Raw genomic sequence first — 49,890 nt, forward strand, 5'->3', positions numbered from 1 at the left:
CAACGCGAAGAACTTCAACCTGCAGCTGGATTTCGACAACGGCGGTCCGTTCACAGGCAGCCTGCGCGGTGTGCACGACACGGCGTTCCAGTCGAACGTCGAAACCGACCTCAACATTTCCGATTCCGACGGCGCGCTGTGGCCCAACGTGCTGAATGACGGTGTCTCGCTGCCAGCCGGCACCATGGTCTATCCGTCGCAACTGGGCGGCGACCGCGTGTTCAACGCCAACGGGGTTCCCCAGAACACGATTCCGATCATCGCCAACTTCGGCGGTCGCTACCTCACGGTCAGCATGCCCGCCTCGCTGGCCGCCGACTTCGCCAACCCCAACGGCTGGACGATGAAGACGCTGGAATCTTCCGGTGACTACGACCGCCAGGTGGATCTCAACGCGCTGCGCTTCGATGGCAAGTACGACTTCCAGGACGGCATCCAGCTCGAATTCGGCGTGCGCGACAGCATCCGCAGCGCGGACAATATCGGCTGGACCCTGGAAACACCGGTCTATGCAGGCATGGGCGCCAGTGACCCGAATGGATGCCTGGTGCGTTACGTCGGCGCCGACGTGGTGATGGACAGCGGCTCATGCACTGCCGGCAACGCAGAGGGCTACTACCGCGCGGGGCCGCTGTCCGCGATTTCGATGCCGAATACCGCGGCACCGTTGTCGGGCAACTGGAAGGAATACACCAACCTGCTCGGCTCGGGCATCAACTTCTGGGCGGTCAATCCGTCCGCGATGATAAATCCCATCGCGTACTGGAAGTCGCTCTACCCCGATACTGTCGAGGTGGGCGAACCGGGAACCACCTGGAACGTGGGACTGAAGGAGTTGTCCGGCTATATGCAAGCGGACTTCAAAGGCAGCCTGGGCGACATGCCGTACAGCGGCAACGTCGGCGTACGCGTGATCCATACCAATCTGGACGTCACCCAGCAGCTTAGCGGCGACCCGGGATCGTACGGCGACGAACCTGCCGACGTGGGCATCGCCGTCACCAGGCGCAGTTATCAGGATGTCCTGCCTTCAGCCAACTTCTCGCTGGACCTGACCGACGACCTGAAGTTCCGACTGGCCTATTCCAAGAACATGATGCCGCTCGACCTCAGCACCTGGGGCGGTGGCCTGCAACTGAACTATTCGCTGGCGGAGACGCCGCAGGGGCCGATCTTCCGCGTCGCGGATGGCACCTCCACGGGCAACCCGAACCTCAACCCGTGGCGCTCCACCAACTACGGTGCATCGCTCGAGTACTACATCAACCCCACCAGCATGCTCAGCCTCGCGCTGTTCCGCATCGACATGCAGAGCTTCATCAAGAACGGCAGCGAGACCAACTGCACCCTGCCGGACGAGGACGGCGTGGTCCGCGACCATTGCATCGTGATCACCGAACCGGTGCAGGGCACCGGCAACAGTATCCAGGGTGCGGAATTCGATTACCGCCAGGGCTTCACCTTCCTGCCGGGCATCCTGTCCAGGACAGGCATGGAGGTGAACGCCACCTACGCACCCAGCAACTCGGGCGAAAGGGATCTGGCCGGCAACAAGATTCCGTTCCAGGACAACTCGACCCGGTCCGGCAACTTCATCCTGTGGTACCAGGACGACCGCTTCCAGGCCCGTCTCGCATACAACTACCGTTCGCGGCGCGCGGTGATGGACAGCGTGGGCGGCATCACCGGCATGGAGATGTACGAGGCGCCGCAGAAGTACCTCGACGCATCGATCTCGTACAAGCTCAACAAGTACGCGGAAGTGTTCCTGGACGGCACCAACCTCACCAACGAGTACCAGCGATACTACCTCGTGTGGCCCGACCAGCCTGCGCATTCGAATTTCTCCGAGCGCATGTTCATGGTCGGCATCCGCGGGCAGTGGTGACGGCAAGGACTCGGCCCGGGGCGCGCGGCATGCGCGCCCCGCCCGCAACCGACAACGACAAGGCACACATGCAGGATTCCAGCGCGCCCCAGCCCGTCCGCGACAACGGCTTCCATCGTTCCATCGGCCTGTTCTCGGGCACTGCGATCAACATGACCCAGATGTGCGGCATCGGGCCGTTCATCACCATCCCGATCATGGTCGCCGTCATGGGCGGCCCGCAGGCGGTCGTCGGCTGGATCGCCGGCGCCATCCTGGCCATGGCCGACGGCCTGGTCTGGGCCGAGCTCGGCGCGGCCATGCCGGGCTCCGGCGGCACCTATGTCTACCTGCGCGAAGCGTTCCAGTACCGCACCGGCAAGCTGATGCCGTTCCTGTTCATCTGGACGATGCTGCTGGCGATTCCCCTGCTGATGTCCACCGGCATCATCGGCATGGTGGAGTACCTGGGTTTCTTCTTCCCCACCCTGGGCTGGTGGCCGGTGCACCTCGTCAGCCTGGTGGCAACCGCCATCGTTACCTGGCTACTGTACCGCCGCATCGAATCGGTTCGCGCGATCACGATCGCGTTGTGGGTCATCATGCTGGTCTCCGTCGTCGGCGTGACGGCAGCGGGCTTCTCACACTTCAATGCAGGCTTCGCCTTCGCCTACCCGCCGGGCGCGTTTGGCAGCCACTTCTTCGTGGGGCTGGGCGCCGGGCTGATCATCGGCATTTACGACTATCTCGGCTACAACACGACGGCCTACATCGGCGACGAGTTGCGCAATCCGGGCCGGACAATGCCTGGCTCCATCATCATCTCGGTCATCGCGATGATGTTCATCTACCTCCTTCTCAACATCAGCGTGCTTGGCGTGGCGCCGTGGCAGGAAATCGCCCAGTCCAAGTCCGTGGCCTCGCTGGTCGTGGAGCGCAGCTGGGGGCACCTGGCCGCGGCTGTCATGACCATTCTCATCATCGTGACCGCGTTCGCCTCGGTGTTCACCGGCCTGCTTGGCGGTTCGCGCGTGCCCTTCGAGGCAGCGCGGGACAAGGTGTTCCTGTCGGTGTTCGGACACCTGCACGCCAAGCACGGCTTCCCGCACATAGCACTGCTCACGATGGGTGTGGTGACGGCGATCGGCACCTTCTTCGACCTGACCGAAGTCATCAACATGCTGCTGGCAGTGACCATCATCGTGCAGTCCATCGCGCAGATCGCCGCGCTGGTCGTGCTGCGCAGGCGCCAGCCGAATCTCGAGCGGCCGTACAAGCAATGGCTTTACCCCGTGCCTTGCGTGATCGCGCTGGCTGGATGGATCTATGTGTACGTATCTGCCTCCACGTTATCGCTGATCCTGTCCGGCCTGTGGATCATCGCCGGCCTCGCGGTGTTCGCGATCTGGGCCAGGCTCAATCAGTCGTGGCCGTTCGCGCCTGTTGAAATTCGCGAAACCTATCTTGAGAAGCATTGACGCCATGCAAACTCCAGCGAAGCACGCGCTTTGGATAATGGCCGCGATGGCAGTGTCGGCCGCGCCGGCCGCATACGCCCAAACGACCTACGCGCCCACCCAGGTCTCTGTCGACGCCGGCGCCACCACTGCCATCGATCATTGGCAAATCCAGGACAGCGCGAAGGCGCAGCAAAGCGGCGCCGAGATTTCCTCGACTGGCTTCCCCACCGGGGGCTGGTACCCGGCGAGTGGGCGGGCGACCGTCATGGCCGCACTGCTGGAGAACCATGCGTTCAAGGACAGCGCCTTCAAGAACGACGTGTTCTACAGCGACAACCTGCGCGCGGTGCAGGTGCCGGACTCCAGCGGCAACCTCTTCGTGACGCCCTGGTGGTATCGCGCCGAATTCAAGCTGCCGAAGGACCTGGCGGGACGGCATACGCTGCTGCGTACCAACGGCATGATCGCGAGCGCCGACGTGTGGATAAACGGGCATCTGGTCGCCGGCCACGCCGACGTCGCGGGGGCCTATCCCGTGCACGCGTTCGACGTGACGCGCTGGACACACACGGGCACCAACATCCTGGCCATGCGCGTGCATCCGGCCGATCCAAGAATGAGCCTGTCGATGGGCTGGGTGGACTGGAACCCCACGCCTCCGGACAACAACATGGGTCCATGGCGCGGCGTGGACATCATGCAGACCGGACCTGTGGAGTTGAGCTTTCCACAGGTTGTTTCGACGCTGTCGCTGCCCGATCTCGCGCGCGCCACGCTGACCGTGAAGGTGGACGCGAAGAACCTTGATGCGGTGGCGCATGATGCGACGATCACCGGCGCCGTGGCCGGCGTGCCGCTGCAACAGACCGTGCACCTCGCGCCCGGACAAACCCGGGTCGTTTCGTTCTCACCTACGACAACGCCGGGCCTCGCACTGGATCACCCGAAGATCTGGTGGCCCGTCGGCATGGGCGAACATCCGCTATACGAACTGGAGATGAGTGCCGCAGTTGATGGCGCTGTATCCGACCGGACCACAACGACGTTCGGCATACGCAGCGTCAGTTCAAGCCTGACCAGGCAGGGCTATCGCCAATTCTTCATCAACGGAAAACCGCTGTTGATCCGCGGCGGCGGCTGGGCACCGGACATGTTCCTGCGCGATGACCCCGCGCGCATGGAGGCCGAGTTCAGCTACGTCCTCAACCTCGGTCTCAACGCCATCCGCAGTGAAGGCAAGCTGGAGAATCAGCGCTTCTACGACCTCGCCGACCGCAACGGCATCCTGATACTGGCGGGCTGGGAATGCTGCGACAAATGGGAGTCGGCCGCCAAGACCGGCGGTGCGCCCTGGGATGCCGCCGACATGAAAGTGGCCGAAGACTCCATGGCCAGCGAGGCACGTCTGCTGCGCAACCACCCCTCCGTGATCGGTTTCCTGATCGGCAGCGACAACCCACCTCCGCCGCCCATCGCGAAAATGTACGTCGACGCGTTACGTGCCGCTGACTGGCCATTGCCGATCATCTCGGCGGCCGTTCCCAAGGGCACCGCCGAAGCCGGCCCCTCCGGCCTGAAGATGGATGGCCCTTACGACTGGATACCGCCGTCCTATTGGTATGCTGACAAGCTGGGCGGTGCGTTCGGCTTCGACTCGGAGGTCAGCGCAGGCGCGGATATTCCGCGGCTGGAGGATGTGCAGCGCATGCTGTCGCCGCAAGAGCAGGAAGCGCTGTGGAAATACCCGGAGGCGAGGCAATACCACGCATCCGCAGACTGGTCGACATTTGCCGTGCTGACGCCGTTCGACAACGCGCTGGCGCATCGCTACGGCGCGCCCACGGGACTTGCGGACTATATTGCCAAGGCCCAGCTGGACAACTACGACAACGTCCGCGCGCAGTTCGAGGCGTTCAACGCGCACATGAATGCGGCCAATCCATCGACCGGCGTGATCTACTGGATGCTCAACAACGCCTGGCCCTCCCTGCACTGGCATCTGTACGACTACTACATGAATCCGGCCGGCGCCTATTTCGGCGCCAAGAAGGCGAACGAGCCGGTGCACATCCAGTACTCGTACGACTCGAACGCCATCGTGCTGGTGAACCACACGCTGGACGATGCACATGGCCTGCAGGCGAGCATCCACGTACGCAACCTGGACGGCAGCGTGCGCTACGAAAAGCATCTGCAAGGCATCGACCTCGTGGGCAACCACACGCAGCCAGTGGCGACGCTGCCAACCATCGCCGGCCTGCCACATGCATACTTCGTCGAGCTCGACCTCGCGTCGATCGATGGCAAGCCTGTCAGCCGCAATGTCTACTGGCTCCCTGCCCAGCCCGACAAACTCGACTGGGATCATTCGAACTGGTATCTCACGCCGGTGAAGCAGTACGCGGATCTGACCTCACTTCAATCCTTGCCAGCAGCGACCAGCGAAGTTCGCGCGACCACGCGACATGAGGGAAACGAGGACGTCACCACGGTCACGCTATCGGTACCTGCATCATCCAAGGCGGTGGCCTTGTTCCAGCACGTGTCGATCAGGCGCGGTGCGCACGGTGACCTCGCACTGCCTGTCCTGTGGAGCGACAACGACGTCACGCTGTGGCCCGGCGAGTCGATGGTCCTGGTCGCACGTTACGCGTCGCAGGGGTCCGTAGCACCGGTAGTCCAAGTGGACGGGTGGAACGTTTCTACCCAATATATTCCGGGCGCTGCCGGAAACCCGACCGACGCCACGCAGGGAAAAAATCATTGAATCCGGACAGGTTTCCATGGCACACGTGACCATCAACGATGTCGCCCGTGCCTCGGGCACTTCGAAAAAGACCGTGTCACGGGTGCTCAACAACGAGCCGAACGTGCGCGACTCCGTGCGTGAGCGCGTACTGTCTGCCATTGCAGAGCTCAATTACCGGCGGCTCACCTCGGCGCGCAGCCTGGCGACAAACCGTTCCTTCATGATCGGCCTGCTGTACGACAACCTGTCGCCCAGCTACATCATGGAAGTCCAGGCCGGCGTGCTGGAGGCGTGCGAGGCGCAGCACTACAGCATGATGGTGCAACCACTGGTCTCGACGGCAGCGGACTTCGTCGGGCACGTCGAGGACATCCTGTCGCGACACCGGCCCGACGGGCTGATCCTCACGCCGCCGATCACCGACCATCCGCAACTGCTTGAGCACCTGCGCAAGAACGATCTTCCGTTTGCCTCCATCGCGCCGCTGCACCCCAAGGACTGCATTGGCGTGATGCTGCACGAGCGCGAGGCCGCCGCGGCGATGGTGGAACATCTGGTGGCGCTGGGCCATCGTCGGATCGCGCACATCATCGGCGACCCCAAGCACGGCGGCGGCGTCTGGCGCCTCGCCGGTTTCCGCGACGGCATGAAGCGCGCCGGGCTGAAGGAAAACCCCGCGTACATGGTGCAAGGCCAGTTCTCCTTCGAGTCGGGCGTGGCGGCCGCACGCCAGTTGCTGGCGCTGAAGCAGCGCCCCACCGCGATTTTCGCGGCCGACGACGACATGGCCGTCGGCGCGATCTGGGCAGCCTGCGAAGCCGGGGTATCGGTTCCCGGCGACATCTCCATCTGTGGGTTCGACGACACCACGATCGCCACACAGGTGTGGCCACCACTAACCACCATCCACCAACCCGTACGTGAAATGGGCAGGCGCGCCACCGAAGAACTGCTGCTTCGCGTGCAGGAGAAGGGAGATGCCAGGATGGTCGAGGTCGGATACGAAATGCGCATCCGCGCCTCGACTGCGCCGGCGCCCTGAAGCGGGCGCTATCCTGCCAGCCGCGCCACCGAACCAGGGGAGAGTATCCACATGCCTGCCGCACCAGAAGCCAACAAATCGCCACGGAAGTTCCACTTCATTTCCGGTTTGCCGCGTTCTGGCACCACGCTGCTGGCCGCCATCCTCAATCAGAACCCGCGCTTCCGCGCCGGCATGACCAGCCCGCTGGCCGACATCATGGGCGTGGTGATCGCGGAGGCGAGCAGCAAGAACGATTTCTCGTTCGACGTTTCCGACGAGCAGCGGGTCGCCCTGTTGCGCGGCCTGGTCGAGAACCTCTACTCGGTGCAAACAGGCGCCGATGCGGTGTTCGACACCAGCCGGCTGTGGTGCAGCAGGATGCAGTTGTTGAGCACGCTGTTCGCGGAGGTGAAGGTCATCGCCTGCGTGCGCCCGCTGGCGTGGGTGCTGGACAGCATGGAGCGGCTGGTGCGCAGGCAACCGGTCAGCGTCAGCAAGGTATTCCGCTTCGACACCAACACCACGGTGTACTCGCGCATCGAAGCGCTGACCGACCCAAGAGGCATGGTGGGCTTCGCCTTCCAGGCCACCAAGGACGCGTTCTACGGTCCGCATGCGCAGGATCACCTGCTGATGTTGACCTACGACAGCCTGGTGAGCGATCCGTCCGCAGCCATGCGCGCGGTCTACAAATTTCTCGGCGAACCCTGGTTCGAGCACGACTTCGACAATATCGAATACCACGCGAACGAGTTCGATGCCCGTGTGGGCATGCCGGGCCTGCATACCGTGCGCCGCAAGGTGCAGGCCATCGAGCGCCAGCCCGTCATCCCGCGCGACATCTTCGGCCGCTTCGCGAACGAAGCGTTCTGGCTGGACCCAAAGAACAACGTCAACCAGGTGCCCATCGTGTAAGTAGCGATGTCGGGCAGCTTCGATTCCTGTCACCGATACCGCGGAATCGAAAAGCCCCGCCCTAAGCGGGGGTTTTCATGCCGGTCTACAGCTCACGCACCACGCGGAAACCGACCCGGCCGCTGCGCACGTCGCTGTTGTTGCCCTGCCGGTAGGCGGAAACCACCTGATCCGGGGAGCTGCCCCACGAGCCGCCGCGAACCACGTGGGCGGTGCAGCCAGGATTGAGCCACGCCGAGCCGTCGCCAGGCGCCCGCATGTAATTGTCATGCCAGCAGTCGCCCACCCACTCGGAAACGTTGCCGTTGATGTCGTACAGGCCGAAGGGATTGGGCGCAAAGCTCATCACCGGCGCTGGCCCCCAGTAGCCGTCGCGATAGCCGCGGAAAGCGTGGCTCCAACGGCGCCCGCTGCGCGAGCGATCGCCCGAGCCGGTGAGGTTTTCCACCGTATGTGTCGGCACACCGTCGCCCCACCAGTAGCGGGTGGTGGTGCCACCGCGCAGGGCATATTCGAACTCGGCCTCGCTGGGCAGCCGGTAGACCTTGCCAGTGCGCTGGCTGAGCCAGTCGGCGTAGGTCTTGGCGTCATTCCAGGAGATATTCACCACCGGCAGATTGTCATCGGCCCTGTGCCCGGCATAGTCGTCCTGCCAGGTCGCGCTGGAATCGTCGCGCATCGCACCGCTGCGTTCGTCGTACACGCTGGCACCGCCAAGCTTCACCGAATCGGGCACATAACCGCTGGCGCGCACGAATTCGCGGAACTGGCCCACGGTGATCGCGCTCTGCGCCATCGCAAACCCCTTGTCGATGGCCACCGCGTGCTGCGGCATCTGGGCATCATTGCGATCCTCGTCGCTGTCCGATGCGCCCATCTGGAAACTGCCGGTGGGGATCACCACCATCGACGGAGTCTTGCCGGGCAGGTCGACATAGCGATCGGTGAATACCTGGCCGGGTTTGTAGCTGGCGTACAGGCGCGCATTGGTCAGCTGTTCCTCAAACGCTGCCAGTGCCGCCAGCCCGGGATCGATCGCCTGCGCCTGCGCGGCCAGTTTGCCGGCCAGCGCGACATTGCCGGCATCCAGTGCGGAATGCGCCTGCGCCAGCACGCCGTTCGCGCGCTGCTCGCGCATGTCGTTGACGCGCTTGCGCACGTCCTGCATCTGCTGCGAACCGGAGCGGATCGCATCGGCCTCGGCCAGCTGCTTGTCCGCACCGGTAAAATCGTTCTGCGCTACTGCAGCAAGCGCCCGATCGAGCACGGCGCGCTGCACGTCGAAGATGCCCTGCTCCGCCACCGCATTCTGCGGATCCAGTTGCTGCACCTGGTGATAAAGGTCCAGCGCGCTTTCACCGCCGGGCTGATCCGCGTTGCCCTGCTTCAGCAGGGCAGCGGCCTTGGCCAGCATCGGCCGCACCTTGGCCAGCGTTTTCAGGCTCGCTTCAAGCTGTGCCACATCGTCGGCGGCATCCGGCAGCGTGCGCAATGCATCGAGCAGATCCTGTGCCGAGTCGGCATCGCCCACCGCGATGTCCTGATCGATCTCCGCCACCAGGCGCACGCGCACATCGAACAGGCCTTGCGTGGCACGGCGACTGTCCGGCTTCTCCTTCAGCGCCTCCTCGTACAGCGCGGCGGCGCTGTCCTTGTCGCCCGCCAGCTGGCCGGCATGCAGCGCCTTGGCGGCGCGCGACAGCAACTCGCGCACGGCGGGCGGATCGGCACTGAGCTGTTCGGGCAGATGGGCATTCCTGCCGCTGCGTGCCGCGATCACCGCCGCCGGTGCCAGCGTCAGTGGCGGTCCGGCGTTGAGTTCGACAATCGCAGATACCTGCTCCGGCTGCTGCGTACTGCCTGGCAGCGTCGCACCCATCGACATCGAGCGGCGCGGCGCCTCGGCCGGATTGACGTGGAATACCCGTGGAAAGAAGTGATAGACCAGCGCGCATCCCAGCACGACCACGCCAAGTGCCCCACCCAGGGTGCGCTGACGGTGCAGGGTGGCATTGCTTGGCATGGATGGGCGTCCTTGGTGTGGCCTGTTATCGTGCGCTGCTCACCATAGGCACAAACTGCCGGCAGGGCAATGCACGCCCTGCGTCTTTCCAAAGGAATACCGATGTCATTGCCCGAGCCGGCCACCGCCGAATGGATCGATCACCGCGACACGCTGCAGGCGTGGCTTGCCGCCGTGCCCGCGGACGCGGCCATCGGCCTCGACACCGAGTTCATGCGCCGGAACACGTTCTATCCGCAACTGGCGTTGCTGCAGCTGGGCTGGAACGGTCGACATGCGCTGATCGACCCATTGGCGTTCGACATCGGTGACGCACTGCAACCGCTGCTAGGCACCGGCCCGGCGGTCACCGTCATGCACAGTGCCAGCGAGGATCTGGAAACCCTCGCGCCGCTGTTGCCGGATGGTCCGCATACCTTGTTCGACACGCAGATCGCCGCCGCTTTCGTCGGCATGGGCTTGGGCATCAGCTATCGCGCCCTGGTCGCCGAGCTGGCCGGCGCAGAGCTGGACAAGGGCGAAACCCGCTCGGACTGGATGCAGCGCCCGCTCACCGATTCGCAACGCAGCTACGCCGCGCTGGACGTGGTGTACCTGAAGACCATCCACGAGCAATTGGCCGAACGCCTGCAGCAGCGCGGACGCAGCACCTGGCATGCGGAGGATTGCGAGCGTCTGAAACGCCGCGCCAGCCATCGCGACGGCGACCCGCAACCGCAACGGGCCATGCGCGGCGCCGCCGACTGGCAGTCAGCACAGCAGGCCCTGCTGCGCCGCCTGCTGGTGTGGCGCGACCGCAGCGCACGCCGGATCGACGTGCCGCGTCCGTGGCTGCTCGACGACACGCTGGCACTGAGCCTGGCGCAGCAACCACCCGCCAGCCTCAACGAGCTCGAACAGCGTGGCCGCGGCCAGCGTGCCTTGCGTTCGGCGCAACGTAGCGAGCTGTTCGCCCTGCTCGCCGAAGCGGTCAGCGCCGATGAAATCGACACTACGATGCGCATCCCCGGTCATCCACAGGGCGAGGCGAAGAAGGCACTCGCCGGCATGAAGCAGGTGGTCGATACCCTCGCGGGCGAACTGGATCTGCCGCCTGGCCTGCTGTGCTCGCGCAAGGCGCTGGAAGAGTACGTGGTCACCGCCGAATGGCCCGACCTGCTCGATGGCTGGCGCCATGACGTACTGCACGACCGCCTCGCCAACCTGCTGCCCGGCTGAGCCCAACTCGCACAGGTCTTGGCTAACCCCTGCACACGCTGCTAACATTTGTCGCTTCCGTGGGGCGGTAGCTCAGCTGGGAGAGCGCCACGTTCGCATCGTGGAGGTCGTGGGTTCGATCCCCATCCGCTCCACCACGGAATGATTCACCAGTGTCACGCAATACCCCTGAAACCGCGCTACGGCGCGGTTTTTCTTTGACTAGACGTCCAGTAAGGCTCCCCGGACCGCATCCTCACGCAACGCTGGGCAATCCGTCTGGTGCGCGCCGATGTTATATCTGCGCGCTCTGACTAATCGCGCCGAGCTCCCCACTGCTAAGGAATCGCCCTTGCCACCCACATTGCGCGGATGTGCGAGAACCAGTCTGCTGGATCCGGTTATGCGTCCGGTTGTTAGCCGGACACAGCACGGATAAGCTCCCGTTGAATCAGGGTATTGTGTCGGATTCCGGAATGTAACCAAGGATGTATAGCAGGACCCTTGGGTCCGTTTATTAGTAGTTAGGCCGCATGAACAACCTCGCTACTGACGTACTGCTTTTCACTACGCTGGCCTTCTTCGGCGTGCACGTCGTGCTCGTAGGAATCCTCACGCCAAAATTACCAGCGGCGTCGCAGCAAGTTCTTTGCGCATGGGCCAGTGTCCGCGGCGGCCACGTCCTCTCTCTCAAGCTCAAATATCTGCTGCCTTGGGTTTCCTTACCGCCTCTCTCAAGAGGCTTGTTTTGGCTTCTTAGGGCGGCCCAAGCATCGGTTTCAATTGCTATGCTGTCGCTACTTGCCATGATCCTTTCGGGCTTTGCAACGGCGTAGCACCATCGGCTGCGCGCGGTGCGGCCTAACATCTCGTTCAAGGCGGACGGCTTCGCCGCCGCTTAACTCCAGCGTCAGATGGCCAATGCCGAAGTTTGTCCCAAACGGGTACTGTATTTACTGCCCAAATCCCAGCGATTCGGATGAGCACATCATCCCATATGCGCTTAATGGCAACTATGTCCTTAAATCAGCCAGTTGCTCCGAGTGCCGTAACATAACGAGTGCCGTAACATAACTAGCAAGTTTGAACTTGCATTGCTTCGCGGATCGCTGGCCCAGTTACGAGTTGAGCATAAGTTCCAGACAAGGCATCCACAAAAGCGACCAAAATCATTTCCCCTATTGGTCACAAAGGCAGGGCGTGAGTCTCAGGTGGACGCCTCGCCTGACGCCCACCCTCTGGTGTTGACCCTACCTCTTTTCCCGAAACCCAAGCTTCTGTCCGGAAACGCAAGTGATCGGCAGCTAAGGCCAGCCAGAGTTGTGGCTTTTCACTTGAACTCTATTGATGCCGTTATATCAGCTCATAACGTAGATACAGTTGCCACTGTTCATAGCTTGCAGCATGTCGAACTGGCAAGACTCCTTGCAAAAGCGGCATATGGCTTCATGGTCGGCGAGCTCGGAATACATCGAGTTAAGGGCAGCTACTTGTTGCCCATAATATTTGGAGACATGAGTTCAGCAGGCCTTTACATCGGCTCCTTCGACGAGATGGCTATCACAGACACAGGCGATCCGGCTCTTAGCTATCAGTCATACCGTTTGCCATCCAGCCTAGGCGGCGGCGAGATCGCGGTAATCATTATGCGGCTACTGCCGCACATGAAGGAGAATCCGGCGTACATTGTTCTATGTGACTTGCATGAAAAGCACAACGACATCATCTAACAATTCGTTCAAGGCGGACGGCTTCGCCGCCGCTTAGCTCCAGCGTTAGCCGGCTATGTTGAAAATCACGCAAAAAACCAGAAATCAAATCTTCTACGCTGGAGTCGTGCTCGCGCTGGCTGGCGGAGGGTTGGCGTACTGGGCGTTTCAACGCTACAACACGTTGCCAAACTATTTGCGCATCGCCGTCCTTATCCCTTTACTCTGTTCCTACCCCATGCTGATCGTCGACAAATATCGTGACTGGGCCTCTGTCCAAGGGATCGCTCGCGGGTATGCAATTGGCGCGCTTATCGGGCCTCCTCTCCTTTTGGTAGGGTGTCTCATTTGGCTGGTCGTAGCTCCTGATGCGCGCGGCTAACATTTCGTTCAAGGCGGACGCCTCCGGCGCCGCTTAACTCCAACGTCAGGTGCCAACAAATCCCATGTCATCTCACGGCATCGTCAGGCTGGAGAGCCCGTATCCATTCGCTGATACCGTGCAGCGGCTGCTCGCCGCCTTCGCCGAGAAAAGCATCAAGGTCTTCGCAACCATTGATCAGCAAGCAGAGGCTCGGGCCGTCGGTTTGGCGATGCCTCCGACCACGCTGATCGTCTTCGGCAATCCGAAGGCGGGCACACCGCTCATGCTCGCCAATCCGCAAGTGGGCGTCGATCTGCCGCTGAAGGTACTGGTGTGCGAGCCTGAGCCAGGCCAGGTCGCGGTGTTCTTTACCGCCGCGTCGGAGCTTGTCGAACGGCATTCCCTTTCGCCTGAATTGGCCGCCGGCCTGGTTCCGGCTGAGCGCCTGATTGCAGCTGTCATCGGAAAGAGCATCGGCGCCTGACTAGTAGGCAAGTGAACAACCGAGCGCTACACCCTGACGAACCAGGGTATCGCCATCAGCGCAGCCCCGATGGCGATCAACAGGAAAGTGCCGGACACGAAATACGGAAACGTCATCAGCGCCAGCCCGCATACCAGTGGAACGATCGCCCGTTGCTTTTTGCCGTACACGAAGAAGCCGAGCCCGACCGACCCGAACAGTACGCCCCAGAGTAGTGTCGCTGTGCTCAAGACAAGCTGACCGGCTTTGGCCTGGATGGCAGGATCCTACACCAACGCCGGAGCGGCAGACTCGAGTGCATATGCCGGCACGCACTTCTCCAGAAGCCGGAGAACGTGCCAATCTCTGCGCCGGGAATCTGTTTACGGATATCCATTTTCAGTACTGCCTGATGGCATGGACGACATGCCATCGGACAGATCGCGCATTCGGGTCGGGAGTTTTCATGAAGTCTTCGGCATATTTCGCCTTTGCAACCTGCTTCGCTCTCGCGCTGCCGCTGTCGGCTCATGCCGCCGCGACTGTTTCGACGTTCCAGTTGAGCGATTTGCAGAAGATCGTGAATCTGGGCGAGCCGAGGATTTCGCCGGATGGCAAACGCATCGCGGTCGTCGTGTCGACGCCGGACTGGAAGTCCGACAAGAGCAAGCAGGAAATCGACCTCGTGGACACCGCCAGCGGCACGCGGCGCATGCTGACCTGGAAACGCGAGGGTGTCTCGTCGCCACGCTGGTCGCCGGACGGTACGCGGCTGGCCTTCATCGCCGATGATGCAGAGACCAAGCAAGGGCAGCTGTTCGTGATGCCGATGGACGGCGGTGATGCGCAGCGCATCACTGACATCAAGCGCGGCGTGGACTCGTTCAGCTGGAGCCCGGACGGCAAGCAGATCGCGTTCGTCAGCGAAGACGAACCAGCCAATGCGAAAGCCATCAAGGAACACGACGACGCGTTCCAAGTGACCGACAACCACTTTCTCACCCGCGAGGCACTTACCCCCTGGCATCTGTGGGTCGTGCCCAGCGCAGGCGGCGCAGCGAAACGACTCACCCAGGGCAGCTACAGCCTGCAGACCGACCAGCAGGACGACACACCGGAACCGGCATGGAGTCGCGACGGCCGCAGCATCGCGTTCGTCCGTTTTCCCGGCCCCTACTGGGGACCATCGTTCCACTCGGTGATCGCTTCGGTGGATGCCAGCGGTGGCGAACCACGCACCCTGGTGTCGGATGAAGGATCGGCCAACGTCATCTATGCGCCGGACAGTGACAACTTCGCCTTCGTGCGCCCGCGCAACGGCGACCAGAACAACGGCAATGCAGTCTACGTGACGACCGGCGGCAACACGCGTGACGTCACCCAGGCGCTGGCGCGCAACCTCAACAGCTATGCATGGCTGCCGCGCGGCAAGTCGCTGCTGCTGGCCGCCGAGGATGGCACCCACTCGGTGCTGTGGGAGCAGCCGTTGTCGGGAACCGCAAAGAAGCTCGATCTCGGCGAAGTGGAAGCCGGTGCCGATGTAAGCGTCTCGAAAACCGGCGCACTGGCCTTCATCGGCAGCACCACGACGCACCCAGGCGAGCTGTACGTGATGGACTCGGTGGGCGCGAAGCCCCGTCGGCTCACCAACATCAATACGTTCGTCGACAACCTGTCGCTGGGCCGCACCGAATCGGTCGAGTGGCAGGGACCAGACGGTTTCCACGAGGATGGCGTACTGACCTATCCGGTGGGCTACGAGCACGGACAAACCTATCCGCTGGTGCTGGTGATCCACGGTGGCCCGGAAGCGGCTTCCACCGTGAGGTTCTCGCCGCTGACGCAGCTGCTGGCCGCGCAGGGCTTCGTGGTATTCCAGCCGAACTACCGTGGCAGCACCAATCTCGGCGATGCCTACCAGCACGCGATCTTCCGCGACACCGGCGTGGGCCCCGGCAATGACGTGATGGCCGGCGTGGCCGCGGTGCAGAAGCTCGGCATCGTCGACGCGCAGCGCATCGGCGTCACCGGCTGGTCGTACGGCGGCTACATGACGACCTGGCTGACGGGTCATTACCCGATCTGGAAGGCCGCCGTCTCCGGTGCGGCGCTGACCGACTGGGTGATGGACTACACCGTGTCGTACTACCAGACCGGCGACACCTATTTCTTCGGCGGCTCGCCGTGGATGGCGAAGTACAAGGACATCTGGCGCGAACAGTCACCGATCACCTATGCGCACAACGTCACTGCACCGACCCTGATCATGGGCGACGTGGGCGATCCCAACGTGCCGCTGCTGAACAGCTACGAGTGGTACCACGCGCTGCGCGACAACGGGGTGCAAGTCGAGTTCTATGCCTACCCGGTCGACACACATTTCCCGAAGGACATCGTGCGCACCACCGACGTGTACCGCCGCTGGGTAGGCTGGATGACGCAGCATCTGAAATGAGGATCGCAAGTAGTGGCGCTGCGATGCGCCATTCAAGGCACTGATCGGCCATTCGACGGGTGCGCGCGCGGTACACGTGGAGAACAGACCGGGCATGCTGGGGGAAGGCGGCCTCGACGCCTACGTGGCGAGGTCACCTGCCAGTGCTAGCTGCCTCCCCACCTAGCCGGCATCAGCCTCACCCACAAATAACTGCCGGCACACTGGTGCCCCGTGACGCTTTGCGTCCAACCCGAACCTGACCAGCCTGACTAGCGATATTCCGGCACCTGCCCCGGAGTCGCGGATAGCATGGCGGATGCGATTGCAAGGCGAAAAGTGGCGCTGGCACAACCAGTGCTTGCACCCATCCAAGTGGCTGAGGTTTTCCGGCGGAACGGGTAGTCCCATAATGGGGCATTCGGCTGGCCATCCAGGACGAGATGGCGACAATCCGGAGCCGTTTGGCAGTGGGGGCGGTTATCATCCACTGTGATCAGCCGATCACTCATAGCTACGCAGGAGTTTCTCAAAACAGGGGGAGGCAAATGGAGAGGCTTGTCACAATACCGGCATCAGGCCGCCCAAGGCGGTCATGGCCCGGTTTTGTGCTTTGTCTGTTCTGGCTGTGGCTCGGTTCCGCCCATGCCGCCACCCCGTTGAATGGTGCCTGGCGCGAAGTCCATGCCGGCGACACGCCGCAGACTGTGCTGGATGAGTACCACAACGGCCTGCTGCAGAGTTTCAATCCCTCCCTGCTTGAACGATTCCCGCATGGGGCAAAGGGCAGTTGGGTGGTCATCGCACCGCAACCGCCGTGGGACGACAGCGCACGCATGCTGACGATCTACCCGCCGCCGTTGAGCAACGTCACGGTGTACGCCCATGACCAGCCACAGACACTGGCGCTGGATGATTTCCTCGCACCCACCCACGGGCATGGCCGGCTCGCATGGCGAGTACCGGACGACCAGGCGGCATCGCAACCGATCCTGCTGAAGTTCGAACCCGCGGAGACGCTGAGTGCACCGGTGAGTTTCAGTCTGCTGCCATGGAACGACTACCTGCAGCAGGATGCGCAGTGGCTGGTGTTCGCCAGTGCATGCTTCGCGGTGATGCTGGCGATGGTGCTGATGGCCTTGTGCTTTGCGTTGATGCTGCGCGACATCACCTACGCCTGGTATGCCGGTTATATCGTCTGCTACGCCCTGATCCAGGGCATCCAGACCGGCTTCCTGTTCCATCCGCTGGAATGGGCATGGCTGTCGGGCATGATCGTGACAGTCGGTTCGGCGGCGGTCGCGTTGTCGGTGTCATTCGCCGCACTGTTCATGATGCGGTTTTGCGAACTGCAGCGTCACGCACCCCTGCTGCGGGTGCCGATCGTGGCCCTGTCCATCGGCATGATCCAGCTGGTACTGATGCGCTGCAGCCACGTCCCGCTGCTGATCGCAGCGGCGCAGGCCCTGCTCAACCCCCTGCTGATGATCGGCGCTGCCCTGCTGCTGACTGCCGCCATCATCGCCGCTGCGCGCGGCTCACGTCAGGCCTGGTTCTTCCTCGCCAGCTGGACGCCACTGCTGCTGCTCACCGCGATGTCCAGCGCTCAGGTCAACGGCGCACTGCCCGAACTGGACTGGCTCAACGATGCCAGCCTCGCCGGCGGTGCGTTCGAGGCCGTGATGTTGTCGCTGGGCCTGGCTGATCGCGCACTGCGATTGCGCCACGATCGCGACATCGTGCGCGTGCTGGCTGATCATGATGCGCTCACCAACGTACTCAACCGGCGTGCGTGGAGCGAACGCGCCGGCGCGTTGCTGGCAAGCACGCCATCACGCCCGATCGCCCTGCTGTTTCTCGACCTCGATCATTTCAAGCTGCTGAACGATTACCAGGGTCACAACACCGGTGACCGCGCACTGGTCGCGGTGGCCAAGTCGCTGGTCGCGGAGTTGCGCCCAAGCGACCTGCTGGGGCGTTACGGTGGCGAGGAGTTCGTGGCCCTGCTCGATGGTGCTTCCCCACAACAGGCGATGCAGGTCGCCACCCGTCTGTGCCGGCGCATACACCGGCTGGAAATCCCTGTGACCGAAGATGCGCAGCTGCTCAGCATCAGCATCGGCATCGCCATGCATCAGGGCAGCGATGACGTGGAGTCGCTGGTCGAACGTGCCGATCAGGCGATGTACGACGCCAAGCTCAACGGGCGCAACCGGGTCAGCCTGTACGCCGGCGGCAAGCTGGCGAACGTGTCCTCACGCCGACTGCTGCACGTGGTCGAAACACGCGAGCGCAATCATTGAATGTGACAGCCGCGCTCAGCGCACGGCCAGCTCATGCGCCCCGGCCACTACCTCGGCCTCACCCGGCAGCACCAGCAGCGCCGCGCCAGCCAGCGGGGTGAAGGTGTCGGCACCGACCACGCGACGGATCGGCGTGGCGCCGCAGCCGCCCTCGACGATCGCGGTGATCACGCCCTCACCGACGCCGGCGCTCTTGCGACCTTCGTCCAGCACCAGGATGCGTGTGGCCGTCTTCGCCTGCGCCGCGATGAACGCGTCGTTGAGCGGAGCCAGCCAGCGCAGGTCGACGACGCGTACCTGCCAGCCCAGTTCCTTCTCGATCGTGCGAGCAGCGCGCAGCGCCATCGGCACGCCGTTGCCAAAGGTGAACACCACCAGGTCGTTCGCCGCCTCGTTGTAGACGCGGCCCTCGCCCAAGGTCATCGCCTGATCGGGTGTCGGGTAATCGAACTGCCATTGCCCGTCGCCGGCCTCGTGCAGGTCCTTGGTCATGTACAGCGCGATCGGTTCGAGGAAGGCGCAGACGCGTCCATCGACCTTGGCCAGCGCCATCAGCGTACGCAACATCATCGCTGCATCGTCGCCGCGACTGGGACATCCGACGACCAGGCCGGGAATGTCGCGCAATGCGGTGATCGAGTTGTCGTTGTGGAAATGGCCGCCGAAACCCTTCTGGTAACCCAGCGAAGCCACCCGCATCACCATCGGATTGCGGTACTGGTCGTTGGAGAAGAATTGCAGCGAGGCCGCCTCACCGCGAATCTGGTCGCAGGCGTTGTGGAAATACGCCAGGTACTGGATTTCCGGCATGGGCAGCATGCCCATGTTGGCGTAGCCCTGGGCCAGGCCGAGGATCATCGTCTCGTCCAGCAAGGTGTTGAACACGCGACTGCCCTTGAAGGTCTTGTTGAGACCCTTGGTGACGGTATACACGCCACCCTTCTGTGCCACGTCCTCGCCAAACAGCAGCGCCTGCGGATACTTCGCCAGCAGGTCGTGCAGGGCCTGGCCGATCTGGATCGCCAAATGCCGCGGCGGCAGGTTTTCGGGCAGCTTCGCTTCACCGCCGAACACGGCGAGACGCTTCTCGGCGTAATCCGCGCGCGTGGCCTCGGCCTGTACTGCCGCTGGCGTGTACGGTGCCAACGGCTTCATCACATCGGCGAGCGAAGTCAGCCGATGGCGTGAATCCGCATCCTCGGCTGCCGCGAAGCAACGCTTGCGGGTCGCCTCGTAGAGATTCAGCAGCTCATTCTTGCTGTACAGGCCCGACTCCAGTGCGATGCCTGCCGAACGCAGTAGCGGATCGGTCGCCTCGACCGCGAACAACTCGTCGATCGAGCGCCACTCGATCTCGAAATCGGTACCGGCGTGACCCATCACGCGAGTGGTTTTCAGATGCAGGAAGGTGGGGCGACGCGTGCCACGGCAGTGTTCAACCGCGCGCTGCACCTGGGCGTAGCCCTCAGCCAGATCGAGTCCGTCGGCGAAGAAATAATCTAGGTTCGCACGCTGCTGGAAATTGCTGGCCACCCAGCCACTCGGCGTCTTCACCGAAATGCCGATGCCGTTGTCCTCGCATACGAACAGCACCGGTGCCGGCAGCTTCTGATAGGCCGTCCATGCGGCGGCGTTGAACGCTGTCTGCGCGCTGGCATGGTTGCTGGAAGCATCGCCGAACGAGCAGATCGAGATCGAGTCATCCGGAATCGGCAGCTGATGTCCGATCCGTCGCGCCTGTTCGATCGCCACCGCAGTACCGAGCGCCTTGGGCAGGTGCGAGGCAATCGTCGAAGTCTGCGGCAGCACCCACAACGGCTTGCTGCCCCATACCTTGTGGCGGCCGCCGGATGCCGGATCGTCCTTGCTGGCGGCGAACGACAACGCCGAATCGAGCACTGGGTCCATTCCGGGAAGTTTGCGGAAACGCTCGGCCATGAAACCACCGGAGCGGTAATGCAGGAACGCCGGGTCGGTGTGCCGGGTCAACCGTGCCACCATCGCATTGCCTTCGTGTCCGGACGAACCGATGGTGTAGAACACCTTGTTCTGCACGCGCAGCACGCGCGCCATCAGATCGAGGTGGCGCGAGATCAGCTGCGATTCGAGCAGCTCGCGAAAACCACGCGCATCCAGTGCACTGCCCGGCAGCACCGCTTCGCTGTCGCGCGGTTTGCCGCGCACATCGCCATGCCACAACTGCACGAACTCGATGAAGTTCTGGTCGACGATATCGGCGCGATTGAAGCCCTTGTGGCGGGCACTGATGGCAAACGGAATGGACATGATGGTTATCGTTTGAATGAATGGGGATTGTGGCATCTCTGTAGGAGCGGCTTCAGCCGCGATGCTTCCGGGCAACGTATCGGAGAGCATCGCGGCTGAAGCCGCTCCTGCAAAAATCAATGTTGCATCGGTGTGTGGCCGGGCTGCGCCTGCACGCGGGCGAGCCACGCGCGGATGTTCGGGAACACGGACAGATCAAAGCCGCCGTCGCTTGCACAATGGGTATAGGCATATAGCGCGATATCGGCGATGCCATAGCTGTCGCCCACGAACCATTCGCGCCCGGCCAGGTGCTGTTCCATCACCCCCAGCACCTGTAAGCCCTTTTGCAGCAGCGCCGGCACTTCGGCCTGGCGCGGATGGTCATGTGGCAACCAGCGTCGGATGAAGCGCGCCACCGCAACGTACGGCTCATGGCTGTACTGCTCGAAGAACAGCCACTGCAGCGTCTGCGCACGCAGCCATGCATCATCCGGCAGGAGCGGCGTGCCTTCGGCGAGGTAGCACAGAATCGCGTCGGATTCGGCAAGGCGTCGGCCATCCTCCAGCTCGAGCATTGGCACCTTGCCGTTCGGATTCTTCGCCAGATATTCCGGCGTGCGCGTGGCGCCATGCGCGCTGTCCACATCCACCCAGCGATAGTCGCGACCAAGCTGGTCCAGCAGCAGCTGCAGCTTGTAGCAGTTGCCCGAGGTACGCATGCCGTAGATGGTGATCACGATCGCTCCTGGAATAATGATTTCAGCAAGGCCGCACGGCGAAGATCCTTGGGGCGTCCGAAACTTTCCATGATCCGAAGTTGTTCGCCGATGCTCGGGATCGTCACGGCAAGACCATCCATGTCGACTGTCCCGGTTTCACCCACCTGAACCCGCATCCAGCCACTCTCGCCGAACAGTTCGAGTCCACCCATGACTTCCACCGGCAAGCCCGGAAAATGGAAGCGGGCATAACACGAGCGGAAGCGCTCTACGTCGGCTGGCGTGCGGGTATCATCGCGGCGCAGCCGCCATTCGTAGATCAAGACTTCCGCATCACGGGTGCTGGTCAGCACATCCAGATCGGCCACGGTCACCTCGGCACCCGCGAGATATGCAGCAGCGCTGCCAATCAAAGTCCATGGATCGCGGCAGCAGCGATGCAGTTCCGGTACCACCGCAAGCAGAACCTTGCGTAGCGCTTCATCCGTGCTGGCATGACTCGGTGAATTCATGCCTGCGCTCGACGCTGCCGCCATTGCTCTCGCGTCTGGCCCCAGATTTCGATCGGCGCATCTTCGTACGGCGCCGGCAACTTGCCGGGACCGTACAAGGTCGCGCCAAGGCGCTTTGCCAATGCCTGCGATGGATGGTTGTCCGGATGAATCGAATGGATCACTTCGGACCAGCCCAGATGATCGAATGCCCAGTCGATCGCCGCGATGCAACCCTCCTGGGCGTAACCATTGCCCCACGCTGACCGAATCAAGCCCCAACCCACCTCGGTACCAGGCCAGCCATCCGGGTACCAGGGGCCGAGCCGGCCGATCCATTGTCCACTGGCTTTCTCGACCACCGAGAACATGGAGAACCCCTGGATCATCCAGGCACCCGCCGATGCGATGAAACTGCGCCATGCCACGGCGCGCAATTGCGCACCACCGATGAAACGTACGGCCTCTGCGTCGGCCATTTTGGCAGCATACGCATCGAAGTCCTCCATCCGTGGCGGACGCAGGATCAATCGGTCGGTTTCGATGCGCAGCGTTGCGAGGTCCATGCGCGCCTCGGCGAGATCAGAATGCGTTGATGCCGGTCAGTTCGCGGCCGACCACCAGCTGGTGTACCGTCTCGGTACCCTCATAGGTGATCACCGATTCCAGGTTCAGCGCATGGCGGATCGCACCATGTTCGGTGGTGATGCCGGCACCACCGAGGATGTCGCGGCACTCGCGCGCGATGTCGATCGCCATGCGGCAGTTGTTCCACTTCGCCAGCGATACCTGGGTCGGCTGCATCTTGCCGGCATCCTTCAAACGACCGAGCTGCAGCGACAGCAGCTGCGCCATGGTGATGCGACGGGCCATGTCGGCCATCTTCAGCTGCACGGCCTGGTTGGCAGCCAGCGGACGATCGAACAGGACGCGCTCGGCGGTGTAGTCGAGCACTTCCTTGAGACACGCCTGCGCGGCGCCAATCGGCCCCCAGGTGATGCCGTAGCGTGCCTGCGTGAGGCAGCCCAACGGACCCTTCAGACCCTTCACGTTCGGCAGCCGCGCGCTGTCCGGCACGCGCACGCTGTCGAAGAACAGCGCACTGGTGACCGAGGCGCGCAGGCTCATCTTCTTGTGGATTTCCTGTGCCTTGAAGCCAGCGGTGTCGGTCGGCACGATGAAACCCTGGATGCCTTCCTCGGTCTGCGCCCACACGATTGCGATGTGCGCGAGGTTGCCGTTGGTGATCCACATCTTGGCGCCATTGATGACCCAGTCGCCGCCATCCTTCTTGGCATTCGTCTTCATGTTGGCCGGGTCGGAACCGCCATGCGGTTCGGTCAGGCCGAAGCAGCCGATGATCTCGCCCGCCGCCATCTGCGGCAGATAGCGCTTCTTCTGCTCCTCGCTGCCGTACGCATAGATCGGGTACATGCACAGCGAGCTCTGCACCGAGGCGAAGCTGCGCAGGCCGGAATCGCCGCGCTCCAGCTCCTGGCAGATCAGGCCGTAGCTGACGCCGTTCATGCCCGCGCCGCCGTATTCCTCCGGAATCGTGGCACCGAGCAGGCCCAGCGCGGCGATCTCCGGGATCAGTTCCTTCGGAAAGCGGCCCTGGTCGAAGCAGTCGCCGATGATCGGCAGCACGCGCTCGTCGACGAAGCGGCCCACGGTGTCCTGCACCATGCGTTCCTCGTCGGTGAGCAACGAGCGGACATCGTAAAGATCCAGCGGGTTCAGACGGGTAGCCATGCGAGGTTCCGGATGCGGTCGGGAAAGCTGGCCATTGTAGCTGTCGCCGCCCTGCCCGGTCATGTGCAGCCCCGCAAACCGCGCCACGATAGGCACGGGGGCACGGCCTATGGGACCATCAACCGTCGAATCCGGCAGCTGCGCGCAAGCGAAGCCACCCCATCCCCTCGGAATCCCCATGCTGAAAGGCGTACTTCTCGGCTTTGCCTGCTTCGCGGCCTTTGCAATAAGCGACGCGTTCGTCAAATCGATCCACGGTACGCTGCCGCCTTATGAGTCGGTGTTCTTCGGCGCCGTCTTCGGCCTGCTGGCGCTGCCATTCATCAAGTCCCGCGACGACGCGTGGCGCGAGGTGTTCGTGGCCAGGAAACCGGCGCTGTGGTGGATCCGCGCGGCTACCGGCGCCATCGGCAACGTCTGCTCGGTGACCGCGTTCACCCTGCTGCCCATGGCAGAGACCTTCGCACTGATTTTCCTGATGCCGATCTTCGTCACCCTGCTGTCGGTGCTGTTCCTGAAGGAACACGTCGGCTGGCGGCGCTGGTCGGCGGTGGTGATCGGTTTCGTCGGCGTGCTGGTGGTACTGCGCCCCGGTTTTCGCCATCTCGGCGTGGGCCATCTGGCCGCGCTGGTTTGCGGACTGGTGGCCGCCGTGTCGGTGGTCGCCCTGCGCATGGCCGGCCCGCACGAAAAGCGCCTCGGCCTGTACGGCGCCGGCATGATCGGCCCGATCGTCGCTGGCGGCCTGTTGATGCTGCCGGGCTTCGTCTGGCCGGACCTCCACCAGTGGTGGCTGCTCGCCGGCTACGGGCTGCTCGCCGCGATGGCTGGCGTATTGCTGATGTACGCCACCCTGATCGCACCCGCCAATCGAATCGCACCCACGCAATACAGCCAGATGCTGTGGGCGATCGGCTTCGGCTACTGGCTGTTCGGCGACCACCTCGACTGGCCGATGCTGATCGGCATCGTGCTCATCCTCGGCGCCGGGCTGTTCACCCTGGTGCGCGAAGAGCAGGTCACCGGCTGGTGGAGGCGCGCACGGATGCTCTAGCGGATGGGGCCACGCGAGGACATCCGCTCAGGACCATTCAGCGGTTGCTCACTCCGTGCGGTACATGCCCGGTTGCCACGTGCTTGCGGGCGGATTCCACGTTGGCCGGCGAGTCGTCGAAGAAGATGTCCGCGCCGAACGCGTCGAGAAACGGACCCTTGTCGCGACCACCAAGAAACAGCGCTTCGTCGATACGCACGCCCCACTTGCGCAGGGTGAGGATGACGCGCTTGTGCGCGGGCGCGGAACGTGCGGTGACCAGCGCCGTGCGGATCGGCGAGTCCTCCGCCGGGAACGCGGTCTGCAACCGATGCAAGGCAGTGAGGAAGCCACGGAACGGGCCGACCGACAGCGGTTCTGCGGCATGCTCGGTTTCGCTGCGATGGAATGCTTCCAGGCCTTCCTCGCGCGATACGCGCTCGCCTTCGTCGCCGAAGATCACCGCGTCGCCGTCGAACGCGATGCGCAGCTGTTCGGTGGCGCGTGGCGGCGCGGTACTGGGCAGGATCGTCGCGGCCGCCACGCCGGCGACCAGCGCGCGACCGACGTCCTCGGCATTCGCGGAAAGGAACAGATCGGCCTTGAACGGGGCGATGTAATCCGAGGTCGGTGCGCCGCTGGTGAACGCGGCGCGGCTGATCTCCAGTCCGTAGTGCTGGATCGCATTGAAGATGCGCAGGCCGGTGTCGCCGGAATTTCGCGAGAGCAGGATCACCTCGACCGGCGGCACGTCGCCAGCCAGCTTGTTGAGGCCCAGCAGCTTCTGCACCAGCGGGAAGGCCACGCCAGGTTTCAGGATCTCGTTCTCGTGATCGATCTGGAATGAACGGTAGGCGTCCAGTCCGTCGCGCTCGAACAGCGCATGGCTGTCGCCGAGGTCGAACAGCGCGCGCGAAGAGATCGCCACCACCAGCCGGTTGTCGCCGGCAGCGTTGGAATCATCGGCGTCGGAAAGCGGAACGAGCGTATTCATGGCCACGGAATGCAGAACCACGAGAGGTCATTGTCGTTCAATCTAGCATGCGGCCGGTGTCATTCCGCCGCGAATTGCTCGTCGAGAATGCGCTGTTCCAGATTGTGTTCCGGATCGAACAAGAGCCGCACGCCCTGCCCGCCGGATTGCCGGATCGACACCGTGCGCACGTCGCGTACCTCGTGAAAATCGGCGGTGGCGCTGACCGGGCGCTTGCCCGGATCGAGTACGCGCAGGATGACTTCGGTGCGATGCGGCAGGATCGCGCCGCGCCAACGGCGCGGTCGGAACGGGCTGATCGGGGTGAGCGCCAGCACGTTCGCGTCCAGCGGCAGGATCGGGCCATGCGCGGACAGGTTGTAGGCCGTGGAGCCGGCCGGCGTGGCGACCATGATGCCGTCACAGACCAGATTCGGCAGCTTCACGGTGTCGTTGAGCTGCACTTCCAGATGCGCGGCCTGGTTGCTCTGGCGCAACAATGAAACCTCATTGAAGGCCAGCGCCGTGTGTTCTGCGCCTGCGGCATCGGTGACCTGCATCTGCAGCGGAAACAGCGAGGCGGTATGGGCACGCCCGACCCGCTCCGGCAATCCGTCGAGCTTGTGCTTGTTCATCAGGAAACCGACACGGCCCAGCTTCATGCCGTAGACCGGCAGCTCCAGCGCGCGGTACGCATGCAGCGTCCGCAACATGAAACCGTCGCCGCCCAGCGCCACGATCAGCTCGGCCTGTTCGGGCGACACGTCGCCATAGCGATCCACCAGTTTGCGTCGCGCCTGCTGGGCGACACTGATATCGCTGGCGACGAAGGCAAAGCGCATGCGCGGGAACCCTGCGGAAAGGTGAGCCGAGATTACACAGCATGAAGGCGCAAGACCATGCCTGGTCCTGCGCCTTCATTCGTCACTTTCTCAACCGGGGCTGACTCAAGCAGAACTCATTCAACCAAGACTGCTTCAGTTCACCGGCACCTGCGCCAACTGGGCCAGGCGGCGTACCGCGACCGAGGCGATCGGGTAGTCGGCGTTCTGGGTGAGGATTTCCGCCAGCATGCTTCGTGTGTACTGCAGCGAGGCATCGTCGCGCTGCAGCCACGCCTGCACTGGCGAAATGTCCTTGCGATCACCGGTCAGCGCCAGTACCTGCAGAGCCAGCGCACGATGCTGGTGATTGAGCTCGTCCAGCAGCGAACCACGTGCCTGCGCATGCCAGTGGCCCTCCACCGGCAATGCCTCGATCTGGTCGCGCAGCCACTCGAGATCGAGCGCTTCGCCCAGTTCGAAGAACACGCCAGCCACCTTCTCCATCGGCTGGCCGCTCTGCTGGGCCACCTCGGCCATGTCCAGCGCCGCGCGCAGCTCCGGCAAGCGGGCAAGCCGCAACGCCAGCTCGGCAGGCAGGTCGAGGCCTTCCCATTTCTCCTGGGTGCAGGAGAAATCGCCCTTGCCGGTCGGTGTCAGCACATCCGGCAACGCCTTGCGCAGGGCCGACACGCTGGCCTGGTAACGCTCCACGTTGGCGGCGATGTCCAGCGTGCCGCCGGGTCGGTTGAGCAGCCAGCGGGTCAAGTGGCGCAGCAACGACCAGATCTGCTTGATGGCGTCGATCTGGGTGTCCTCGGCGACCTTGCTGTCCAGCGCCTCGATCTCTGCCCACAGCTCGCGCGCATCGAGAATCTCGCGTGCCGCGGTGTACGCCTTGGCGATCGCCGCCGGACGCTGGCCGGTGTCTTCCTGCATGCGCATCATGAAGGTGGCGCCCATGCGGTTGATCGTCGAGTTGGTCACCGCGGTGGCGATGATCTCGCGCTTCAGGCGATGGCGCTGCATGTGTTCGGCATACTTCACGTGCAGCGGCTCGGGGAAGTAGCGCACCAGCTCCTTGGACAGGTACGGGTCTTCCGGCACGTCGGAATCCAGCATCTGCTGGTACAGGCGGATCTTGTCGTACGACAGCAGCACCGACAGCTCAGGCCGGGTCAGGCCCAGACCGCGGCTCTTGCGCTCGGTCAGCTCGGCCTCGGACGGCAGGTTCTCGACCTGGCGATCGAGCGTGCCTTCGGCTTCCAGCGTACGGATGAAGTGCGCCATCGAGCCGATGCGGCTCACCGACTGGTGCTCCATCAGGGTGATCGCCTGGTTCTGCCGGTAGTTGTCCCACAGCACCAGCTGGCCGACCTCGTCGGTCATCGAGGCCAGCTGGGTGTTGCGTGCGGACTCGGTAAGTTCGCCGCGCTGCACTGCATCGTTCAGCAGGATCTTGATGTTCACCTCGTGGTCGGAGGTGTCCACGCCGGCGGAGTTGTCGATGAAGTCGGTGTTCAGCAGGACGCCGTGCTGTGCAGCCTCGATGCGGCCCTTCTGGGTCATGCCGAGGTTGCCGCCCTCACCCACGATCTTGCAGCGCAACTCGGCACCGTTGACGCGCAATGCGTTGTTGGCGCGATCGCCCACATCGGCATGCGTTTCGGCAGACGATTTCACGTAGGTGCCGATGCCGCCGTTCCACAACAGATCGACCGGTGCCTTCAGCAGCGCGCTCAGCAGATCGGTCGGCGACAGCTGCGTCACGTCGGGCTTGAAGCCCAGCGCCGTGCGCACCTCCGGCGAGATCGGAATCGACTTGGCGCTGCGCGGATAGATGCCGCCGCCGGCCGAGATCAGCGACTTGTCGTAGTCTTCCCAGCTCGAACGCGGCAGCTTGAACATGCGCTGGCGCTCGGCGAACGAACGCGCGGTATCGGGGTTCGGATCGAGGAACACATGGCGATGATCGAACGCTGCCAGCAGGCGGGTGTGCTCGGACAGCAGCATGCCGTTGCCGAACACGTCGCCGGACATGTCGCCGATGCCGACGCAGGTGAAATCCTGCGTCTGGCAGTCGCGGTTGAGCGAACGGAAGTGGCGCTTGACCGACTCCCACGCACCCTTGGCGGTAATGCCCATGCCCTTGTGGTCGTAGCCGTTGGAACCACCGGAGGCGAACGCATCGCCGAGCCAGTAGCCATGCTCGATCGAGATCGCGTTGGCAATGTCGGAGAACGTGGCGGTACCCTTGTCGGCCGCCACCACCAGGTAGGGATCGTCCGCGTCATGGCGCACCACGTCGTGCGGGTTCACCACCTTGCCTTCGACCAGGTTGTCGGTGATGTCGAGCAGCCCGTTGATGAACAGGCGGTAGCAGGCGATGCCTTCGGCCAGCTGCGCGTCGCGATCGCCCGGCCCGCCGGTGATCGCCGGCGCCTTCTTGACGAAGAAACCGCCCTTCGAGCCGACCGGCACGATCACCGTGTTCTTGACCATCTGCGCCTTCACCAGGCCCAGCACCTCGGTACGGAAATCTTCGCGGCGGTCGGACCAGCGCAGGCCGCCGCGCGCCACCGCGCCGAAGCGCAGATGGATGCCCTCGACGCGCGGGGCGCATACCCAGATCTCGCGATACGGCACCGGCTTGGGCAGCTCGGGCACCTTGTGCGAGTCGAGCTTGTAGCTGATATAGGGGCGATAGGCACCGTCCCACTGCTGGAAGAAGCTGGTACGCAGCGTACCGCGGATCAGCCCGACGAAACTGCGCAGGATACGATCCTCATCGAGACTGGCGACATTCTCCAGCAGCACGCCGATGGCGCCCTCGACGATCTGGATCTGTTCGTCGCGCGGCTTGGACAGCGCCGCGCTCAGGCCGTCGATCAGCGCCGGCTGCGCGCTCTGCACGCTGGCCGGAATCAATGCCTGCATCTCGGCGGCCAGCGTGGCGCCGGCAGCTTTCAGTTCGTCGGCGGAAAGCGTCTCGCGGCGAGGATCGAACTTGGCCAGGAACAGCTCCACCAGCAGGCCGGCGATCGCCGGATAGCGGTTGAGGGTTTCTTCCATGTACGACTGCGAGAACGTCGCGCCGGTCTGCAGCAGGTACTTGCAGTAGCCGCGCAACATCGCAACCTGACGCCAGCTCAACTTGGCGCCCAGCACCAGCCGGTTGAAGCCGTCGTTCTCGGCGTTGCCACGCCAGATCTGCTCGAACGCGTCTTCGAACAGCGCACCGACCTGCTCGACGCTGAAGGTGAGCTTGCCCACCGGCTGCACTTCGAAATCCTGGATCGAACGCGGCGTGTCACCGCCAGAGATCTCGTAGACGTGCTCGGTGAGCACGCGCAGGCCGAGGTTCTCCAGCTGCGGCAGCACTTCGGACAGGGCGATGTCGCCACCGCTGCGATACACCTTGAAGCGCAGTGCTTCGGGGGTCTTCGGCGGATGGTAGAACGACATGCGCAACGCATTGTCGCCATCCAGCAACGACAGCTGGTGGACATCCTCGGCCGCCACCAGCGGGCTCACGTCCTCGACATAACCGGCCGGCAACGACTTTGCAAAGCGGTTGGCCAGCACCACGCCCTCGTGGTCGCCACGCGAACTGACCAGGGCGTCGCGCACGTCGTCGTGCCAGTTGCGCACGATGCCGGCGACGCTCTGCTCGAGTGCCGCCAGATCATAGTGCGGCTGATCGCCGATCTTCGGGCGCGCGACGATGGTCAGCCGCGCCAGCGCCGCTTCGCCCATCAGCACGGACGAGTCGATCTGTTCGGCATGCAACGCTTCGCTGAGCAATGCCTCGATGCGTTCGCGCACCGAGGTGTTGAAGCGGTCGCGCGGCACGAACACCATGCAGGTGAAGAAGCGGCCGTAGCGGTCGCGGCGGACAAACAGTCGGGTACGCGCGCGCTGACGCAGCTCGAGGATACCCATCGCGGTGGCGAACAGTTCGTCCTCGGTCCCCTGCTGCAGCTCCTCGCGCGGCAGCGTTTCCAGGATGTGGCGCAGCGACTTGCCGGAATACGAATCGCGCTTGAGGCCCGAACGGACCAGCACCGCCTCTACCTTGTGGCGCACCAGCGGCACGTCCTGTGGGCGCGCCATGTAGGCATTGGAAGAGAACAGCCCCAGGAAACGCTGCTCGGCAACGGCGCGGCCGTTGGGGCCAAACTGCAGCACACCGATGTAATCCATGTAGCCGGTGCGATGCACGTGCGAACGCGCGTTCGTCTTGGTCAGGATGATCGCGTCGGTGGCTCCGGACTGCGGCAGCTCGCTGGCCGCCAGGGTGCGCAGCGAACGCGGCGCGAGCGCACGGTCGTTCTTGCGCAGGATGCCCAGGCCGGAGGACTCCACCGAGCGCAGCACGCGGTCGCCATCGGCCTCGGAAACCTCGTATTCGCGATAGCCGAGGAAGGTGAAGTTGTCGTCGGCGAGCCAGCGCAGGAATTCGCTGGCTTCCTGTACCGATGCGTTATCCAGCGGCAGCTGGCGCTGCGGCAGATCGGCAGCGATTGCCAGTGCCTTGTCGCGCATCGCCGCCCAGTCACCGACAGCGGCGCGCACATCGTCCAGCGCGGCCTCGATCTGCGCCTTCAACTGCACCTGCTCGGCGTCGTCGGCAACCCGGTCGATCTCGAAATGCATGACGGATTCGGGCGCACCCGCCTCGTCACCGAGGCCCAGCAACTGGCCGGACGCATCGCGTGTCACCTTCAGCACCGGGTGGATCACGGCGTGGATCTGCAGTTTCGTCGACACGATCATGCTGACCGTGTCGATCAGGAACGGCATGTCATCGGTGACGATCTGCAACAGGCTGCGACCGGCGTGGGTCCCGACCGGATTGAGCACGCGTACCGAGGCACGTCCTGCAGGGCGCTGCTGCATGAATTCCAGCAGGCCGCCGACCAGCGCCGCCCACTGCGTCGGCGTGTGCAGATCCGTATCGCCGGCAGCAATGCGCGCGAAAAATGCATCGCAAAAGACCTGCGCCTCCTTCAGTCGCTGCGGCGACATGCCGCCTTTCTTCAGCTCATCAAGCACAACAGACGGAAGGGGGAGATCGTTCGCCGCAAGGGTCGCATTCATGGCATCTACTTGTCAGTGGAGACGAGGACAGGGAATGGGGGTAATAAAGCCTCGGAAGGATACGCCCCGGGACAGGGCGAATCCACCCGCGACGTGCCGATTCGCACCATGCCCACGCGCATGGAATCGGCATCCAGGCGAGCCGCATGACCTTATCCGCCGGACGCTGCGGGCGCACACTGCGATCCGCACGGGCCGTGCAATCCGGAGCGTCGCAATGGCTGAGCTCGAACCGTTGCCATCATGACGATCAAGCCACGGCAGAGGTGTGACATGCGGGTGACCGCATCGTTCGCTGTCCAGATCGTCATCGGCATGTCAATGACTGGATTCGCGGCACAAATAAAATGTAAACTGACCGGTATAGTCTGGATCGAAGGCGCTCGACGGCAAGATTTCTCGGCACGACTAGGCAGGAATGACCCTGGCCAGCGATGACCAGGCCAACCAATGACACAAGACATACGGATCGCGATGCAGTATCTGGTTGCCGGATTTGCTGCGCGCGTCACGACGCCCACCCATTCCCCGATCACGCAAGTCCTGGAGCTCCCATGAAGTCCTCGTTTTTGCACACACCCGTGCTGTGCTTGAGCCTGCTGGTGCTGGCCGCCTGCGGCAAGCAACAGGGACCGCCGAAGATGCCGACCCCGCAAGTAGGCGTCATCACGGTGCAACCCGAAAACGCACCGCTGACCAAGGATACGTCCGGCCGGCTGTCGCCCTACTACAGCGCCAACGTAACCGCCCGCGTCTCCGGCGTGCTGCTCAAGCGCAACTACACGGAAGGCAGTGCGGTCAAGCAGGGGCAATTGCTGTTTGAAATCGATCCGGCCTACTACCAGACCCAGCTCAACACCGCCCTGAGTATTCTGGCCCAGGACCAAGCCACGTACACGAACGCCCGCGTAACCGCCGAACGCGACCGCAAGCTGCTGCCCAAAGGTTATGTGTCGCAGCAACAAGTGGACAATGACGACGCCGCCATGCGCAGCGCTGCAGCCAAGGTCCAGGCGGACCAGGCGGGCGTGGCCAGCGCGCGGGTCAATCTGGGCTATACGAAGGTGACCTCGCCGATCGACGGCATCGCCGGCCAGCAGCAGGTTACTGCCGGCGCCATCGTCGGCAGTGGCACAAGCGATGTCGGCTCCGGCGGCACCTTGCTGACGACAGTCCAGCAGATCGACCAGCTCTACGTGAACTTCACCATCAGCGCGGCCGATCTGTCGATGTTGCGCAAGGCGCAGAGCGCGGGCAGCGTCGCACTCTCGGATCAAAACAAGACCACCGTGCAGGTCCTACTGCCCGACGGCAGCAAGTACGACCAACTGGGTACGCTGGACTTCTCCGATGTCTCGGTGAACGCAACCACCGGTGCCGTCAACCTGCGCGCCTTGGTTCCCAACCCCAAGCACCAGCTGCTGCCGGGCATGTACGTCACGCTTACCGTCAACCTTGGCCTCCAGAACAACGTGTTCCTGGTTCCGCAGATGGCCCTGCAGCGCGATTCCGTGGGCGCCTATGCGATGACGATGGGACAGGATGGCAAGGTCGTGCGCAAGGACGTCAACGCCGGCAACAGCTACAACAACAAGTGGATTGTCACCAGCGGCCTCAACGCCGGCGATCAGGTGATCGTGACGGGCCTGCAAGGCGTGAAAGAAGGCGTCCCCGCTCAAGCGTCACCCTGGCAGCCAACGCAGGACAATCCGGCTCAGGCAGGTTCCGCCTCAGCGCATGGTGGTCAAACCGCCGGTAACAAGCCGTAAGGAAGCCTCCACATGCCAAGTTTCTTTATCGACCGCCCGATTTTCGCCTGGGTGGTCGCCATCCTGATATCCCTGGGCGGCATCATTGCGATGCTGAATCTGGGTATCGACTCTTACCCCGCCATCGCGCCGCCCCAGGTAACGGTGAGTGCCTCTTATCCTGGCGCCAGCGCTGCGACCATGGAGTCGACGGTCACCCAGGTGATCGAGCAGCAGCTCACCGGCATCGACAACCTGCTGTATTTCAGCTCGACCTCCAACGCCAGCGGCACCAGCACGATCACCTTGACCTTCGCCACCGGCACCGACCCCGACATCGCTCAGGTGCAGGTGCAGAACAAGGTCACGCTGTCCCAGCCGCTGCTGCCAGCCTCGGTGACCCAGCAGGGCGTGGTGGTGGCCAAGGCCAGCCCCGACATCCTGATGTTCATCGGCCTGACCTCCGACAACCCCAAGATCGACGCGGCGCGCCTCGCCGATATCATCGCCTCGCAGATCCAGCCGGTAGTCTCCCGTGTCAACGGCATCGGCAACACGTTCGAGCTCGGCTCGGAATACGCCGTGCGCATCTGGCTCAACCCTGACAAGCTGCAGGGCTATGGGCTCTCGGCCAGCCAGGTCCTGAGTGCCGTCAGCACCCAGAACGCGCAGTTCGCCGCCGGTTCCCTGGGCGCCGATCCAGCCGTCAAGGGCCAGGAATTCACCGCCACTGTCGCGGGCGACACGCTGTTTTCCTCGCTGGAGCAGTTCCGCAACATCATCGTGCTCGCCAATAACGACGGCACGGTCGTACGACTGAGCGACGTCGCCCGCATCACGTTCGGACCGCAGAGCTATGGTTCGGCAGCCATGTACAAGGGCAAGCCGGCCGGCGGCCTGGGCCTGTTCCTGCTGCCCGGCGCCAACGCGCTTTCCGTGGCGCAGGCGGTGAAATCGCAGATGGCGATCCTGGCCAAGGATCTCCCGCCCGGCGTGTCATGGGACGTGCCCTACGACACCACCCCGTTCATCGTCGCCTCGATTACCGATGTGGTGCACACCCTGCTCGAAGCGATCGTGCTGGTGTTCCTGGTGATGCTGATCTTCCTGCAGAACCTGCGGGCAACCATCATCCCGACGATTGTGATTCCGGTGGCCTTGCTGGGCACCTTCATCGGCCTGTATCTGCTGCATTACTCGCTTAACCAGTTGACCCTGTTCGGCATGGTGCTGGCGATCGGCATCGTGGTGGACGACGCGATCGTGGTGATCGAGAACGTCGAGCGCATCATGTCCGAGGAGCATCTGGAGCCCAAGGAAGCTACACGCAAAGCGATGGGCCAGATTACCGGCGCAATCGTCGCGATCACCGTGGTGCTGACGGCCGTGTTCGTGCCTTCGGCCCTGCAGCCGGGTGCCAGCGGCATCGTCTATGCCCAGTTCGCGCTGACCATCGCCATATCGATGGCGTTCTCGGCATTCCTGGCCATGTCGTTCACCCCGGCACTGTGCGCGAGCATTCTCAAATCTACGCACAACGAAAAGAAGAATGTTCTCTACCGCTGGTTCAACAAAACCTTCGATTGGGTCACTCACACCTATCAAGGCCATGTAAGCGGTGCAGTACGCCACGCCCCGCGCTGGATGCTGGCATTCGCGCTGGTCACCGTGCTCGCCGGGTTTCTGTATACCCGCATACCGACCAGCTTCGTGCCCGACGAAGATCAAGGCTTCATGCTGGCCGTGATCTCCCTGCCGCAGGGTGCCACCGTCCAGCGCACCAACCAGGTGATGACGGAGATTCGCGACAAACTGGAGCACAGCCCGATCGGCAACGACATCGCTGCGATCTTCCAGCCGATAGGTTTCAGCTTTGTCGGCAACGCGGAAAACGTCGGCATGGCCTTCATCAAGCTGTCGCCGTGGGACAAGCGCTCGCAAACCGCCATGCAGTTGATCCCGCAGGCCAATGGAATTCTGCATGGCATCACCGACGCGCAGATTTTCGTGGTCAACCTGCCAACCATCCGAGGCCTCAGCCAGTTTGGCGGCGTCGACATGTACCTGCAGGCACGTGCCGGTCAATCGCGCGGTGAACTGGCCCAGGCCGTGGGCACCCTGCTCGGCAAGGCCAGCAAGGACCCCACGCTCTACGGCATCCGTCCCAACTCGTTGCCGGATGCGCCGCAGTTGCACGTGAGCGTGGATCGCGTGCAGGCCCAGGCGATGGGGCTGTCACTCACCGATGTGTACAGCGCGCTCCAGTTGCTGCTGGCCCCGAACTACGTCAACCAGTTCACCTACCAGGGCCGCATCAAGCGTGTCTACATGCAGGCGGATGCCCCCTATCGCATGGGGATCGATGCCCTGCAACACATCTACACGCCCAGTGGCGTCAGCAGCTCTGCCAACAGCACTGCCAATGCCAGCGGTTATCTCACCCAGGTCAATCCTTCGGTAGGCAATAGCACCATCAGCCCGTACAACATGGTGCCGCTGTCGAGCGTAGTGAAAGCCGAATGGGGGATGGGACCGGTCTCGTTGCCGCGCTACAACGGTTATTCCGCGGTGGAAATCGTCGGTAACTCCGCACCTGGCTATTCGACCGGCCAAGCGATGCAAGCCATCCAGAACATCATCGACAAAGATCTGCCGGCAGGCTTCGCCTCGGACTGGACCGGTCAGTCTTATCAGGAGGTCCTGGCGGGTAACTCGGCAACGGTTCTGCTGCTGATGTCGGTCCTGATCGTGTTCCTGTGCCTGTCTGCGCTGTACGAAAGCTGGTCGATACCGGCTGCCGTGCTGCTGGTGGTGCCACTGGGCCTGTTGGGCATCGTGACGTTGGACATGCTGACCGGCATGCCCAACGATATCTACTTCAAGATCGGCCTGGTTACCGTGATGGGCCTGGCTGCCAAGAACGCGATTCTGATCGTCGAGTTCGCAGTGGAGGAGCAAGCCAAGGGCACGTCCCTGTTCGAGTCGGTGGTTACCGCCGCCCGGCTACGTTTGCGCCCGATCCTGATGACGTCGATGGCCTTCATCCTCGGCGTGTTCCCGCTGGTCATCTCCACCGGCGCAGGTGCGGTATCCCGTCACGAGATCGGGACTGGCGTGATCGGCGGCATGATCTTCGCCACCTTCCTTGGCTTGCTGCTGATCCCGGTGTTCTACGTGGTGGTGCGGCGCATGCTGGGCGACAAGCTGGACAGTCATACGCCACCGCCCGCGCAAAGCTCCGGCGGCATGCAGTCGTTCGATTCGGATCCGCGCCGCGGGCATTGATCCGCGCAACCCACTCCCCGACGGGGAGTGGGTTGCAGACTCGAATCGATCGAGACAAACAAAAAGCCCGGACGGGGAAACCTGTCCGGGCTTTTTGTTGAACGAGTGACGGCTTAACGCAAGCCGGTTTCCGCGCGTGCGATCACCATGCGCTGGATCTCGCTGGTGCCCTCGTAGATCTCGGTGATCTTGGCATCGCGGAAATAGCGCTCCAGCGGCATCTCCTTCGAGTAGCCCATGCCGCCGTGGATCTGCACCGCCTGGTGTGCGATCCACATCGCCGCCTCGGAAGCGGTGAGCTTGGCCACCGAAGCCTCGGTACCGAAGCGACCGCCGTTCTTTTCTGCCTCGCCCTTCGCCCATGCCGCACGCAGGGTCAGCAGAGTGGCCGCATCGAGCTTGCACTTCATGTCGGCGATCTTGGCCTGGGTCATCTGGAAGGTGCCGATCGGATGACCGAAGGCCTTGCGATCGCGCGACCACTGCAACGTGGCCTCGTAGGCGGCACGGGCAATGCCGACTGCCTGCGAGGCGATGCCGATGCGGCCGGCGTCGAGCACGCCCATAGCGATCGAGAAGCCCTTGCCTTCCTGGCCCAGCAGATCACCTTTCGGGCAGACGTAGTCGGTGAACTCGATCTCGCAGGTGGCCGAGGCGCGGATACCAAGCTTGGGCTCGGATTTGCCGGCGTGGAAGCCGGCCCGCTGCGTGTCGATGATGAAAGCCGATACGCCCTTGGCGCCGATGCCCGGCGTGCTGATCGCGAACAGGATGATGTAGCGGGCCACCGGGCCGGACGTGATCCAGCTCTTCTTGCCGTTGATCACCCAGTCCCCGTCGGCATTCTTCGTCGCACGGGTATGCATGGCCGAGGCATCGGAACCGGACTGCGGTTCGGTCAACGCATATGCGCCGATCGCCTCGCCCTGGGCGATCGCGCGCACGTATTTCTGCTTCTGCTCCTCGGTGCCGTGCTTGAGGATGCCGTTGCAGAACAGCGAATTGTTCACCGACATGATGGTCGCGGTGGCCGCATCGGCCGCGGCGATCTCGATCATCGCCAGCACATAGGCGATCGGGTCCATGCCTGCACCGCCGTACTCATGCGGCACCTCGATGCCCATCAGACCGAGCTGGCCCATCTCGCGGATGTTGTCCAGCGGGAACTCGCCCCTGGCATCCAGCTCCGCCGCCACCGGCACGATGCGCTTCTGCGCGAAATCGCGGGCGATCGACTGGATCGACAGCTGGTCTTCAGTAAAACGGAAATCCATGCACTACTCCCGGACGCCGCATGTAGCGGCTGGTCAAGACGAAACCTTTGGCCAGAGGCCAGCCGCGCATTGTAACGACCCGTGTCATCGGCGTCGTGTCGCGGCGCAGCGCCCACCACCACAGTCATGGCCCCATCTGCTGCTTGACGCCCCGGCAAACCAAGGCCAGACTTGTTATCTCTTTATCGCGATACAAGGATGGCAGGGCGTGCCCTTACATACCAAGCAGTCCGCGTTGCTTCGCTGCGGTCGTCAGGCGGTAGTGCATGGCGCCGGTCAGGGCGGCCCCCTGACCAAGCTGCGCGCTGCCGCATGGCGGCCACAGCGGAGCAACCCAAAGGGCCTGGTCTGTTTGCCCACAGGCCGGCGTCATCACGCAGTCGTGTATCGACATGCACTCCTTCGTTCTTCCTGGTCCTGTGAGCAAACAGCTCCCGGTGCGGGCTGCTTGGTATGTGAGGGCACGCCCTGATGGATCTGGCGACTGCCTCCAGCGTGCTCCGGCTGCTGGCCGACCCCACCCGCGTGCGCCTGCTGGCGCTGCTTGAGCACGAAGAACTCACCGTGGCCGAACTGGCTGCCGTGCTGCATCTGGCGCAGCCACGGGTATCCACCCATCTGGCCAAGCTGAAGGAAGCCGGCTTGGTGCGCGACCGCCGTGCCGGTGTCTCCGCTTATTACCGCGCCAACAACGAGGGCGACGAAGCCCAGCACAGCCTGCTCCTCTCGCTGCGCGAGAGCATCGACGACGCCTTGCTGCGCGAGGACAGCGCCCGTCTGCCTGGCGTGCTGGCGAACCGTGCACGTGAGGAAGGCTGGGCCGACACCGTGGCCGGCGACATGGAGCGCCACTACTCGCCCGGCCGCACCTGGGAAACACTGGCGCGTTCGCTGCTGCAGTTGCTGGGTACCGGCGACGTGCTGGATATCGCTTCCGGCGATGGCATCACCGCCGAACTGCTGGCACCGCACGCGCACTCCATCGTCTGTGTCGACAGCAGCGAACGCGTCGTCGAGGCCGCCGCAAAGCGCCTGAAACCCTTCGCCAATGTGCAGGTGCGCCAAGGCGACATGCATGCGCTGGAGCTGGGCGATCAACGCTTCGACCTGGTGCTGATGCTGCACGCGCTGACCTATGCCGAGCATCCGGCCCAGGCCGTGGCCGAAGCTGCGCGACTGCTGCGTCCCGGTGGTCGCCTGCTCGCGGTCACCCTGGGCCAGCACGACCATCGTGCTGCGGTCGAACCGTTCGACCATCGCAATCTCGGCTTCGGCAGCGCACAGCTCGATGGCTACGCACGCGCGGCCGGCCTCGACGTCATGAGTTGCACCCGGCTCAGTCGCGAACGCAAGGCACCGCATTTCGAAGTGATCAGCCTGCTCGCACGCAAGCCGGCTTGAACACGGCTGCACGGCTTAACCAAAGGAAGTTTGATGAGTACGCTGCCCTGGCTCCATCCCGAACGCGTCGCCCTGCTGGAGCAGGCGCTACGTCGCCGCATCCTGATCCTCGACGGCGGCATGGGCACCATGTTGCAGGCGCATGAACTGGATGAGGATGGCTTCCGCGGCGAACGTTTCGAGCATGGCCACGACGGCCATGCGCAGCTCCACGACAACCATGCCCATCCCGGTGGTTGCGACCTGAAGGGCAACAACGACCTGCTCACACTGACCAAGCCTGAGATCATCCGCGGCGTGCACGAGGCCTATCTGGAAGCCGGCGCCGACCTGATCGAGACCAACACCTTCAATTCGACCCGGATCAGCCAGGCTGACTACCAGCTGCAGCACCTGGCCTACGAGTTGAACCTCGAAGGCGCCCGCCTCGCCCGTGCCGCCTGCGATGCGATGACCGCGAAAACCCCGCAGCAGCCGCGCTTCGTGATCGGCGTGCTTGGCCCGACCAGCCGTACCGCCTCGCTGTCGCCGGATGTCAACGATCCGGGCTTTCGCAACGTCACGTTCGAAGAACTCGCCGAGAACTACACCGAGTCCACCAACGGCCTGATCGATGGCGGCGCCGACGTGATCATGGTCGAGACGATCTTCGACACCCTGAACGCCAAGGCGGCATTGTTTGCGCTGAGCGAGCTGTTCCACAAGCGTGGTGCGCGGATGCCGGTGATGATCTCCGGCACCATCACCGACCGCTCCGGCCGCACCTTGTCGGGCCAGACCGCCGAGGCGTTCTATTACTCGGTGCGCCATGCGCGGCCGTTGTCGGTCGGCTTCAACTGCGCGCTCGGCGCCGACGATCTGCGTCCGCATATCCAGACCCTGGCGAACCTCGCCGAGAGTTATGTCAGCACGCATCCGAACGCCGGCCTGCCGAATGCCTTCGGCGAATACGACGAAACGCCCGAGCACATGGCTGGCGTGATCGGCGGCTTCGCCCGCGACGGCCTGCTGAACATGGTCGGCGGCTGTTGCGGCACCACACCCGCGCATATCAAGGCGATCGCCGACGCCGTGCGCAACCATCCACCGCGCGCGTTGCCGTCTGCCACGCAAGAAGAGGCCGCATAACATGGCGCGTCACACCCGCCGGCATACCCGTTTATCGGGCCTCGAACCGCTGGTCATCACGCCCGACCTGTTGTTCATCAACGTCGGCGAGCGCACCAATGTCACCGGCTCGGCGCAGTTCAAGAAACTGATCAAGGAAGAACGTTACGACGAGGCCGTGGAGGTGGCCCGCCAGCAGGTCGAGAACGGCGCGCAAGTCATCGACATCAACATGGACGAGGGCCTGATCGATTCCGAAGCGGCGATGACCCGTTTCGTGAACCTGATTTCGTCCGAGCCGGACATCGCCCGCGTGCCCTTCATGATCGACTCGTCCAAATGGACGGTGATCGAGGCTGGCCTGCGCTGCCTGCAGGGCAAGGGCATCGTCAACTCGATCTCGATGAAGGAAGGCGAAGCGCAGTTCCTCGAACACGCGCGCAAGGTGCAGCAGTACGGTGCCGCCGCCGTGGTGATGGCATTCGACGAACAAGGCCAGGCCGACACCTGCGCGCGCAAGGTGGAGATCTGCTCGCGCGCCTACGAACTGCTGACGAAGGAACTCGACTTCCTGCCCGAAGACATCATCTTCGACCCGAACATCTTCGCGATCGCCACCGGTATCGAGGAGCACAACAACTACGCGGTGGATTTCATCGAGGCCACCCGCGAGCTCAAGAAGCGCTTTCCGGATTGCCATATCTCCGGCGGCGTCTCCAACGTATCGTTCTCGTTCCGCGGCAACAACATCGTGCGCGAAGCGATCCATTCGGTATTCCTGTTCCACGCCATCAAGGCCGGCATGGACATGGGCATCGTCAACGCCGGCGCGCTGACGATCATGGACGACATCGATCCCGAGCTGCGCGAGCGCGTCGAGGACGTGGTGCTGAACCGTCGCGACGACGCCACCGAACGCCTGCTGGAGATCGCCGACAACTACAAGGGCAAGCGCGGCGAAGCGGTGGTTGAGACACTGGCCTGGCGCGAGAAACACGTACGCGAACGGCTCAGTCACGCACTGGTGCACGGTATCGACCAGTATGTGGTCGAAGACACCGAAGAGGCACGCCAGCTGTCGACGCGCCCGCTCGACGTGATCGAGGGCCCGCTGATGGACGGCATGAACGTGGTCGGCGACCTGTTCGGTGCCGGCAAGATGTTCCTGCCGCAGGTGGTGAAATCCGCCCGCGTGATGAAGAAGGCCGTCGCCTACCTGCTGCCCTTCATCGAGGCGGAAAAGCTGCGCACCGGCGACATGGGCAAGAACAACGGCAAGATCATCATGGCCACGGTCAAGGGCGACGTGCACGACATCGGCAAGAACATCGTCGGCGTGGTGCTTCGCTGCAACAACTTCGAGGTGATCGATCTCGGCGTGATGGTGCCGGCACAGAAGATTCTGGAGGCCGCGATCGCCGAGAAGGCCGACATGATCGGCCTGTCCGGCCTGATCACGCCGTCGCTGGAGGAAATGAGCCAGGTCGCGCGCGAAATGCAGCGGCAGGACTTCCACATCCCGCTGCTGATCGGCGGCGCCACCACCTCGCGCGCGCACACCGCGCTGAAGATCGAACCGCACTACAAGGCCGGCACGGTGTGGGTGAAGGACGCCTCGCGCGCGGTCGGCGTGGCGCAGTCGCTGGTCAGCAAGGAACTGGTCGACGACTTCCTGGCCAAGGTACGCGCCGACTACGCCGACGTGCGCGAACGCCATCGCAACCGTGGTCCCGGCAAGCAGCTGGTACCGCTGGCCAAGGCGCGCGCGCAGCGCTTCAGCTGCGACTGGGCTGCCTACGAACCGCCGCAGCCAAATAAACCTGGTATCACCGTATTCGACGAATACGATCTGGCCGCGCTGCGCCCGTATATCGACTGGACGCCGTTCTTCCAGGCGTGGGAACTGGCCGGTCACTACCCGGCCATCCTCACCGACGAGGTGGTCGGCACGCAGGCCCGCGAGCTGTTCCGCGACGCACAGGCGATGCTGGACAAGATCGTCGCCGGGAAATGGCTGACCGCCCGCGCCGTGATCGGCCTGTGGCCAGCGGCGAACATCGGCGACGATGTGGAAGTGTATGCCGACACCGATGGCACGCAGCGGCTCGCCGTCCTGCACAGCTTGCGTCAGCAGGTCGACAAACCGGTCGAGCGCCCCGATTTCTGCCTGGCCGATTTCATCGCGCCAAAAGACCAGGCGAGACCGGACTGGATCGGTGCCTTCGCGGTCACCGCCGGCATCGGTATCGAGAAACATCTGGCACGCTTCGAGGCCGATTACGACGACTATTCGTCGATCCTGCTGAAGGCACTCGCCGATCGCCTCGCCGAAGCCTTTGCCGAGCACATGCACGAACGCGTGCGTCGCGAATTCTGGGGCTTCGTGCCGGACGAGTCACTCGACAACGACGCGCTGATCGCCGAGAAATACCGCGGCATCCGCCCCGCTCCCGGCTACCCGGCGTGCCCCGACCATACCGAAAAAACCACGCTTTTCACCCTGCTCGACGTCACCCGCAACACCGGCATCGAGCTGACCGAAGGCTTCGCGATGTATCCCACGGCGGCCGTCTCCGGCTGGTACTACTCGCACCCGGAAAGCCAGTACTTCGTGGTGGGCCGGCTTGGCAAGGAACAGGTCGAGGACTACGCACGGCGCAAGGGCTGGACCCTGGCCGAAGCCGAGCGTTGGCTGGCCTCCAACCTCGATTACGACCCCGAATAAACAGCAGGAGCGCACCCTGTGCGCGATGCTCTTGCATGCATCGTGCGAAAGGCCATCGCGCACAGGGTGTGCTCCTACAATTCAAAGGTCATTCAATTGTGTCGCCGGTAACGCTGTTCTTGTGATGACGCAGGTGCACGACCAGGTTGTAGACCGAGACGAACGCCGGAAAGAAGTTCGAGATGATGCCGACCGAATCGTTCTTGCCGACCGTGAAATAAGCCAGCAGCAACGCACTGCCCACCACCGACAGCCACCAGAACGACAGCGGCATCACCACCCGCTTGTGCTTGCGCGTGTAGTACAGCTGGACGAACCAGCGACTGGTGAACATCACCGAACCAAGCAGCCCGACGACCTTCCACGGCGTCAGCTGGAAATGCTGCAAGGCATGCAGGACGTGGGCAAGTTCGGTGCTGAGGAAGTCCATGATCGGGATGCTTTGGCGTTTGAAGATTGGCGAGTTTACAACCCCCTACACCCATCTCCGCGCCTGCCTGTGGCCGCCCGCAGCGCCTTGTCCCGCATGGCGCGCTGGCATGGCCATTGACCCGCACCGCGACTGCCCCTAGAATTCCGCGCTCTCGGCGGGCGATTAGCTCAGCGGTAGAGCACTGCCTTCACACGGCAGGTGTCGCAAGTTCGATCCTTGCATCGCCCACCACCGATTCAGAAACCGACCCATGCGGTCGGTTTCGTCGTTTGGGCAGGCATTTAATTACCTCCGTCCCTTTAAATTAGAACGTCGACATGGTCGCCTCCTAAGTTCCATAGAAGTGCCCGTCCACGGCATGACGACGGACGGGGTGTCGGGAGGCTAGAAACCGCTAAGAGCCGGCGGGCGTATTCCCCTTGCGGGTGTTGTATTAGCCGCCCTCCCGACGCAAGCATCTCGTCGGTTGCACCTACAACTCATGTAGGCACAAAAAACCCACCGGTTTGTCGGAGGTGGGTACCGCTCTTAGAGGAGTTTCTAGGCTCCTTGGGATGGAAGTCTGCTATTGCAGGTGGAGTGTGTCAACAGCTGCGCGCTAAGAATAAAGAATGGTGTCAGGGGCAATTCGAGCGACTTGGTAGACGATCAAAAATTGTCCCTGACACCATTTTGTTCGGGCCAGCTCACTCCGTCCCCATAAATGAGAAGGCTTGATGCCTTTACATACCCCAGCGCGACTTTAGACCCTCTAAATGCTTTGTGTTCTCTGGCGAAGGATGCCTTTGGTAGAAGGTCAAAACATTCTTCCTTGCCTCAACGTCGCCTGTGTCGCCAAGACGCTCAAGCCACAAAACACCTTGATCTTCATCTCCCAGGTAGAGCATGTAATAGTCAACCAGCTTATTGATGGCACTCACGTTACCGTGCACAGCCTGATCTTTGATCTTCGGAAGCTCGGACTGACTGATTGTATAGCGCGCCCCTGGCGTCGGAGCGGCCGCGTCCTGAGTCGCATGAACTGCGCACCCAACGAGCATAAGAAAACTAATCAGAAGAGTCGCTGATATTTGAAAAATGATCTGATTTTGTCGTGTCATGGAAAAGGCCTCATGGTTCCCGGACTATTAGTATCCATTGTGCCGGCGGCGTTCTTTCCAAAAATGAGCGAAGGCCCGGTGGACGTTGGATCTTGGTTGTACCAGACATAGCTAGTCGGGGCGGAGACACTTGGGAAGGCCTTGGTCTTGCTGATGTCTTCCGCGATAGAGTTATCACCCATGCCGGTCCGACACGCGTAGATGATCACTGGCATATTGCTAGTGCAACCTTCTGCTTTTAGCAGATTCACTATCTGCTGAGGGTCATCCATTCGCTTTGTGATGTTTCCTCTGGTGTCATAAATGAAGCTCGGGCTTCCGTGTGAATAAACGAGACATGCATTGGGATCGTCTTTGTATTCATTTGCGCGCTGCAGGAACACAGGATCTCTGTTGCCAAAGAGAATGACTTTCTTGAGACCCAAAAGATCGATGTCTTGAAGAGGGGATGAGTCAACGTAGGAGTACGACGAGAGACCACCCGCAAGCCCAATTGGATCGCTTTGGATGTAGCGCCCGGTTGCCGCCTCGTATTCGCGATTGACGTTGTACCCAAGTCCGCTTTCCGCATCGTAGTACTGGCCCGGGAACCGCAGATTCAGCACATAGCCCGTTGTCGACGTCGGCTGCTGCTCCCCAAACGGATTGCCCTGATAGGCCCATTGCCAGATCACCGCCCCCGTACCGTCGGTGACCACTCGCGGCGTGCTCAGCTGATCGGCCGTCACATAGTTGATCGTGCTGGTGGTCACGCTGCCGTTGATCGTGTTGTCGATCACCGCTACCGGCAGACTGCCCAGCCAAATGTAGTCACGGTTGGTGGTGCCGTATTCGCCGATCAGCTGGCCGGCCTCGCTGTAGGCGTAGCGTTCGGTCACGGCTTGCGGGGACGTGGCCACCTTGCCGATGCGCTCGCCCAGGGCGTTGTAGGTATACGTGCCTGCGGTTTGGCCATTGAGCTGGGCTAGCGTGAGGCGGTTGCGCCCGTTGTAGCTGAAGCCGTAGGTATTGCCGCCGATCACGCTGCCGGTGGTGTTGCCGTCGGCGTCGTTGGCACGCGGTGCGCTGCCGATACTGGCCAGCTGATGCGTGCCGGCGGTGTAGGCATAGCTGCCGGCGCCCGTGACCAGATCGGTCGCGGTCTTGCTCAGCCGGTCACCGGTTGGATTGTAGGTGTAGCTTTCCAGTGCAGTACCGGCATCGGTGATGCCGGTGAGTCGGTACAGCGGATCGTAGCTGTAGGTTTCCAACGCCGGGTTGGCACCCGCGGCGTTGCCGATCGCCGTGATGTCGCCCATCGCATCGCGCGCAACATGCAGGTTCAGCGCCGGGCTGGTCAAGTCGGTGAGCCGGTAGTTGGCGTCATACGTGCGCGTGATGGTCTGGCCGTTGCCCAAGGTGTAGCTGCTGATCGGCCCGAACGGCAGCCAGGTCACATTGCTGACCACGGTAGACGCCGCGGTGGTGGTGCCGCTGGGCGTGACCGTGACACCGCTGACCCGACCGTCGCTGTCGTATGTGTAGCTGATGGCCGTCTGGTCGGGCGTGCTCACGCCGCTCAGACGATCTGCCGGGGTATATGTATACAGCGTGGTGTCCGCCTGGCTCGCGGTCGCCTGCCGCTTCTGGATGACGTTGCCCCGACCGTCGTAGCAGAACGCGGTGGTTACCCCACCCTCCACGATGCGCGTCAGCCGGCCGATCGGACTGGACGCCGTGCACCCGGTGACCGCATTGGCTTCGTCGTAGGCATAGCTGACGTTGAGTGTGGTGTCGGTGTAGCTGGTACCGGTGAGGTGATTGCCGGCGTCGTAGGTCGAGGTGCTGACGATGCCGTTGGCATCGGTATGCGTGAGGCGATTGCCGGCCGCATCGTAGGTGTCGGTGCTGGTGCCGGTATCCGGGCTGTGCAGCTGGGTGCGGTTGCTCAGCCCGTCGTAGCTGTAGGTGGTACTGAGGGCGGTGGGGTCGGTGACGCCGGCCAGGCGGTCCAGCGCATCCAGGCTCACCGTGGTGGTGGTGTTCTGGGTCGCCGTGTCGGTGCCATTGTAGTTGGCGATCGTGCTGGTCAGCCGATTGAGCGCATCGAAGCCCTGATGGCTCTGATAACCCAAGGCATCGGCGCTGTGCACAAGGTTGCCGTTGGCATCGTAGCTGTCGCTGTAGCCTGCGCTGAAGACCGTGTGACTCAGTCCATCGACGAGGGCCGTCAGCTGCCCCAGGGTGTTGAAGGTACGCGACAGGCTCTTGTGCACGGCACCGCTGCTGTCGTCGATCTGTTCGGCGGTCTTGTTGCCGGCGGCATCGAGCGTGTACTGGATGTAGTTGCCCTGGGCATCGGTGATGCGGGTCAGGCGATGGGCCGCGTCATAGGTGTAGCTGGTGATGATGTTGTCCGGGTCGGTGATCGAGGCGACCGCGCCGTACGGGGTGTAACCGATCGTGGTGGTGGCACCCCCGACACTGCGTGAGGCCAGCCAGCCGCGCGGGGTGTAGGTCAACGTGGTGACCACCCCATTGGCATCCTGCAGGCTGGTCACGCGGCCTGCACCGTCGTAGGTCAGATACGTCGTGGTGTGACCCAAGGCATCGGTCACCGACTGCAGGTCACCGTGATGCGACGTGGCGCTGTCGGTCAGGTAGTAGGCGTACGTCGTGGTCTGGGTCAGGTCCGTGCGCGGGCCCGTGGCCGAGAGCAGCAATCCGATGATCGGGCACTGAGTCGTATCGACGGCCGGGCAGTAGGTGTAGGTCCAGCGGCGCACCCCCGTCGGCGGCGTGCCACTGGTGGCGCAGGTGTAGGACACCGCGGGATCGATCTCGCAGCGGGCCAGCGGTTGGCCAGCGGTGTTGTAGACCCAGGCGGTCGAGGCCACGGTGGCGCCGCTGGCATTGAGCACGGTGCGCGTCAGGGGAACGCGAAGCGTGGTGTTCCAGGTGGTGTTGGTGGTGCGCTGACTCGGCGCGCCTGAAGCATCAATTTCTTGATCGAGCAAGCCATTGGCGTCGTAAGTGGTGGTCGTGAGATTGCCCTTGAAGTCGGTCGTCGTGGCGGGATAGCCGTTCGTGTCGAACGTCTGCGACTGGAAGGATTCTCCACACTGCGGCCCGCATGGCTGATCGAACGAAGCGGCTTTGACCACACCCTGCACCACCGAGAAACCCATCTTGGAGGTGATGCCCAGCGGGTACTGCACCGTCGAGGTGCCGTCGCTGTTGTAGGTAATTTGGGTGTTATTGACGCTACCTACCAAGCTGGAAGAAGTAGCCAGCCCGGCACTGTTGTAGGTGGTACTTGCATAGCGTGCACCGGTTTCGTCGATGACACCGGTCAGCGCAAAAGCCAGATTGGCACCGCTCGTCAGCGTGGATTCGTTATAGACATATTGGCGCGAGTGACCGTCCGGATATTGCGCAGATATCAGTCGGTCCAACGAGTCGTAGCCATAAACAATTGTTCCACCATCAGGCAAGACGACTTGGCTGACGTGATGATTGCTGTCGTAGGAGAACTGAAGTTGTCGATTTGACGTATCGGTAACAGTGATCAGCAACCCCGATGCAGGGGCTACCGTCGCTGGTGTTGCGGCTGTACTGTAAGTCAGCGCAATGCCGTTGTGGGTGTCGTCGCTGACAGATTGCAACACGCCGTTGGCATCATAGAGCTCGACATGCCGCGAGGCAGCAACCGTCAGGGCGTAACCCGTCGCAACACCGCTGGTATTGTCCGTCTCCACCAAGGTATCGGCGCTGTCAGGATCACCGACCCACTGGCTGCCGGTCTTAGTAAAATTCTCGCCCGTACTATCTGGACGATATGCCGTAATGACAGTGCCGGGGCCGCCGCTGAACTGTAGGGAACGCTCGAAACTATGCCGCCAATGCGCGCCCATAGTCACAGACAGCGTGGTGCCATCGCTGTTGTAAAAGCGCCGCAGGGTCAGCCATGCATTATCCGTGTAGTCATTTTCCTGCAGATAATCATTGCCTGTGGCGGCATTGATCGGATCGGCCACCATGTTCGCGCTGGTGGACTTGCCGGGCGTGCCTTCATGGGCTTTGCAATTACACCCTGGATCACCCCGATTTTTGTCGGGTACGGAACCCGTGCGTGGCGGCGTCCCTACGATGAACGCATAGGCAGGGTAAAGTCCATCACAAACATATTGGGTATCGTATGCACAAACGCGCCAAGACTGCTGGATTACGGTCTCATAATGCGTGCCGTTTAATATAGTTCTCTCGCTCGTAGTAGGATCAAGTCGAACATAATACGTGCCTGGCGGCGGAGGACTCAGGCCGGTCCCTGCGTCACAGGCTGCATCATAAGAAATAATCCAGTTATTGTATGCGTCAGCACGCGAATCCGCTGTCCCACTATCAGCACAAATGCCATTGGAAAAATCGCTGCAGTCTTTAACCGGAGGCGTCCCCACTCCGCACCAGTTATCTGCATGCGCGACGCGCAAGGTGCAAGCCCAGAGCGCGAGCGCCATGAAGACGAACACATACCAAGTTCTTTTGCGCTTGTGCGCATCTGGACTGAAGTTATCGGTTGCCGAGGGACTGAGCACCCTCGCGGCCTCCAATTCTTCGATTGTTCGGACAAGGGGGCGCGAGATTTCCACCCCTGTAAAACTCTCTTCGCTCACTCGATCAGGCCAAGCACATCCGATAGGCGCTGCGCCTACAAACTCCATGTATCCCCCTGGCACACACTTGCAGTATTGGCGTTGCTTGGTCCACACGAACGGTGAACAACCCTAAGTGCACTTTATAGTAAACCGTCGCGCCGATGAGGTGGCCTTGGCTGCTGTCAGAACCTACAGGTTCGCCCGAAAGCGCATCTCTCTATCGTTGCCAAGAGGTCGCCTAAGTTCACAAGCATCTGCAACATGGCCAAGTCGGCATGCCGGGTTGCTTGAACTAAGGACGACTTCTGTGGGCTGATCATTGGATACACCTCGGCGCCCGTCCCCCTCGGGCGCCATTTTTTTTGGCTGCACAAAACCCTTCGCGCACTGGACAGAACTGCGCGCACCGATGCAGTGAATGCTCCATTGACCATCATCACTTTGCTTAAGCGCACAGACGATGCATGGCAGCACAGCAAGGAGAAAGGCCCCCTTTCGGGGGGGGCAGTGAACCAGGC

General features: G+C 62.8%; 31 protein-coding genes and 2 tRNA genes (1 of these 33 running past the window's edge). 19 read left to right on the forward strand and 14 right to left on the reverse strand.

All coding sequences use genetic code 11. The features are described from left to right. The 5 genes in view from B0E50_RS07395 to B0E50_RS07415 are tightly spaced (at most 51 nt apart) and all read left to right on the forward strand, a layout consistent with a single transcriptional unit that may run on beyond the window. Positions 1-1,888, forward strand: partial view of a TonB-dependent receptor gene (locus B0E50_RS07395; protein ID WP_077440536.1) — the 3' portion only. It extends 1,316 nt beyond the left edge of the window; 1,888 of the gene's 3,204 nt are visible here — the last part of the coding sequence; the start codon falls outside the window, past its left edge; it ends in the stop codon at positions 1,886-1,888. A gap of 29 nt (positions 1,889-1,917) precedes the next feature. Continuing rightward, entirely contained in the window at positions 1,918-3,345 is a 1,428-nt protein-coding gene (locus B0E50_RS07400; protein WP_254427205.1) for an APC family permease, read from the forward strand. 46 nt (positions 3,346-3,391) lie between these two features. Continuing rightward, positions 3,392-6,094: a sugar-binding domain-containing protein gene (locus tag B0E50_RS07405; RefSeq protein ID WP_254427206.1), complete on the forward strand. Its 2,703-nt coding sequence runs from the start codon at positions 3,392-3,394 to the stop codon at positions 6,092-6,094. Positions 6,095-6,110: 16 nt separating this feature from the next. Continuing rightward, complete coding sequence (locus B0E50_RS07410; RefSeq protein ID WP_077440538.1) at positions 6,111-7,118, forward strand: LacI family DNA-binding transcriptional regulator; 1,008 nt, start codon at positions 6,111-6,113, stop codon at positions 7,116-7,118. Between the two features lie 51 nt (positions 7,119-7,169). Next, a complete protein-coding gene (locus tag B0E50_RS07415) occupies positions 7,170-8,015 on the forward strand; it encodes a sulfotransferase (RefSeq protein ID WP_077440539.1) in 846 nt (281 codons plus the stop codon). Between the two features lie 85 nt (positions 8,016-8,100). On the opposite strand, the gene B0E50_RS07420 is transcribed toward B0E50_RS07415, so the two are convergent. Then, positions 8,101-10,038, reverse strand: coding sequence for an SUMF1/EgtB/PvdO family nonheme iron enzyme (locus B0E50_RS07420; protein ID WP_077440540.1), 1,938 nt, complete (start codon positions 10,036-10,038; stop codon positions 8,101-8,103). 102 nt (positions 10,039-10,140) lie between these two features. Here B0E50_RS07420 and rnd point away from each other — a divergent pair, with 102 nt between their 5' ends. From rnd to B0E50_RS07450, 5 genes are all read left to right on the forward strand, one after another. After that, positions 10,141-11,256: a ribonuclease D gene (rnd, locus tag B0E50_RS07425; RefSeq protein ID WP_077440541.1), complete on the forward strand. Its 1,116-nt coding sequence runs from the start codon at positions 10,141-10,143 to the stop codon at positions 11,254-11,256. A 61-nt stretch (positions 11,257-11,317) separates the two neighbouring features. Next, positions 11,318-11,393: transfer RNA gene (locus B0E50_RS07430), tRNA-Ala, on the forward strand. A gap of 375 nt (positions 11,394-11,768) precedes the next feature. Continuing rightward, positions 11,769-12,071, forward strand: a complete 303-nt coding sequence (locus B0E50_RS07435) for a hypothetical protein (RefSeq protein ID WP_077440542.1) — start codon at positions 11,769-11,771, stop codon at positions 12,069-12,071. A 498-nt stretch (positions 12,072-12,569) separates the two neighbouring features. Further along, positions 12,570-12,965: a hypothetical protein gene (locus tag B0E50_RS07440; RefSeq protein ID WP_139350790.1), complete on the forward strand. Its 396-nt coding sequence runs from the start codon at positions 12,570-12,572 to the stop codon at positions 12,963-12,965. Between the two features lie 425 nt (positions 12,966-13,390). Then, on the forward strand, positions 13,391-13,792 hold the full coding sequence (locus tag B0E50_RS07450) for a DUF302 domain-containing protein (RefSeq protein WP_077440545.1): 402 nt from the start codon (positions 13,391-13,393) through the stop codon (positions 13,790-13,792). 26 nt (positions 13,793-13,818) lie between these two features. Here B0E50_RS07450 and B0E50_RS07455 read toward each other — a convergent pair whose 3' ends face one another. After that, on the reverse strand, positions 13,819-14,022 hold the full coding sequence (locus B0E50_RS07455; RefSeq protein WP_077440546.1) for a hypothetical protein: 204 nt from the start codon (positions 14,020-14,022) through the stop codon (positions 13,819-13,821). A gap of 215 nt (positions 14,023-14,237) precedes the next feature. Between B0E50_RS07455 and B0E50_RS07460 the strand changes: the two genes are divergently transcribed. Together B0E50_RS07460 and B0E50_RS07465 are read left to right on the forward strand one after the other, a co-directional pair. After that, positions 14,238-16,226 (forward strand): S9 family peptidase, encoded by a 1,989-nt coding sequence (locus tag B0E50_RS07460; protein ID WP_168170839.1) that lies wholly within the window; start codon positions 14,238-14,240, stop codon positions 16,224-16,226. A 587-nt stretch (positions 16,227-16,813) separates the two neighbouring features. Then, positions 16,814-18,508 carry a diguanylate cyclase gene (locus B0E50_RS07465; RefSeq protein WP_343124516.1) on the forward strand — a complete coding sequence of 565 codons (1,695 nt, stop codon included), beginning with the start codon at positions 16,814-16,816 and terminating at the stop codon, positions 18,506-18,508. 15 nt (positions 18,509-18,523) lie between these two features. Here B0E50_RS07465 and B0E50_RS07470 read toward each other — a convergent pair whose 3' ends face one another. From B0E50_RS07470 to B0E50_RS07490, 5 genes are all read right to left on the reverse strand, one after another. Beyond that, positions 18,524-20,794, reverse strand: coding sequence for a thiamine pyrophosphate-dependent enzyme (locus B0E50_RS07470; protein ID WP_077440549.1), 2,271 nt, complete (start codon positions 20,792-20,794; stop codon positions 18,524-18,526). 116 nt (positions 20,795-20,910) lie between these two features. Further along, positions 20,911-21,495: a glutathione S-transferase family protein gene (locus B0E50_RS07475; protein WP_254427208.1), complete on the reverse strand. Its 585-nt coding sequence runs from the start codon at positions 21,493-21,495 to the stop codon at positions 20,911-20,913. 14 nt (positions 21,496-21,509) lie between these two features. Beyond that, positions 21,510-21,863 (reverse strand): hypothetical protein, encoded by a 354-nt coding sequence (locus B0E50_RS07480; protein WP_343124517.1) that lies wholly within the window; start codon positions 21,861-21,863, stop codon positions 21,510-21,512. Between the two features lie 140 nt (positions 21,864-22,003). Further along, positions 22,004-22,552 (reverse strand): GNAT family N-acetyltransferase, encoded by a 549-nt coding sequence (locus B0E50_RS07485; RefSeq protein WP_077440551.1) that lies wholly within the window; start codon positions 22,550-22,552, stop codon positions 22,004-22,006. Positions 22,553-22,568: 16 nt separating this feature from the next. Then, the gene (locus B0E50_RS07490; protein ID WP_077440593.1) at positions 22,569-23,738 is read right to left on the reverse strand and encodes an acyl-CoA dehydrogenase family protein; all 1,170 of its coding nucleotides are present in this window, start codon (positions 23,736-23,738) and stop codon (positions 22,569-22,571) included. A 178-nt stretch (positions 23,739-23,916) separates the two neighbouring features. Between B0E50_RS07490 and B0E50_RS07495 the strand changes: the two genes are divergently transcribed. After that, entirely contained in the window at positions 23,917-24,792 is an 876-nt protein-coding gene (locus B0E50_RS07495; protein ID WP_077440552.1) for a DMT family transporter, read from the forward strand. A 37-nt stretch (positions 24,793-24,829) separates the two neighbouring features. Here the strand turns inward: B0E50_RS07495 and B0E50_RS07500 are convergent, their stop codons facing one another. The 3 genes from B0E50_RS07500 to B0E50_RS07510 form a co-directional block, all read right to left on the reverse strand. Beyond that, positions 24,830-25,765, reverse strand: a complete 936-nt coding sequence (locus B0E50_RS07500; protein WP_077440553.1) for a 5'-nucleotidase — start codon at positions 25,763-25,765, stop codon at positions 24,830-24,832. 59 nt (positions 25,766-25,824) lie between these two features. After that, on the reverse strand, positions 25,825-26,586 hold the full coding sequence (locus tag B0E50_RS07505) for an NAD kinase (RefSeq protein WP_077440554.1): 762 nt from the start codon (positions 26,584-26,586) through the stop codon (positions 25,825-25,827). 135 nt (positions 26,587-26,721) lie between these two features. After that, positions 26,722-31,665, reverse strand: a complete 4,944-nt coding sequence (locus B0E50_RS07510; RefSeq protein WP_077440555.1) for an NAD-glutamate dehydrogenase domain-containing protein — start codon at positions 31,663-31,665, stop codon at positions 26,722-26,724. Between the two features lie 554 nt (positions 31,666-32,219). Here B0E50_RS07510 and B0E50_RS07515 point away from each other — a divergent pair. Together B0E50_RS07515 and B0E50_RS07520 are read left to right on the forward strand one after the other, a co-directional pair. Further along, positions 32,220-33,434, forward strand: a complete 1,215-nt coding sequence (locus B0E50_RS07515; protein WP_077440556.1) for an efflux RND transporter periplasmic adaptor subunit — start codon at positions 32,220-32,222, stop codon at positions 33,432-33,434. A gap of 12 nt (positions 33,435-33,446) precedes the next feature. After that, positions 33,447-36,698, forward strand: coding sequence for an efflux RND transporter permease subunit (locus B0E50_RS07520; protein WP_077440557.1), 3,252 nt, complete (start codon positions 33,447-33,449; stop codon positions 36,696-36,698). Between the two features lie 113 nt (positions 36,699-36,811). Here B0E50_RS07520 and B0E50_RS07525 read toward each other — a convergent pair whose 3' ends face one another. Beyond that, the gene (locus B0E50_RS07525; RefSeq protein ID WP_077440558.1) at positions 36,812-37,972 is read right to left on the reverse strand and encodes an acyl-CoA dehydrogenase family protein; all 1,161 of its coding nucleotides are present in this window, start codon (positions 37,970-37,972) and stop codon (positions 36,812-36,814) included. A 471-nt stretch (positions 37,973-38,443) separates the two neighbouring features. On the opposite strand from B0E50_RS07525, the gene B0E50_RS07530 reads away from it, so the two are divergent. Genes B0E50_RS07530 through metH form a run of 3 tightly spaced genes read left to right on the forward strand, consistent with a single transcriptional unit; the run spans position 38,444 to position 43,205 of the window. Beyond that, positions 38,444-39,373, forward strand: a complete 930-nt coding sequence (locus tag B0E50_RS07530) for a metalloregulator ArsR/SmtB family transcription factor (RefSeq protein ID WP_077440559.1) — start codon at positions 38,444-38,446, stop codon at positions 39,371-39,373. 33 nt (positions 39,374-39,406) lie between these two features. Next, entirely contained in the window at positions 39,407-40,501 is a 1,095-nt protein-coding gene (locus tag B0E50_RS07535) for a homocysteine S-methyltransferase family protein (protein ID WP_077440560.1), read from the forward strand. Between the two features lies 1 nt (position 40,502). Then, positions 40,503-43,205, forward strand: coding sequence for a methionine synthase (metH, locus tag B0E50_RS07540; RefSeq protein ID WP_077440561.1), 2,703 nt, complete (start codon positions 40,503-40,505; stop codon positions 43,203-43,205). Positions 43,206-43,293: 88 nt separating this feature from the next. Here metH and B0E50_RS07545 read toward each other — a convergent pair whose 3' ends face one another. Beyond that, positions 43,294-43,635 (reverse strand): lipid-A-disaccharide synthase N-terminal domain-containing protein, encoded by a 342-nt coding sequence (locus B0E50_RS07545; protein ID WP_077440562.1) that lies wholly within the window; start codon positions 43,633-43,635, stop codon positions 43,294-43,296. 159 nt (positions 43,636-43,794) lie between these two features. On the opposite strand from B0E50_RS07545, the gene B0E50_RS07550 reads away from it, so the two are divergent. Continuing rightward, positions 43,795-43,869: transfer RNA gene (locus B0E50_RS07550), tRNA-Val, on the forward strand. A 491-nt stretch (positions 43,870-44,360) separates the two neighbouring features. On the opposite strand, the gene B0E50_RS07555 is transcribed toward B0E50_RS07550, so the two are convergent. Both B0E50_RS07555 and B0E50_RS07560 read right to left on the reverse strand, forming a co-directional pair. Continuing rightward, positions 44,361-44,738, reverse strand: coding sequence for a hypothetical protein (locus tag B0E50_RS07555; RefSeq protein ID WP_077440563.1), 378 nt, complete (start codon positions 44,736-44,738; stop codon positions 44,361-44,363). Next, complete coding sequence (locus B0E50_RS07560) at positions 44,735-49,390, reverse strand: RHS repeat-associated core domain-containing protein (protein ID WP_168170840.1); 4,656 nt, start codon at positions 49,388-49,390, stop codon at positions 44,735-44,737. Before B0E50_RS07560 ends, B0E50_RS07555 begins: the two co-directional genes overlap by 4 nt. Positions 49,391-49,890 lie beyond the last annotated feature (500 nt).

Source organism: Rhodanobacter sp. C01, from assembly GCF_002001045.1.
Taxonomy (GTDB): domain Bacteria; phylum Pseudomonadota; class Gammaproteobacteria; order Xanthomonadales; family Rhodanobacteraceae; genus Rhodanobacter.

Excerpts from the sequence above, each read along its gene's own strand:
- B0E50_RS07400 (WP_254427205.1), top strand. The coding sequence starts at position 1,918 with ATGCGCGCCCCGCCCGCAACCGACAACGACAAGGCACACATGCAGGAT.
- B0E50_RS07405 (WP_254427206.1), top strand. The coding sequence starts at position 3,392 with ATGGCAGTGTCGGCCGCGCCGGCCGCATACGCCCAAACGACCTACGCG.
- B0E50_RS07410 (WP_077440538.1), top strand. The coding sequence starts at position 6,111 with ATGGCACACGTGACCATCAACGATGTCGCCCGTGCCTCGGGCACTTCG.
- B0E50_RS07415 (WP_077440539.1), top strand. The coding sequence starts at position 7,170 with ATGCCTGCCGCACCAGAAGCCAACAAATCGCCACGGAAGTTCCACTTC.
- B0E50_RS07420 (WP_077440540.1), bottom strand. The coding sequence starts at position 10,038 with ATGCCAAGCAATGCCACCCTGCACCGTCAGCGCACCCTGGGTGGGGCA.
- rnd (WP_077440541.1), top strand. The coding sequence starts at position 10,141 with ATGTCATTGCCCGAGCCGGCCACCGCCGAATGGATCGATCACCGCGAC.
- B0E50_RS07435 (WP_077440542.1), top strand. The coding sequence starts at position 11,769 with ATGAACAACCTCGCTACTGACGTACTGCTTTTCACTACGCTGGCCTTC.
- B0E50_RS07450 (WP_077440545.1), top strand. The coding sequence starts at position 13,391 with ATGTCATCTCACGGCATCGTCAGGCTGGAGAGCCCGTATCCATTCGCT.
- B0E50_RS07460 (WP_168170839.1), top strand. The coding sequence starts at position 14,238 with ATGAAGTCTTCGGCATATTTCGCCTTTGCAACCTGCTTCGCTCTCGCG.
- B0E50_RS07470 (WP_077440549.1), bottom strand. The coding sequence starts at position 20,794 with ATGTCCATTCCGTTTGCCATCAGTGCCCGCCACAAGGGCTTCAATCGC.
- B0E50_RS07475 (WP_254427208.1), bottom strand. The coding sequence starts at position 21,495 with ATGCGTACCTCGGGCAACTGCTACAAGCTGCAGCTGCTGCTGGACCAG.
- B0E50_RS07485 (WP_077440551.1), bottom strand. The coding sequence starts at position 22,552 with ATGGACCTCGCAACGCTGCGCATCGAAACCGACCGATTGATCCTGCGT.
- B0E50_RS07490 (WP_077440593.1), bottom strand. The coding sequence starts at position 23,738 with ATGGCTACCCGTCTGAACCCGCTGGATCTTTACGATGTCCGCTCGTTG.
- B0E50_RS07495 (WP_077440552.1), top strand. The coding sequence starts at position 23,917 with ATGCTGAAAGGCGTACTTCTCGGCTTTGCCTGCTTCGCGGCCTTTGCA.
- B0E50_RS07500 (WP_077440553.1), bottom strand. The coding sequence starts at position 25,765 with ATGAATACGCTCGTTCCGCTTTCCGACGCCGATGATTCCAACGCTGCC.
- B0E50_RS07505 (WP_077440554.1), bottom strand. The coding sequence starts at position 26,586 with ATGCGCTTTGCCTTCGTCGCCAGCGATATCAGTGTCGCCCAGCAGGCG.
- B0E50_RS07510 (WP_077440555.1), bottom strand. The coding sequence starts at position 31,665 with ATGAATGCGACCCTTGCGGCGAACGATCTCCCCCTTCCGTCTGTTGTG.
- B0E50_RS07515 (WP_077440556.1), top strand. The coding sequence starts at position 32,220 with ATGAAGTCCTCGTTTTTGCACACACCCGTGCTGTGCTTGAGCCTGCTG.
- B0E50_RS07520 (WP_077440557.1), top strand. The coding sequence starts at position 33,447 with ATGCCAAGTTTCTTTATCGACCGCCCGATTTTCGCCTGGGTGGTCGCC.
- B0E50_RS07525 (WP_077440558.1), bottom strand. The coding sequence starts at position 37,972 with ATGGATTTCCGTTTTACTGAAGACCAGCTGTCGATCCAGTCGATCGCC.
- B0E50_RS07530 (WP_077440559.1), top strand. The coding sequence starts at position 38,444 with ATGGATCTGGCGACTGCCTCCAGCGTGCTCCGGCTGCTGGCCGACCCC.
- B0E50_RS07535 (WP_077440560.1), top strand. The coding sequence starts at position 39,407 with ATGAGTACGCTGCCCTGGCTCCATCCCGAACGCGTCGCCCTGCTGGAG.
- metH (WP_077440561.1), top strand. The coding sequence starts at position 40,503 with ATGGCGCGTCACACCCGCCGGCATACCCGTTTATCGGGCCTCGAACCG.
- B0E50_RS07545 (WP_077440562.1), bottom strand. The coding sequence starts at position 43,635 with ATGGACTTCCTCAGCACCGAACTTGCCCACGTCCTGCATGCCTTGCAG.
- B0E50_RS07555 (WP_077440563.1), bottom strand. The coding sequence starts at position 44,738 with ATGACACGACAAAATCAGATCATTTTTCAAATATCAGCGACTCTTCTG.